This is a genomic window from Subtercola vilae, from assembly GCF_004923255.1.
In the GTDB taxonomy this organism is placed as follows: Bacteria; Actinomycetota; Actinomycetes; order Actinomycetales; family Microbacteriaceae; genus Subtercola; species Subtercola vilae.
Genome location: NZ_QYRT01000030.1, coordinates 1 through 46,605, shown reverse-complemented (window position 1 = coordinate 46,605; position 46,605 = coordinate 1). Strand labels below are relative to the sequence as shown.

Genomic DNA, 46,605 nt, shown 5'->3' with positions numbered 1-46,605 from the left:
GGCGGGCGGGGCGTTACGCGAGCCGCTCAGCCACGAGCGGGCCGCGCGGCACGAACGACGCCGCGGGGCCGACGGCGTACGCGCCGTCGAGCGCATCGAGCGCCCGTTCGAAGCGAGACGCGTCGTCGGCGAAGAGCGTGAACAGCGGCTGACCCTCCGTTACGGCGTCGCCGGCCTTCAAATGGAGGTCGATACCGGCGGCATGCACAACCTGGTCGGTCGCCCGGGCACGGCCGGCCCCGAGCCGCCACGCAGCGATACCGAAGGGCAGCGCGAGCTGTTCGAGCAGCACGCCCGACGACGCCGCGTAGACCGTGTGCGATTCCTGCGCAACGGGCAGTGCGGCATCCGGGTCTCCACCCTGCGCCACGATGAACCGCCGCCACGTGTCCATGGCTCGGCCCGAAGTGAGCGCTCCGGCGACATCGGCGTCGGGCTGCCCGGCAAGCGCGAGCATCTCTGACGCGAGCGCCAGCGTGAGCTCGACGACATCGGCCGGCCCGCCGCCGGCAAGCACCTCGAGCGACTCCCGCACCTCGTTCGCATTGCCGATGGTGAGCCCGAGCGGGCGCTCCATATCGGTGAGCAGAGCCGATGTGCGCACCCCGGCATCGTTGCCGAGGTCGACCATGGCCTGTGCAAGCTCGCGCGACCGAGCGATATCTTGCATGAACGCCCCCGAGCCGAACTTCACATCGAGCACGAGCGCCTTGGTTCCTTCGGCGATCTTCTTGCTCATGATCGACGAGGCGATGAGCGGAATCGCCTCGACCGTGCCCGTGATGTCTCTGAGCGCATAGAGCTTCTTGTCGGCGGGTGCGAGGCCCGCGCCGGCCGCACAGATCACGCCGCCCACGTCGCGAAGCTGCGCCATCATCTCGTCATTCGTGAGGTCTGCCCGCCAGCCCCGGATGCTCTCGAGCTTGTCGAGCGTTCCGCCGGTGTGGCCCAGCCCTCTGCCCGACAACTGCGGAACAGCCACCCCGAATGACGCAACGAGTGGCATCAGCGGCAGCGTGATCTTGTCGCCGACCCCGCCCGTCGAGTGCTTGTCGACCGTGGTCTTGCCAAGACCGTCGAAGTTCATCGTCTCGCCACTCGCGATCATCGCAAGTGTGAGGTCGCGCACCTCGGAACGCGTCATTCCGTTCAGCAGAATTGCCATGGCCATGGCAGCCATCTGCTCGTCGCCCACGTACCCACGGGTGTAGGCGTCGATCATCCAGTCGATCTGCGGCGTGCTGAGGCTGCCCCTGTCGCGTTTCGCCCGCAAAAGGTCGATCATGTCGTGGGGCTCGGGCGCGGCGCTCACGCGGTTGCCTCACGGTAGGCGACCAGCGTGCGGGGCCCGAACGCGTCGGGCAGCACCTCGTCGATGGTGCGGATGCCCGAGACCGTCGCAAGCAACATGCCCTCTGCGGAGTGTTCGTAGAGCAGCTGGCGGCACCGACCGCACGGCATCAGAGCGCCGCCCTGGCCGTCGACGCAGGTGAACGCCACGAGCTTGCCGCCGCCGGTCATGTGCAGCGACGACACCAGAGCGCACTCCGCGCAGAGCGTCAGGCCGTACGACGCGTTCTCGACGTTCGCGCCCGAGATGATGCGCCCGTCGTCGACGAGGGCCGCCACCCCCACGGGAAAGTGCGAGTACGGCACATAGGCGTGCGTGAGGGCGTCGAGCGCGACGGCTCGCAGGGCATCCCAGTCGACCGCAGAACCGGAGGTAGGCCCAGACTCCGTCGGCAGAACTCCCGGCAGAACAGCATCAGTCACCACAGCATCAGTCATCGTCACGCCTTTATGTAGGGTCGACCCGACGCAGCCGGCCCGCGCGAGCGGCCCACCAGCCCCGCCACGGCGAAGATCGTCAGCACGTACGGCAGCATCAGCATGAACTCGCTCGGCACCGGTGAACCGATGATGCCGAGCACGTTCTGCAGGTTCGACGCGAACCCGAACAGGAGCGCCGCGAGCGTGGCCCTGATCGGATCCCACTGCCCGAAGATCACCGCCGCCAGAGCGATGTACCCCGCGCCCGCCGTCATCTCCTTGTTGAACGCGCCGACCGACCCGAGCGTGAAGTACGCCCCACCGAGCCCGGCAATGGCGCCCGCGAGCAGCACGTTCCAGAACCGGGTGCCACTCACGTTGATACCGACGGTGTCGGCGGCCTGTGGATGCTCACCCACCGCTCGCACCCGCAGGCCCCACTTCGTGTGGAACAAGGCAAAGTACACCGCCGCGACCCCGATGTACATCAGGTACACCACGATCGTCTGCCGAAACAGAGTAGGGCCAATGATAGGGATCTCACTCAGCACCGGAATGTTGATGCGGTCGAACCGCGGCGGGGAGTTCAGCACTTCGGCGTTCTTCGACAGCACCTGCGAGTACAAGAAGTTGGTCAGCCCGATGACCAGCACGTTCAGCACCACGCCCACGATCACCTGGTCGACCAGGTACTTGATCGCGAAAGCCGCGAGCACGAACGACACCAGGGCTCCGGCGATCATCGCCACCACGAGACCGAGCAACGGCTGGCCCGTGATCGAGGCCACGACCGCCGAGGCGAAGGCCCCGGCGAGCAGCTGGCCCTCGATGGCCACGTTCACCACACCGACGCGCTCGGAGATGACCCCGCCCATCGCACCGAAGATGAGCGGCACCGAGAGCGACACCGTTCCCACGAGCAGCCCGGGTACGGGCAGAGTCTGGCCTGCGGCCGCCCACGCGAGAAACCCGAACAGAAACAGCACCCCGAACAGGCTGGTCAGCCAGAGCGGCACGTGCCGGTCGGCCCGCACACGCAGGTACGCCAGCACCGCGATGACGGCGAGCAGCACCGTCGCCACGATTCCCGCGATGCGCGTGGGAACACCGAGCGCCGGCAGCTGAATCAGGTCGTTGTCGTTCGACAGGCGAAAAGTCGAGACACCGTCGCGCCCGAGCACCACGAAGAGCACCAGCGCGATGACCGTGAAGATGGCGAACGCAATCGGGGCCTTGTACGACTTCACGATGGTCTTCTCGAGACCGTTCGACGAGTCGGGATGCTCGTGCTGCGTCGCCGTGGCACGAGTGCCGGGGTCGGCTACCTCGGTCGCCAGGTTGGTTCCGCTGGCGGCCGAAGCCGAGAGAGGGGAGCTCATTTCGCGGCCACCGCAATCTGTTTCGGGGCGGGCTTCTTCTTCGAAGCAACGCCGGGTGTGGGCAGGCGGAACACGGCCCGCACGAGGGGAGGCGCTGCGATGAACAGCACGATGAGAGACTGAACCACGAGCACGATGTCGACCGGGATGCCCTGGCCGGCCTGCATGGCGAAACCGCCGGCCTTGAATGCGCCGAACAGAATGCCCGCGACAAAGATGCCCCACGGCTTCGACCGGCCGAGCAGCGCCACCGTGATGGCGTCGAACCCGATACCGGCGTCGATGCCCGACGAGAACCCGCTCGTGACAGTGCCGAGAACCTGCGCCACACCGGCGAGGCCGACGAGCCCGCCCGAGAGCAGCATCACGGTGATGTACGAACGCTTCACGTCGATACCCGCAACCCGGGCCGCATTGGGGTTCTGCCCCACGGCCCGAAATTTGAAGCCGAGGCTCGACCGGTTCAGCAGCCACCAGACGAAGATCGTGGCGGCGATAGACACGATCAGCCCGGCGTGCAGGTTGAAACCCGGGCCGAGTAGGTCGGGGTAGACCGCACTCGGCAGCATGGCCGGCGTCTTGGGGTTGTTCGAGCCGGGCGCCTGCAAGAGGCCGGGCGTGCGCAGCATGTACGACACGAGGTACACCGCCACGTAGTTCAGCATGATGGTGACGATCACCTCGTGGGCACCCGTGCGGGCCTTCAGAAAGCCGACTATTCCGCCCCAGATGGCGCCGCCGGCAATACCCGCGGCGACCGCGAGAATGAGGTGGATGCCGTACGGCAGCGGAAACGAATACCCCACCCAGCCGGCCGCCGCCGCGGCGATGAGCATCTGCCCCTGGCCGCCGATGTTGAACATACCGGCCCGAAACGCGAGCCCCACACCGAGCCCGGCCGCGATCAGCGGCGTGGCGAACGTGAGCGTGTTGGTCAGCGGCTTGATGGCGTTCGCGAAGGTCGTGGCACCGAAGTTGACCACAGAACCTTGGAAGAGCGCGCCGTACGCACCCGAAACCGACGTCCAGATAGCAGACAGCGTGTCGCCAGGGCGGGAGAAGAAGTAGCCCGACGCGGCCTGCACGCCCGGATCGGTGAGTGCGATGAGAATACCGCCGGCGATGAGCGCCAGCACCACCGCGAGAATCGAGATGACAACGCTGCCACCCATGATGTCTCGCAGAACCTGGTTCGACTTCGGTGCAGGCTGAGCGGCCGCTGTGTCGCTCATAGAAGAGCCCCTTCGATTGTGTCGGTGTCGATCGTGGTGATGGTGTCGGGAACCTCGCCGGCCATCATCAGCCCGAGCACGTCGCGCGAGGTGTTGCCGGGCACGATGCCCACGATGCTGCCGCGGTACATCACCGCGATGCGGTCGGCGAGCGCCGTGACCTCGTCGAGTTCGGTCGAGACCACGATGACGGGTACCCCCGAATCGCGGGTCTCGACAATGCGCTTGTGCACGAACTCGATCGAGCCCACGTCGATGCCGCGGGTCGGCTGCGCGGCGACGAACAGCCGCAGATCACGGCTGAGTTCACGCGCCAGCACCACCTTCTGCTGGTTGCCGCCCGAGAGCCGGCCCACCGGGGTCTGGATGCCCTGCGAGCGCACGTCGAACTCCTTCGCCTTCTCGTCGGCGAACTGGTTCAGGTAGTTCAGCTGCAGGGTTCCGCGCTTGACGAACGGTGCGCGGTCGCTGCGGTCGAGCATGAGGTTCTCGGCGATGGTGAACTCGCCCACGAGCCCGTCATGGTTGCGGTCTTCGGGCACGAAGCCCACCCCGGCGTCGAGCACCTTCGCAACGCTCATGCCGACGAGCCAGCGGCCGTCGAGGGTGATCGAGCCGAGCACCTTCTCCTGCAGGCCGATGATGGCCTCGCTCAGCTCGGTCTGACCATTGCCCTGCACACCGGCGATGGCGAGGATCTCGCCGCGGTGCACCTCGAATGACACATGGTTCACGACAAGTTGGCCGAGGGCATCCACCACAGACAGGTCGCGCACCACGAGGGCGGCTTCGCCCGGGCTCGACACCTCTTTGTGCACGGTGAGTTCGACGGCCCGGCCCACCATGAGCGAGGCAAGTTCGGCATTCGACGCGGTGGGGGCGGCCTCGCCGACCACCGATCCCAGCCGGATGATGGTGATGCGGTCGGCGATCTCCCGCACCTCGCGCAGCTTGTGCGTGATGAACACGATAGAAGTGCCGGCGTCGCGCAACTGACCCATGATGACCATCAGTTCGTCGGTCTCCTGCGGGGTGAGCACCGCGGTGGGCTCATCGAACACGAGCACCTTCGCGTCGCGCGAGAGGGCCTTGATGATCTCGACGCGCTGCTGCACTCCCACCGGAAGGTCGTCGACCAGGGCATCCGGGTCGAGGTCGAACCCGAACCGGGCGCTGATCTCCCGCACGCGGGCGCGGGCAGCCGGCAGGTCGAGACGGCCACCTGCCTTGGTCTGCTCGTTGCCGAGCATCACGTTCTCGGCGACGGTGAACACCGGGATGAGCATGAAGTGCTGGTGCACCATGCCGATTCCCGCGTTCATGGCGTCGCCGGGCCCGGCGAAATGCTGCACCTCGTCATCGAGGAGAATCTCGCCGTCGTCGGCCTGATAGAGGCCGTAGAGCACATTCATGAGGGTGGACTTACCAGCGCCGTTCTCACCGAGAAGGGCGTGGATCTCACCTGGCTTCACAACAAGGTCGATGTGGTCATTCGCGACGAGTGACCCAAAACGCTTGGTGATGCCCCGTAGTTCGAGCTTCATAATTTCAATCTACCCGGGGAGTGGATGGTTAACGAAGGTCGGGGACCAGGTGAACCTGGCCCCCGACGCGTGTAGAGAAGGTGTGCTACTACTTCGTGACGAGGTACGACTTCACCGGGATGGAACCCGAGATGATGCCGGCCTTGATCGTGTCGAGCTCACCCTGCAGGCCCGAGTCGACCTTGCTCTGGAAGTTGTGGAACGGGGCGATGCCCACACCGTTGTTCGACAGATCGCCGATGTACGACGTCACGTCGAACGTCGACTTCGTACCGGCCTGGGTGACGACGTCACTCGTGGCCTGCTTGATGCCCTTCAGCACCGAGGTGAAGTAGAGGCTGTCGTAGGTGGGGAAGGTGTCGAACACGTCAGCGTCGGCACCCAGCAGGGCAACACTCTTACCCGAGTCGGTGATGGCTGCGCCAGCGCTCTGGAAGATGGGCCCACCGACGGGCAGCAGTACGTCTGCACCCTGGTCGATGAAGTTCGCTGCCGTGGTCTTCGCGGTGTCGTTCGCCTCGAAGCCACCGGTGAAGGTCGCTGCCGACGGGTTGGCCTCGTCGTAGCCCAGAACCTGAACCGACTTCGACTTCTGCTTGTTGAAGTAGTCGACGCCCTGCGCGAAGCCGTCCATGAAGATGGTGACGGTGGGGAAGTTCATGCCACCCCAGGTGGCTACCTTCCCGGCCTTGCTGTAGCTCGCCGAAGCGTAACCGGCGAGGAACGCGGCCTGGGCCGTGTTGAACAGAATCGGCTTGATGTTCGGGGCGTCGGTCTTGCCGTCGAAGTTGTTGTCGGCTGCGTCGTCGATGATGGCGAAGTTGACCGTGGGGTTCGCGAGCGCAGCGGTCACAGTGGCGGCCGAGAGGGCGAAACCGACGGTGACGATGAGCGTGCAGTTCTGCGAGATGAGGCTGTCGAGGTTCGGTGCGTAGTCGGTCTCTGCGTTCGACTGAACGGTGATGGCCTTGACGCCGAGCGACGCCGCTGCGGCGTTCAGGCCTTCATAGCCCAGCTGGTTGAACGACTTGTCGTCGAACCCGCCGAGGTCGGAGACCATGCAGGGCTTGAAGCCCGCGATGGCACTGGCCGTGGGCGCGCTGGTCGACGCGGCCGGCGCAGAGGCGCAACCGGCGAGAAGTGCCGCTGTCGCGATCGTGGCCAGGCCGCCGAAGATGGCACGGCGTTTGGTGTTGCTCAAGATGTCCTCCAAGATGCTTTCCCGCAGAAAGGGCGGGAGCTGTGAGAGACCACGTTACCCAATGTGACGTGCCCACAGAGGAAGCGGACCGCTTTGCGATACAAGCGTTACAAAGACGGGACAGCCCTGAAACTTCGTCGAAATGTTACTTCGGCGAACTCGGCGAGGTCACCACCACGGTTCCGGCGACGATCGCCGCCTTCAGCGCGGTGACCTCATCGGCCAGCCCAGCCGGCAGACTCGACGTCAGGTCGTGGTAGGGGGCCAGGTCGACTCCGCCGTTTGCGAGAGTTCCCACGTAGGCTGAATTCGTGAAGGTGCCCTTGGTGTCGTCGCCGACGATCTGTTCGACGGCATCGCCCGTCTTCTTCATCACGCTGGTGAGAAGAATCGGCTTGTACTCGGCCGGCAGGGTGTCGTAGCCGTCGTTGTCGACCCAGATGATCTTCGCTGTCTTCGATTCGACGGCCGCTGCGGCCGCGCCCTCGCCCACCTGCCCGGCGACGGGCAGAATGATGTCGGCTCCCTGGTCGATGAACGCCTGAGTCACGGTCTTGCCCTTGTTGACGTCTTCGAAGTCGCCGGTGAAGACACCGTCTTGGGTGGTCTTGTTCCAGCCGAGGGCCTGAACCGACGTGCCGTGCTTGGCGTTGTACGCGGCCACTCCGTCGACGAACCCGTCCATGAAGAGGGTGACCGGCGGTTGGTTTCCGCCACCGAACGTGGCGACCTTGCCCGTCTTCGAGACGCCGGCCGCGAGGTACCCGGCCAGATAGGAGGCCTGGGCGGTGTCGAAGAGAATCGACTTCACGTTGGGGGCATCGATCTGGTCGTCCACGATGGCGAAGTGGGTGGCCGGGTGCGCCGCCGCCTGCGCGGTTGTCGCGTCGGCGAGCTCGAAGCCCACCGTGAGCACGAACGCGCATCCGCTCGCCGTGGCCTGCTCGACGTTCGGCGCGAGGTCGGTCTCGTTGGTCGAGATGAGCACCTGGGCGGAGATGCCGAAGTCGGTCTCCGCCTTCTGCAGGCCCTCCCAGCTCGACTGATTGAACGAGCGGTCGTCGATGCCGCCCTGGTTCGTGACCATGCGGGCACAGTAGGTACTGGCCGACGCGGTCGAGGGCGCGGGTGCCGGCGAGCATCCGGCCAGCACCAGCAGAGCGCCGGTGAAGACCGCGAGAACGGGCAGCACCCGTGTGTACCTCATTACAGAACGTCTCCCGAACCCGAGAGGCGAAGAGCGTCGACGACGGCTTTCACACGCTGGGCGTGCGCGCTCGTCGTCACGAGCAGAGCGTCAGGAGTGTCGACCACGACGATGTCTTCGACACCGATGAGGCTGATGACACGGTTGCTGTGCGAGACCACGACTCCGCTCGAGGAGTCGGAGAGAACGCGGGCATTCTTGCCCAGGATGGCGAGTTCCGACTTGCGCCCGCCCGAGTGCAGCTTGGCGATGGAGGCGAAGTCTCCGACGTCATCCCAGGTGAAGTGGCCGGGAACGACGGCCAGCTTGCCCTCGAGCGCGGCCGGCTCGGCCACGGTGTAGTCGATGGCGATCTTCTCGAGGTCGGGCCAGACACGGTCGACGACGATGCCGCGGCGAGGGGTGTCCCACGCGGCGGCGAGCTCGAGCAGGCCCGCGAGCAGTTCGGGGCGCGACTTGCCGATCTGCTCGAGCAGGGTGTCGGCCCGGGCGATGAACATGCCCGCGTTCCAGAGGTAGGTGCCGCTCTTGACGTACTTCTTGGCCGTGGCCAGGTCGGGCTTCTCGACGAAGCTGTCGACGACGAGGGCATCGGGCGCGCCGTCGACACCGAGCGGCTTCATGGCGTGAATGTACCCGAACCCGATGGAGGGCTCTGTGGGCGTGATACCGATGGTGGTGACGTAACCCGCATCGGCGGTGATCATGGCCTGCTTCACGGTCTCCCGAAAACGCTCGGGTTCGCCGATGACCTGGTCGGCGGCGAACGAGCCGATGATGACGCCGGGCTCACGCAGTTCGAGGATGGCGGCGGCGAGCCCGATGGCCGCGGTCGACTCGCGCGGTTCGCTCTCGAGCACCACGTTCGTGTCGGCGAGCTCGGGAAGCTGGCGTTCGACGGCGGCGCGGTGGGCGCGGCCGGTGACCACCATGATGCGGTCGAACCCCGAGAGCGGCTCGAGGCGGTCGTAGGTGTCACGCAGGAGGCTCTGGCCAGAACCACTCAGGTCGTGCAGAAACTTGGGGGCATCCGCCCTCGACAGCGGCCACAGGCGTGAACCGATGCCACCAGCGGGAATCACGCTGTAGAACCGGCCGAGCAGATCGTTGTTCTCTGTCATGCGACTTACCTTACTAAGAGAGCCAGTGCTTACTCAGTGGGGGCGTTTGGCCACATCACGGCCACGCTGTGTTCACGCCTCGGCAATGCCCGTTTTCTAGCCTGTGAACATGCGGGTTGCGATTGTCACCGAAAGCTTTCTCCCCACCGTCAATGGCGTCACGAACAGCGTGGTCAAGGTGCTCGATCACCTGCACCGCGAGGGCCACGACGCCATCGTCATCTGCCCGGCCGCCCACGCGCCAGCCGAATACCGCGGCTTCGCCGTGCATCAGGTGCCAGCCATCGCCTACCGCCAGTTTCCTGTGGGGCTTGGCAGCCCGCAGGTCTACCGCCTGATCGCCGAGTTCGCACCCGACGTACTGCACGCCGCCTCTCCCTTCCTATTGGGCGCGCAGGGCATCGCCGCCGCGAACCGGTTGGGAGTGCCCTCGATCGCCGTCTTCCAGACCGATCTGGCGGGCTACGCGAAGCGAAACCACCTCGGCCCAGCGACAGCAGCGGCCTGGCGCTTCACGCGGTGGGTGCACGACGGGGCGACGCTGACGCTCGTGCCGTCGACGGCGTCGATGGATGCCCTGCAGCAGCACGGCTTCACGCCCCTGTCGCTCTGGGCCCGCGGTGTCGATCTTGATGCGTTCCACCCCCACCACCGCCAGAGCCCGAAGGCGCTCGAGCTGCGGGGCCGCCTCAGCCCGAACGGCGAGGTCGTCGTGGGATACGTGGGGCGCGTCGCTCCAGAGAAGCAGCTCGAACGACTCGGTGAGTTGCGGGGAATGCCGGGCATCCAGCTGGCCGTCGTCGGGGACGGCCCTTCGATGGGCAGCGTCGCGTCGGCTACGAAGGGAATGCCCATCACGTTTCTCGGGCGGCTCTCGGGCGATGAGCTCTCGGCTGCCTACGCCAGCTTTGACCTGTTTCTGCACACGGGTACCGAAGAGACCTTCGGACAGACGCTGCAGGAGGCGCACGCCAGCGGGCTGCCGGTCATCGCACCGCGGGCGGGCGGGCCGATCGACCTCGTTGCCGATGGCTCGACGGGGTACCTCTACGACCCTGCCGATGCGGCAGAACTGAGGCAGCTCGTCGGCGATCTGGTGGCGAGCCCGACGCTGCGGTCGCGGTTCGGCGAAGCGGGGCGTCGTGCGGTACTCGGCCGCACCTGGCAACGGGTCTGCGGCGAACTCGTGGGGCATTACGAGAGCGTCATGAACGTGCCTACACTGAAGGCAGCACCGCGACGAAAAGCACGCATTCAGTAAGGTTCGCCTTACATGACATTTCACGATGCGAACATTATGATTGACAAGAATTCGCCTCTGGCGCCGAACGCGCGAAGAAGACGAACCCATCCTTAAACCAAAGGGGGTTGCTCGTGGCCATTGAAGAGGCAAGCACGCTCACCACTGCCAGAAGCTCGTCGAAACGACCTGCCGGCACGCTCTATCGCGGCAACACAGGAATGTGGTCGTGGGTTCTGCATCGCATCACCGGTGTGGCCATCTACTTCTTCCTGCTTGTGCACGTGCTCGACACGGCCATGATCCGCGTGAGCCCCGGGGCCTACGACGCGGTCATGAGCACCTACAAGAACCCGATCATGGGGCTGGGCGAGACCGCTCTCGTCATTGCCATCATGTTCCACGCGTTCAACGGGTTGCGCATCATTCTCATCGACTTCTGGAGCAAGGGCGCGAAGTACCAGCGCCTCATGTTCTGGATCGTCATCGCGTTGTGGGTCATCGGCACCGCGGGCTTCGCCCCGATCCACCTCGCCAACGTCTTCAGCGAGGGGCACTGATGTCGACCATCATCGAGGCACCGCGCACGCCGCGGGAACGCAGCTCAAAGGGCCGGGTCAACTGGGAGAAGTGGGGCTGGATTTACATGCGCGCCTCTGGCGTGCTGCTGATCATCCTCATCTTCGGCCACCTGTTTGTGAACCTCGTTCTCGGCCAGGGCATCAAGGCCATCGACTTCGCCTTCGTGGCCGGCAAGTACGCCACCCCGTTCTGGCAGATCTGGGATGTGGTGATGCTGTGGCTCGCCATGATCCACGGCTCGAACGGCATGCGCACCATCGTGAACGACTACGCGTCGAACCCGGTCGTGCGGCGAATCCTGCTCATCGCGCTCTTCGTGGCCGCCGTCGTGCTCATCGTGCTCGGCACGCTCGTGGTCTTCACCTTCGACCCGTGCAGCACCCTGATTCCCGCAGACCAGGCGCTCTCGTTCTGCCCGGTCTCCTGACAAACCACTCGTCGTAACTCACTACTCGACGTAACTCACTACTCGAAAAGGCTGAATCTCAGTGACTGAATACGCAGACGGCACCGTCGTAGACGGCGTCACCTACCACCGGCACGACGTCGTGATCGTCGGCGCGGGTGGGGCAGGCATGCGCGCGGCGATCGAAGCCGGGCCCAAGGCCAGCACCGCCGTCATCTCGAAGCTCTACCCGACCCGCTCGCACACCGGCGCGGCGCAGGGTGGCATGGCGGCAGCGCTCGCCAACGTCGAAGAAGACAACTGGGAGTGGCACACCTTCGACACCGTCAAGGGCGGCGACTACCTGGTCGACCAAGATGCAGCTGAGATCCTCGCCAAAGAGGCCATCGACGCGGTCTACGACCTCGAGAACATGGGCCTGCCGTTCAACCGCACGCCCGAGGGCAAGATCGACCAGCGCCGCTTCGGCGGTCACACCCGCGACCACGGCAAGGCCCCGGTTCGCCGTGCCTGTTACGCCGCAGACCGCACCGGTCACATGATTCTTCAGACGCTGTACCAGAACTGCGTCAAGCACGGCATCAACTTCTTCAACGAGTACTACGTTCTCGACCTCATCATGGTCGAGGTCGACGGCCAGAAGCGCCCCGCGGGCGTCGTGGCCTACGAGCTCGCCACCGGCAACCTGCACGTCTTCCAGGGCAAGTCCGTCGTCTTCGCCACGGGCGGTTTCGGCAAGATCTTCAAGACCACCTCGAACGCCCACACCCTCACCGGTGACGGCGTCGGTATCATCTGGCGCAAAGGTCTGCCGCTCGAAGACATGGAGTTCTTCCAGTTTCACCCGACCGGCCTCGCCGGCCTCGGCATCCTGCTCTCCGAAGCGGCCCGCGGCGAGGGTGCCATCCTCCGCAACAGTGAGGGCGAGCGCTTCATGGAGCGTTATGCCCCCACCATCAAAGACCTGGCTCCCCGCGACATCATCGCGCGCTGCATGGCCACCGAGATTCGCGAAGGCCGAGGTGCTGGCCCCCACAAGGACTACCTCTACCTCGACATCACCCACCTCGAACCCGCGGTCATCGACGCGAAGCTGCCCGACATCACCGAGTTCGCCCGCACGTACCTCGGCGTCGAGCCGTACACCGAGCCGGTGCCCGTACTGCCGACCGCACACTATGCCATGGGCGGCATCCCCACGAACGTGAGAGCCGAAGTGCTCAGCGACAACACCACCGTCGTTCCCGGTCTCTACGCCGCCGGCGAGTGCGCCTGCGTCTCGGTTCACGGCTCGAACCGCCTCGGCACCAACTCGCTGCTCGACATCAACGTGTTCGGCAAGCGCGCCGGCAACAATGCAGTCGAGTACGCGGCCACCGCCGAGTTCATTCCGCTACCGGATGACCCGGCCAAGCCCATCCGCGAGCTCGTCGACATGCTGCGAAAGTCGAACGGCACCGAGCGCATGTCTGACATGCGCAAAGAGCTGCAGCTCTCGATGGACACGAACGCACAGGTCTACCGCACCGAGAAGTCGCTCACAGAGGTCACCAAGGTCATCGAAGACCTGCGCGGCCGCTACAAGAACGTCATGGTGCAAGACAAGGGCAAGCGATTCAACACCGACCTGCTCGAGGCCATCGAACTCGGCTTCCTGCTCGACCTCGCAGAGGTGCTCGTCTACTCGGCGCTCTACCGCAAAGAGAGCCGCGGCGGCCACTTCAGAGAAGACTTCCCGAACCGCGACGACGAGAACTACATGGTTCACACCATGGCGTACCTCACCGGCGACGCGCACTCAGAAGACGCTGGTGACCACATCAGACTAGACACGAAGCCGGTAGTCATCACGCGCTACCAGCCTATGGAGAGGAAGTACTAGCCCATGGCTACCGCAACCCTGGACTCTCCCCCGGCCCCCGCCGAGGCGCCCATCCCGACCTTCACCGTCACCATGATGGTGCGCCGGTTCGATCCCGATGTCGACGAAGAGCCGCGCTGGCAAGACTTCGACGTCGAGATGTACCCCACCGACCGGGTACTGGATGCCCTGCACAAGATCAAGTGGGAACAAGACGGTTCGCTCACTTTCCGTCGCTCCTGCGCCCACGGTGTCTGCGGCTCGGATGCGATGCGCATCAACGGCCGCAACCGTTTGGCCTGCAAGACGCTGATGAAAGACCTCGACATCACGAAGCCCATCTATGTGGAGGCCATCAAGGGCCTGCCCCTGGAGAAAGACCTCGTCGTCGACATGGAACCGTTCTTCGCGTCGTACCGCGAAGTGCAGCCGTTTCTGCAGGCGTCGTCGAAGCCCGAGAAGGAGCGCATCCAGTCGGCCAGCGACCGCGCTCGCTTCGATGACACCACCAAGTGCATCCTGTGCGCCGCGTGCACGTCGTCGTGCCCCGTGTTCTGGACCGATGGGCAGTACTTCGGCCCCGCGGCCATCGTCAACGCACACCGCTTCATCTTCGACTCGCGTGACGAGGCCTCGAGCGTTCGCCTCGACATTCTGAACGACAAAGAGGGCGTGTGGCGCTGCCGCACGACCTTCAACTGTTCAGAGGCGTGCCCCCGCGGCATCCAGGTGACCCAAGCGATCGCAGAAGTCAAGCAGGCCATCATGTTCGGCAAGCGCTGACCGAAAGAATCTAGGCTGGTGGCGTGAGCAGAACGCAGAGCGCCACCAGCGCACACGGGGCCAGCAACAGAAAGCCGAGCGACGCCGTCGAGACGGCGCGCGACGAGGCTCGTTCCGAGCAGAATACGCCCAAGGGCGGCATCGCGGGCCTCATCGACCGGGTCATGAAGCTGAAGCTCGTGCGGGTATTTCAGAACTACGGCAACAACGGCGGGCCGCTGCTGGCGTCGGGTATGAGCTATCAGGCCGTCTTCGCCATCTTCGCTGCCATCTGGGTGGGCGTCTCGATCTTCGGCGCGATACTGAAGTCCGACGAGCAGTTTCGCGGTGCTCTGCTCGCCCAGCTCAATACGGCTGTTCCCGGGTTGATCGGCGACAAGGGCGCGATCTCGACCGACGCGCTGCTCTCGGCGCCGGCCCTGGGCTGGACAGGCGCCATCGCCGCCCTCGGCCTCATCTGGACGGCCATCGGCTGGCTCGGCTCCACCCGCAGTGCCGTTCGCCTCATCTTCAATCTGCCGGGCCCGACCACCAACTTCGCCATTCTGAAGCTGCGTGACCTCGCTCTCGCCATCGCCTTCGCCGTTGTGCTCGTCATCTCGGCCGCGCTCTCGATCGCCTCGAGCTCGGCGCTCGGCTTCGTCTTCGGCCTCTTCGGCTGGGACACGGCGTCGGCGGGCGCGGAGATCATCGCCCGCGTCATCGGCCTCGTGGTGGTCTTCGTCTTCGACACCATCGTGCTGGGCGGCACCTACCGGGTGCTGTCGGGCGTGCCGATTCCGTTCAAGCAGCTGCTGCCCGGTGCGGCGCTCGGCGCCGTGGTGATGGGCGTGCTGAAGGTGCTCGGCTCGTCGCTTCTCGGCGGGGCCACCTCGAACCCGCTGTTGGCGTCGTTCGCCGTCATCATCGGCATTCTGATCTGGTTCAACCTCATCTGCCAGGTCGTGCTCATCTTCGCCTCGTGGATTGCCATCAGCATGAGCGACGCAGGTATTGATCCGCGCAAGCTCACCCCCGAAGAGGCCGAAGCCGAGGCGCTGCAGACCGAGGCCGACGCGCATCGCCAGGTACTTGAGGCCCAGCACGCTCAGGTGGCATCTGAACTGGCGGATGCCCGGGGCCTGCGCCGCACGAATCTGCGCCGTCAGCTGAAGCACATCGACCGCGAGATCGCGGCCGAGAAGTCGGCGCCCGTCATCGACGCGAAGGCTGCGACACCGCCGCCGAAGTGAGTGTCTTCGGGGCCGACTACAGTTGAGACATGGCTTCACGCTCCACAGACCTGCGCATCGCATCCATCAACACGAACGGAATTCGCGCTGCCTTCCGCAAGGGTATGGGGGCATGGCTCGACGCGCGAGACGTCGACATTCTCGCCATTCAAGAGGTGCGGGCATCCACTGAAGACATCGAGCAGTTGCTCGGGCCCGAGTGGAACATTCTGCACGACGCCGCTTCGGCTAAGGGGCGCGCGGGGGTGGCGCTCGCGTCACGAGCGAAGGCGAGCATCCATCGCGTCACCATCGGCGATGACGAATTCGACAGCGCGGGGCGCTGGCTCGAGGCAGACTACGAGGTCAACGGCCAGATCGTCACCGTGGTGAGCGCCTATGTTCACTCGGGCGAAGACGGTACGCCCAAGCAGGTCGAGAAGTACAAGTTTCTCGACGGCATGGCCGCGCGACTGCCCGAGATCGCCGAGCACTCGCCGCTCGCCGTGGTGGTGGGCGACCTGAACGTGGGGCACACGCCGCTCGACATCAAGAACTGGAAGGGCAACGTGAAGCGCGCCGGCTTTCTGCCCAAAGAGCGCGCCTACTTCGACCGCTTCTTCGGCGAGCAGGGCAGAGCGGTCGAAGGCGTCGACGGCACGACCGGGCCCGGCCTCGGCTGGGTCGATGTGGGTCGGCAGGCCGCCGGCGAGGTCGACGGCCCCTACACGTGGTGGTCGTGGCGCGGCCAGGCCTTCGACAACGACTCGGGCTGGCGCATCGACTACCAGATGGCCACGCCTGCCCTGGCAGCGAAGGTCTCGAACTACGCCGTCGACCGCGCGGCCGCCTACGACGAACGATGGTCTGATCACACGCCCGTCGTCGTCGATTACACCATCTAGAAAGATCACACGCTCATGACACCCAGACCCGTACTCATGTCAGGCATGCAGCCGTCGGCAGAGTCACTGCACATCGGCAACTACGTCGGCGCCCTGCTGAGCTGGAAGGCGATGCAGGCCACGCACGAGACGTTCTTCATGCTGGCCGACCTGCACGCCATCACGGTGCCCCAAGACCCCCGAGAGCTGCGCGAGAACACCCGCCGCACGGTTGCGCAGTACATCGCCGCCGGCATCGACCCGGCGCAGTCGACGCTGTTCGTGCAGTCGCACGTTGCGGCCCACGCCGAGCTGGCCTGGGTGCTGAACACCATCACCGGCTTCGGCGAGGCCAGCCGCATGACACAGTTCAAAGACAAGTCGGCCAAGCAGGGTTCCGATGGCGCTTCGGTGGGCCTGTTCACCTACCCCATCCTGCAGGCGGGCGACATTCTGCTGTACAACGCCGCCGAGGTTCCGGTCGGCGAAGACCAGCGCCAGCACGTCGAGCTCACCCGCGACCTTGCCACGCGCTTCAACAGCCGGTTCGGCGACACCTTCGTGGTACCAGAGGCCTACATCCTCAAAGAGACCGCGAAGATCTACGACCTGCAGAACCCGTCGTCGAAGATGTCGAAGTCGGCCGAATCGCACGCCGGGGTCATCTGGATGCTCGACGAGCCCGCCGTCACTCAGAAGAAGATCATGCGCGCCGTGACCGACGCCGACGGTGGCATCGTCTTCGACCCCGCCACCAAGCCCGGCGTCTCGAACCTGCTCTCCATCTTCTCGGTGATGTCGGGCCAGAGCATCCCGTCGCTCGAGTCGGAGTTCACCGGTCGCGGCTACGGCGATCTCAAAAAGGCCCTGGCCGAGGTGGTCGTCGAGACGCTCGCCCCCATGCGGGAGCGGGCCCTCGAACTGCTGGCCGACCCCGCGGAGCTTGACCGCATTCTCTCCGCAGCCGCCGACCGCGCCAACGAGGTGGCCGACGCCACGCTCGCCACCGTGTACGAGCGAGTGGGCTTTCTGCCGCGGGTGCGTTACCGCCTCGTGTGACGCGCGCATAATAGAAGCGGGGTCACGAAGAGGAGCAGCACACGCCTGACATCGCCGGCTTTCTGAGCACGTGGCAGCTGAACGCGGTCGGTGTCACGGTGATCGTTGTCGCCGGGCTGTTGTATCTCGCGGGCATCCTGCGCCTGAGGCGTCGCGGTGAGTACTGGCCACCCCTGCCCACGGCGGGCTTCTACCTGCTGGGGCTCGGCTCGTTCGCGGTGATCGAGTTCGGGTTTCTCGGGGTGTACAGCACCGAGCTGCGGTTCGCCTTCAGCACCCGTGTGGCCCTGCTGCTGTTCGCCGTGCCGGGGTTGCTCGCTACCGGCAAGCCGGTGCTGCTGGCCCGCCGCGCCCTCACCGGCCGGGGCCTTCGCGCTCTGAACCGGGTGCTCGAGTCGCGCCTCATCGGCATCATGGGCAACGCGGTGTTCGGCCCGGTGTTCGCGCTGGTGGTGTTCTCGGTGTTTCTCACGCCGTTGTCGGGGGTGCTGCGGCAGTCGCCGCTCGCCCAGGGCCTCATTCCCCTCGTGGTGCCCGTCGTCGGCCTCATCCTCGTGCTGCCGCTCACCGAGCTGGTGGTGGCCCGCACAAGCCTGTTCATCGTGGCCGAGTTCATGCTGGCCTTCGTCGAACTCGTCATCGACGCCATCCCGGGCATTCTGCTGCGGCTGAACGACAACATCCTCGACCACGTGGCGCCATTCGTGGGGGTGACGCCGGGCTGGTTTCCGAGCCCGCTGCGCGACCAGCAACTCTCGGGCGACCTGCTCTGGTTCATTGCCGAAGTCGCCGACATTCCCATTCTGATTCTGTTGTTCATCCGCTGGTCGAAGCACGACAAAAAAGAGGCCAAACAGATCGACGAACTCTCAGACGACGAGATGGATGCCCTCACCCAGGCCCATCTGCGCTCGTTCGGTCAGCGCCCGCCCGACTGACGGGGCCAGCCCGCCGGGCGAGGTCAGCGCGCGGTGGCCTCGACGAGCTCTTCGTGGATGCGGCGCAGGTCTTCGAGCAGGAAGCCGAGCAGAATCCAGTGCTCTGAGCGCGGCACGGCGACCATCAGCGGCGCGGTGAGGGCCGGTAGGGCATCCACAACCTCGGGGCGGGTGCCGGGGAGATCGGCATTCAGAATGACGAGCCGCAGGTCGTGCGCGGCGCGCGTGAGCTCGGCGACGATCTCGCCCACGATGGGTTCGCCCGGCAACTCGTCGTCGTAGTGGTCGATCACACCGCGGGTCATACCGACCACCCGCGTGACCAGAATGCTGAGCATCGCGAGCAGCTGGCCGTCGCGTTCGAGCACGTCGCGGTGCACCGACCGGCGCGGGTTGAACTTGAGGCTCTCCTCACCGCTCGCGAGCGCCGCCGCCGCCTTCGCCCGCATGGGTGAGAGCAGTCGGGCCGCGAGCAGAACCTCGGTGCGCTCGTTGATGGTCGTCTCATCGCTCAGCAGGTGTGCCAGGGAGTCGAGGATGCCCGCAACCTCGTTACCCAGCCGCGCCACCGCCTCGTGCACCGGTTGCAGGGCGACCGGCGGCACGAGCAGCAGGTTCACCGCCACGCCGACCACTGCTCCGATGAGGGTCTCGACGATGCGGCTCGCCGCGTACCCGGGGGTCGTGGCCCCGAGCGACAGCACCAGCATCGCGCTGATGGGAATCTGAATAGACGAAGTGGGCCCGAGCTTCAACGCCCAGCCCAGCACCAGCGCAAGCACCACCGACAGCAGAACGGCCCACGCCGCCTGACCGAACACGAGCCCAACAAAGTAGGCCAGCACCACGCCGATGACGACGCCCACCGAGCGCTCGAGCGCCTTGCCGAACGACTGGTTGACGCTCGGTTGAACCACCAGCATCGCCGCGATCACGGCGAAGATGGGGGTCTGGCCTGCCGGCAGTACCAGCAGGCAGACGTACCACGAGACGATGGCCGCGAGGCTGGTCTTCACCACCTGCAGAAACGGTATTCGAGACGTCGAGAGAACGAGTTTCGCGTAGCGCTCGGGCGAAAGTGCGGCCACGTTGAGGCGTCGCCCACTGAACCAGCCGCTGGCCTTACTCACAGTCACACATCCCACACTAGAAGGCCGTGCCTTATATTAGATCCGTCCCAAAGAAAGGTAGCCCATTGCCTGGAGCTGTCGTCGTCATTCCCACGTATCGCGAAAAAGACACCATTGCCGCGATCATCGACCGGGTTCTGAGTTCTGTGCCGACCGTCAATGTTCTTGTCGTCGATGACAACAGCCCCGACGGTACCGGCGCGATCGTCGACGGCATTGCGGCAGCCGACGAGCGCGTGAACATCATGCACCGCACCGAGAAGAACGGCTTGGGCACCGCCTACGTCGCAGGCTTCGGCTGGGCGCTCGGTCAGGGCTACGACTTCATCATCGAGATGGATGCCGACGGCTCACATCAGCCAGAAGAGCTGCCACGCCTGCTGGCGCTGCTCGAGGGTGGTGCGAATCTGGCCATCGGCGCGCGGTGGATCCCGGGCGGCAAGACCGAGAACTGGCCCTGGTACCGCAAGCTCATCTCCCGCTCGGGCACCACCTACGCCCGCATCATGCTGTCGTCGAAACTGCACGACATCACGTCGGGCTACCGCGGCTTCAGCGCAGACACCCTGCGCGCCCTCGACCTCTCGAAGCTCGACTCGGCTGGCTACTGTTTTCAGATCGAACTCGCCTGGCTCGTCGAGCGCTCGGGCGGAAACGTGGGCGAGTTTCCGATCACCTTCGTCGAGCGGCTCGAGGGCCAGTCGAAGATGACAAGCGGCATCGTCGTGGAGGCACTCTCGAAGGTCACCTCGTGGGGTATCGCGTCTCGCCTCGGCCGTATCCCGAAGTCGCAGGCACTCTCCGCCCGCACGCCCGATTCCAGCGACCAGGCCGCCTAGCTCTCGAGTGGTATAAACTGATTCGAAGAACGTGCCCGGGGTCGGTGAGAATCCGAACCGGCGGTAATAGTCCGCGAGCGGCCTGGTTGTCTGCATGAGCAGAGAGTCGGCGGCTGATCTGGTGTAATTCCAGAACCGACGGTCATGAGGGTGTGGCGCCGAAGGGCGCCCGGCCTTCAGGAGTCCGGATGAGAGGTGCACGCGTGAGTTTCGCCGTACCTCGGCGGCACGCACGAGCGCTTTGCGCTACCCGGGAGTTCGTCAACCGACGAAAGAGCCCGATGACCGACACCCGCCCCGCCAGTGAGGCCGCCTTCGGTGGGCCCCTGCCTCCGGAGGGCAGTGTCTGCGAAGCGATGCGCCGTGCCATCGAGCTGAGCGCCAACGGCCCCGCCTGGGGTGTGAATCCGCAGGTCGGCTGCGTCATCCTCGCACCCGACGGCCGCGTGCTCGCTGAAGGCTGGCACCGCGGTGCGGGCACACCGCACGCCGAGGTGGATGCCCTCTCCCGCCTCTCCTCCCCCACCGACGCTCGGGGCGCCACCGCCGTGGTCACCCTCGAACCGTGCAACCACATCGGGCGTACTGGTCCGTGCAGCGCTGCGCTGATCGACGCAGGGGTTGCTGCGGTGTACTTCGGTGTCAGCGATCCGGGGCCGAGCTCGGCCGGTGGCGCCGCTACGCTCGAAGCCGCCGGAGTTCGGGTGCAGGGCGGGGTGCTGGCCCACGAAGTAGAGCAGAGCATCCGGCCGTGGCTGACCGCTCTGCGCACCCGTCGGCCCCACGTGACGGTGAAGTGGGCCGCGAGCCTCGACGGTCGCGCGGCAGCCGCCGATGGCTCGAGCCAGTGGATCACGGGCCCCGCCGCCCGAGCCGACGTGCACGCCCGGCGCGCCAGGGTCGACGCCATCGTCGTGGGCACCGGCACCGTGCTCGCCGACGACCCCACCCTCACCGCGCGGCGGGAGACGCCCCTGCTGGATGCGCCTGGCTCTGCCGCCCCGAGCACATCCGCTGGCACCAGCACCAGCACCAGCACCAGCACCAGCACCAGCACCAGCACCAGCACCAGCACCAGCACCAGCACCAGCACCAGCGATTCTGCAACGCCCGCCGCAACCCTCCATGCGCACCAGCCGCAACCCGTGGTCATCGGTCGCCGCACCATCGATGCCGGGGCACGACTGCACGCGCATCCGGAGCCCCTGCTCGAGTACCGCACCCACGACCTCACCGCCGTGCTCGGCGACCTGTTCGAACGCGGCGTGCGATCGGTGTTCGTCGAGGGCGGCCCCACCCTTGCGAGCGCTTTTGTCGCCGCCGGCCTCGTCGACGAATTCGTGGTCTACCTCGCCCCCGTGCTGCTCGGCGGGCCCATGCTGGCACTCGGCGACCTCGGCATTGCCAGCATCACGGATGCCCGGCAGCTCACCCTCGTCTCGGCCGAGCTGCTCGGCCCCGACCTCCGCCTGGTCGCCCGCCCCGCGCCCGCGCCCGGCACCACCCCCGCGCCCTTCACCTCCCCGATCGCCTGAGAAAGTAGTCGCATGTTCACCGGAATCATCGAAGAAGTAGGCACTGTTCTCGCCCTCGAACACAGCATTGACGCGGTGCGGCTCACGCTCCGCGCTCCGCTGGCGGTGACGGGCGCGAAGCACGGCGACTCCATCTCGGTGAGCGGCGTGTGTCTCACCGTGGTCGACCAGGGCCCCGACTCATTCACGGCCGACGTCATGCAGCAGACACTCGACATGAGTACCATCGGCGCCCTTCGCCCCGGCGACCCGGTCAATCTCGAACGCGCAGCCCTCGTGGGCGACCGTCTCGGCGGCCACATCGTTCAGGGGCACATCGACGGCACCAGCACGGTGCAGAGCGTCACCCCCGGCGAGGCGTGGAGGGTGCTGCGCTTCAGCCTCGACGACGACCTGGCCCGGCTCGTCGTCGACAAGGGCTCCATCGCCGTTGCCGGCGTCTCGCTCACCGTCTCGAACGCGGGCGACGACTGGTTCGAGGTCTCGCTGATTCCCGAGACCCTCGTCGCAACCACCCTTGGCGCACTCGCTCCCGGCGACGTCGTCAACATCGAAACCGACATACTCGCCCGCCATGTGGAGCGACTGCTGTCACTGAGGAGCAACCGATGACCCTGTCGAGCATTCCCGACGTACTTCAGGCCCTCCGCGCCGGCAAACCGGTGATCGTGGCCGACGATGAGGGCCGCGAGAACGAGGGTGACGCCATTCTGGCCGCCGAGCTGGCAACGCCCGAGTGGATCGCGTGGATGGTGCGCAACACCTCCGGCTTTCTCTGCGCCCCGATGACCGCCGCGCGGGCCGCCGCCCTCGGTCTCCCGCCGATGGTCGAGCGAAACGAAGACTCCCTGCGCACGGCGTACACGATCACGGTCGACGCGTCGTCGGGCGTGACCACGGGCATCAGCGCGGCCGATCGGGGGCACACCCTCCGCGCCCTCGCCGACCCGGGCTCCACCCCGGCCAGCTTCATCCGGCCCGGCCACGTGCTGCCGGTGGTCGCTGTCGAGGGCGGTGTTCGCCAGCGCCCCGGTCACACCGAGGCCACGGTCGATCTGCTGAAACTGGCGGGGCTCACCCCCGTGGGCGTCATCGGCGAGATCGTCATCGACGACGGCTCGATGGCCAGGCTCAGCGACCTCCTCGCCCTGGGCGAGCGCGACGACCTTCCGGTCACCACGATCGCGGCCATGATCGAGTGGCTCGATGCGCTCGACCTGGCCGAGGCGACGGGCAGCGATGCGGTGGCGGGCCACGGCGGCAGCGGGCATCCGGAACCCGCTGCACACGCGAACGACAGCCGGGTCGAGTTCGAGGTCGAGACCGTTGTGCCCACCGTTCACGGCTCGTTCCGTTTTCGGGCCTACCACGACCGGGTCACCGGGTCAGATCACCTCGCGGTGGTCGCCGGCGACCCCTCGGCGCCCGGCGCGCTCGTGCGAGTGCACTCGGAATGCCTCACCGGCGAAGCCTTCGGTTCGCTGAAATGCGAGTGCGGCCCGCAACTGGATGCCGCACTCGAGCTCATCGCCCAGAACGGCGGCGTCGTGGTGTACCTGCGCGGGCACGAGGGTCGAGGAATCGGCCTCATCAACAAGCTGCGCGCATACCGGCTGCAGGAAGACGGCCTCGACACCCTCGATGCGAACCTCGCGCTCGGCCTCGCCGCCGACGCCCGCGACTACGGAGCGGCCGCCGCCATTCTCGACGAGCTCGGCCTCACGTCGATTCGGTTGCTCACCAACAACCCCGAGAAGGTGCGCCAGCTCGAAGAGCACGGCATCACGGTGAACCAGCGCGAACCGCTCGTGGTGGGTCAGGGCACAGCGAACACGGCGTACCTGAACACGAAGCGCGACCGAATGGGCCACCTGCTGCCCGCCGGTGGCAACTGACGCGGAGCGCGCAACGGTAGCCCTGACGCCGAAGCATCGCCCTCTCACCCGCCCCACCCGTACCCATCCGTACCCATCCGAAAGGCACCACCACATGAGCACCGCCGGTATCCCCACCTCCACGCCGCTCGACGGCACCGGCCTCACTGTCACGATTGTTGCGGGCCGCTGGCACGAGGAGATCACGAACGGCCTGCTCGCGGGCGCCCACCGGGCGCTCGCTGCAGCCAACGTGACCGTCACCGAGATCCGCGTGCCGGGCAGTTTCGAGCTGCCCGTGGTGAGTCGCGCGGCGCTCGAAGCGGGGGCCGACGCCGTGGTGGCACTCGGGGTGATCATCCGGGGCGGCACCCCGCACTTCGAATATGTATCCGATGCCGCCACCAGTGGCCTCACCCAGGTCAGCGTGCTGACAGGCAAGCCTGTGGGCTTCGGCGTGCTCACCCTCGACGACGAAGCGCAGGGCCTCGACCGCGCCGGCCTGCCGGGTTCTCGCGAAGACAAAGGCGCCGAGGCCGCCGATGCCGCTGTGGCCACCGCACTGGTGCTGCGCGAACTCAAACAGACAAAGAACTGAGAGCCCACCCCTTCGCGGGGCAGGTATGGTAGAAGGGCGAAGCACAAACTTCGCCCTTCGTCACACTGTGGTTGACCCTGCGCCCGACCGACGCCTCACCGTTTCAGTGTCTTCACATATTCCTGCCTGAAAGCCGCTATGTCTTCGCCCACGATTGCCCCGACCGTCGCCGCCGTCAACACTCGTTCGAGAGTCATTCTCGCGAGCCTCATCGGCACGTCGATCGAGTTCTACGACTTCTACGTCTACGCCACCGCTGCGGTGCTGGTGTTTCCGAAACTCTTCTTTCCCAGCACCGACGCGAACGTGGGGCTGCTCACCTCATTCGCCGTCTTCGGGGTTGCGTTCATCGCCCGCCCCATCGGTTCGATCATCTTCGGGCACTTCGGTGACCGCATCGGCCGCAAGAAGACGCTCGTCGCCTCGCTGCTCACGATGGGTATCGCCACCGTCGTGATCGGCCTGCTGCCCACGTACGCCTCGATCGGCCTGTGGGCGCCAATTCTCCTCACCGTCATGCGGTTCGCCCAGGGCCTCGGCCTCGGTGGCGAGTGGAGTGGCGCGGCACTGCTGGCCACCGAGAACGCCCCGAAGGGCAAGCGCGCCATCTACGGCACTTTTCCGCAGATGGGTGCGCCCATCGGCTTCATTCTCGCCAACGGCGTGTTTCTCGTGCTGAACATTGTCATGTCGCCCGACACCTTCACGGCCTGGGGCTGGCGCGTGCCATTCGTCGTGAGCGCTGTGCTGGTCATCGTGGGGCTCTACGTGCGGTTCCGTCTCGTCGAGACGCCCGCTTTTCAGAAGGTACTCGACTCGGGTGAGGTCGCGAAGGTTCCCGTGGCCCGCGTCTTCAAGAGCAGCTGGCGCCCGCTCATCCTTGGCACGTTCATCATGCTCGCCACCTACACCCTGTTCTACCTGATGACCACGTTCACGCTGACCTACGGCACCACGCCGACGACGGCTGCGACGGCCGGTCTCGGCTACAACCGCAACCAGTTCTTGATCATGCTCATCATCGGCGTCGTGTTCTTCGGCATCTTCACCCTCGTATCGGGCCCGCTCGCCGAGAAGTACGGTCGCCGCAAGACGCTGCTCTTCACCACTGCCGGCATCATTGTGTTCGGTCTGCTCTTCGTTCCGTTGTTCGGCGGCGGCGTGGTGGGCACCATGGCCCTGCTCATCATCGGCTTCACCCTGATGGGGCTCACCTTCGGCCCGATGGGTGCGGTTCTTCCCGAGCTCTTCCCGGCAAACGTGCGGTACACCGGGTCGGCCATCAGTTACAACTTCGCCTCGATTCTGGGTGCGGCGGTGGCCCCGTTCATCGCGGTGGCGCTCTGGCAGGCCGCAGGCGGCAGCGCAGTGCTGGTGGGCATCTATCTGAGCGCGATGGGCATCATCACTCTGATCGCTCTGTTCATCAGCCGCGAGACGCGCGATGTCGCGTACGACGACAACCTGAGCTGATCGGGCTGAGCCGGCGGAAACTGGCTTGCCGCGGCGGCTATGTCACGTCGAATCGACAGGACCGCTATTGCCAAGACTCTCTCGTGAACGTTCGACTATAAGACGGATCTTGCTGAGCGGTTGACGCTTGAAGAGAGGAGGTCGAATGCGTCCGTGACGAAGCTGTCGAGGGTGCGTCCGGGAGTGGCGATCCATTGAGCTGCGGCGTGATGGAAGGTCGCCCAGCAGACCGCTCCAACGAGATCGGCAGCGTCTCGTGTCTCTCCGCGGCCGCAAAGGGCATCCGCGAGGGCTGATGCCATAGCGGCCCCCTTAGCGAGGTCTCTCTCGAGCAAGGCGGGAGTCTCGGCGATGATGCGAAGCCGAGTCGCACCCGCTTCCTTGTTGTCTTCTAAGACATGAGTCGAAGCAAGGAGCGCGTTCCGGAGAACGTCCACGGGTGGCGTACCGTCCGGTTCGGCGATGACAGAAGCGATCAAGGACTGATGGAGATCGTCTTGACCACCGAAGAGTACCTCGCGCTTATCCGGAAAGTGACGAAAGAACGTCCGTTGATTCACGCCCGCCCGATCAGCGATGTCGGCAGCAGTCGTGCTGTCGTATCCCCGTTCGGCGTATAGCTCCAGAGCTGCCTGTTGAAGACGTCGGCGGGCTTCGAGTCCACTTCGCGGCATGCTCCGAGCCTACCGCGATACCCGACGTTGCGCCAGATGCTGACATAACGTAGTGTCACATTGTGGCGCAACGATGCCACGTGGTTTGAAGGGGCGATCTCATGAGAATTTTCATCACCGGAGGGTCTGGGCAAACCGGTCCTGCCATCGTCACGGAGCTGATCCGTGCCGGACACACTGTCAGCGGTTTAGCGCGTTCGGATGCGTCCATAGGTGTCCTCGAGAAGCTCGGCGCCGAACCGGTAGGAGGATCCCTGGAAGATCTCGATGTCTTGGCGACTGCCGCGGGCGCAGCCGATGGAATCGTGCACATGGCCTACGGCGGGGACTACGCCGACCCTGAATCGATGATCCGCCGTGAAGTGAACGCGATCACAGCAATAGGAGACGCGCTCGAGAACTCGAACAAACCGTTCGTCGTGACCTCCGGCACGCTCGTTCTGCCGCATGGGCGAGAGACGTGCGAGGAGGACAAGCCCGACCGTGACGGCGCTGCTGCTGCTCGACTCGCCAGCGAGGACGCGTGCCTGGCGTTCGCCGATCGAGGCGTGCGTGCGATCGTGCTGCGCCTCGCGCCCACCGTTCATGGCCCGAGTGATCATGGGTTCATGCCCATGCTCATCAGCACGGCAAAAGAAACAGGTGTGTCGGCGTACGTGGGAAGCGGATCGAACCGGTGGCCGGCGGTCCACCGCAGCGACGCGGCGCAGCTCTACCGGCTCGCGGTCGAAAGCGCTCCCGCGGGGAGCGTTTTGCACGCCGTCGCGGAGAATGTCTCTTTCTTCGACATCGCCCAAACCATCGCCGCGGGACTCAGCGTTCCGACGATGTCGTTGACTCCCGACGAGGCGGCGGCGCACTACATCAGCCCATTCATGGCCGCTCTATATGGGGCGGACGCCCCGGTTTCCAGCGCTCGCACGCAGCAACTCCTGGGCTGGAGCCCCACCCACGAAAGCCTGCTTGCTGACCTCGCCCAGGGCGACTATCTCACGTAGCCATTCACGACTGTCAGGGAGCTTCGGCTGACTGCCAACTACCCCACCACGCAATTGCTCGGCCATAGAGGAGCGCAAAGATATCGTGAGATCCGGCGCCGTACCGACTTCGTTGGGATCTTCCCGAACCGCGACGCGATCATCCGCCTCGTCGGCGCGGTACTTGCCGAGCAGACCGATGAATGGGTCGAGGGCCGCCGCTATCTCGGCCTCGACATCCTCACGAAAAGCCGCCTCACCCTCGACCCTGCGCTCGCTACGGCTGCTGCCGGAGTGAAGCCGCCACACGCTTCAGACGCATCCGGGATCGCATTGAGGTTCGCCCGGATTAGCGTTGATGAATGAGATCTCTTGGCGACGACCGCGGCCCGCGTCAGCAGCTTCCCCCGGGCATGCCGCGCAGGTTTGCGCAATACGTACCAGTTGACAAGTCGCTGCCGGATCGGCCAGTTGTGAATGTCGGCGGCTATGACGAGCTGGTCGAGGCTGTGAATTCCGAAGGCAGGACTCTGTGGCCGAATCACGCTGGGTAGTAATTCAAGACGGCCATCCGCTCGTGAAAATCTCCGAGAAGAATTCGGTAGACGTCGTTGGCTTTGCGCGGAGGCGCCTTGATATCAAAGCACCCACTCTGGTGGAGACCTTTGCACACGTCGTGAAACTTGTTTCCCGAGGTTAGTGACCTCTGCGCGTCGGAGTCGAGGGTGCGAATCTAGCGCGCTACGGCAGCGGGCGGCGAATGGCGCCCGCCGCCGCGCTCAGCGCCTGACCGGTGGAGCCGTGCTGGTGCGCACCAGCAGCGACGACGGAGCCCGTACCGACGACTTGCGCGCCGGTGCACCGCCGAGTTCGTCGAGCAGCATGCTCGCCGCGAGCCGACCTTGCTCGTACGGGTCTTGCGCAATGGTCGTGAGCCCGAACGACACGGCGAGGTCGTGGTTGTCGACACCGACCACCGAGAGTTGGCTCGGCACCGAAATACCGCAGTCTGCCGCCGCGAGAATTGCACCGATGGCCATTTCGTCGGAGTTCGCCACAATGGCGGTCGGGCGTTCACCCGGGCGCCTCAGCAGTTCTGTCACGACCGCGCGGCTGATGGCCAACGAGAAGCGGCCCGAGAGCATCCATTCGTTTCTGACAGGCAGACCGGCCGACCCCATTGCATCTCGGTAGCCCAGTCGTCGGGTCAACGGCACACGACGGTTCATGCCCTCGTCGTCGTCGCCCCCCAGGTGCGCGATGGCGGTGTGGCCGAGCTCGATGAGATGTTCGGTGGCCGTGCGACCGGCGCCGCGTTCGTCGATGCCGATGTGGCGCATGCCTTTCACCGGGCCGCCGATGACGAGTGCCGGATGCCCGAGAGACAGCAGTTGCTCGCGTTCGGGCTCGGTGAACTCCATGCAGAGCGCGATGAGTGCGTCAGTTCGTTTGCGAAGGATCGACCGGTGAAAGACCCGCTCGCGATCCCCCGACCGGCTCGCCAGGTTGTAGAGCATCAGATCGTAGTTCGCCGCACGGAGCACGACATCGATGCCCTCGAGCACCGTTGTGTAGAACCAACGACTCACCGACGGCACCACCACGCCCATGGTGAGCGTGCGCCCGGTGGCGAGACCCGAGGCCGTCAGCGAGGCGACATAGCCGAGCTCGTCGGCCTTCGCCTGCACCCGTAGACGGGTGGGCTCAGAGACGTTGGCGAGCCCACGCAGAGCCCGCGAGACCGTTGCAGTCGAAACACCCGTGGCCCGAGCCACATCGTCGATGCTCGTCACAACTGAAGTTCACCTCACTCACGCAATTCGGCGGAGGCTGCCTCGTCATCGCGCAGTTGCCGTGCCACTCGGGTGCGCAGCCGAAGCAGACCGGCGAGCAGGAGAACGAGTACAAGAAGCGTCAGCGCCCAGCCGAGAGCGGCCGTTCCCGTCAACTCTGCCACAACAGTGATGACGAAGAATGCCAGTGCGAAGAAGCCGAGAATGCCGATGGCGATGTCGATGGCCTCCTGCCGGCTGGGGCTGAGGAAATTCATCCCTTCACGCCGCCCGCGGTCAGACCGGCCACGATGCGCCTCTGAAAGATGAGCACGAGTATCACGAGGGGAATCGTCACGATCGTTCCGGCCGCCATGACCGTGGTGTACGGCTCCTGATGGGGCTGGCTGCCCGCGAAGCTCGCGATGGCAACGGTGACGGGTTGAGTGGCATCGCTTGAGAGCTGGCTTGAGATGAGGTACTCGTTCCAGGAGGAGATGAACGCCAGAATCGCGGTGGTGAACACGGCTGGGGCTGCCAGCGGCAGGATGATCTTGCGGAACGCCTGCGCCTGCGTGCACCCGTCGATGCGGGCCGCCTCTTCGAGATCCCACGGCATCTCCCTGAAGAACGAGGTGAGCGTGTAGACCGTCAGCGGCAGCACGAACGAGATGCTCGGAAGGATGAGCGCCTGGTAGCTGCCCATCCACCCGATGTTCGTGAAGAGCTGGAAGAGCGGTGTGATGAGAGCAACACCCGGAAACATCGAGGCCCCCAGAATGACGCCCAGCAGAATGCCCTTGAATCGAAAATCGAGTCGCGCGAGGGCATACGCAGCGAAGATTCCGATGATGAGGGCGATGGCGGTGACACACACCCCGATGAAGAGGCTGTTCAGAAGCGCCTTGCCGAGGTGGTTGCCGAGCTGCGTCGAGAAGGCGGTGGTGAAGTTGTCGAAGGTCACGTGCGTGGGCCAGAACGCAGTGTCGTAGGTGTAGCCCACGTCGCGGAATGCGGTGACGATCATCCAGTAGAACGGCGCCAGGCACCAGAGCACAATGACGGCGGCGCTGATACCGGTGCGGATTCCCCTGCCGCGGCCTCGCCGCTTCATGGCGATGGCGCGTGTGTCGACCGCGGCCACGGCTCGGTCACGGGCGACGGTGCGCGTGGCGGTTGCTGCGATGGCGCTCATTTTGCTGCTCCCTTTTGCTGGGCCTGCTGCGTGCGCACGACATTCGTGCCGAGCACGCGAACGAAGATGAAGGCCACGATGAAGATGATGATGAAGGTGATGGTCGAGAGGGCGGATGCACTGTTGAACCCTTGCCTGATCTGGTCGACGACCAGAATCGAGAGGGTCGTCGTGGCATTGCCTGTACCACCTCCGCCGCCGGTGAGAATGGCGGGCAGGTCGTAGATGCGCAGGGCGTCGAGAATGCGAAACAGCACCGCCACCATGAGTGCCGGGCGGATGAGCGGAAGCGTGATGCGCCAGAACTGCTGAAACGTCGTCGCGCCATCCATCTTGGCGGCCTCGTAGACGTCTTCGGGAATGATCTGCAGCCCGGCCAGAATGAGCAGGGCCATGAACGGCGTGGTCTTCCACGTGTCGGCGATGATGATGGCGAATCGGGATGCCCATTCATCGCTCGTCCACAGAATCTGTGTCTGCAGCAGCGCGTTCGCAATGCCGCTCGTGGCGAAGATGAAGAACCACAGCTTCGCCGTGACGGCTGTGGGAATGGCCCATGGCACGAGAATGGCCGCACGCACGAGGCCGCGACCCCGGAAGGTGCGGTTCATGATGATGGCCATCCAGACGCCGAAGGCCGTCTCGAGCGCAACTGTCACGACGGCGAAGAAGAACGTCACACCAGTGGCGTTCCAGAACTGCGAGCCCAGGTTGCCGGGCGGGCACGAGATGGTATTGCCCGACGTATCGAGGCACTGCTGCAGAATCCAGTGCGCGTAGTTCGAGATACCGGCGAAGCCCCCGGCCACGAACAGGCCGGTTGCCGGGTCGAGGCCGGCATCTTTCTGAAACGACATGATGATGGCGCTGACCACCGGGTACCCGATGACCACCGCGAGAAGAATGAGGGTGGGCGCCACGAGGTAGATCGCCACGCGTGTTTCGCCGCGGCGTTTCTTCTTGGCGCCCGTGCGCGGGGCGCGGGGAACCCCCGCAGGGGCTCCGACGACTTCAGTTGCTGTGGACATGTGACACCTTCACCGTTCTGTAGGTCGTACGGGTGGGGCGGCATCCTCGCCGCCCACCCGTACGCGCAGTGTTCGTTAGTTGCCGGTGCTGGCCGTCTGAATGGCGGCTTGCATGTCTGTCAGGGCCTGGTCGACTGTCTTGTCTCCCTTGATGGCCGCGTAGGCGTTGTCTTGCACGGCCTTGGTGACGGCCGGGTAGAACGGTGTCACGGGGCGCGGAACGGCGCTCGAGATCGAAGCCTTCAGCGTAGAGAGGTACGGGAACTTCGCCTGCAGCGACGTGTCGTCGTAGAGCGACGACAGCACGGGGGCGAGCGAGCCCTGGCTCAAGAAGAAGCTCTGCGTGTCACTGCTCTCGAGGAACGCGAGAAAGTCGTGCGCGGTCTTCTTGTGAGCCGAGTAGACGCTGATCGCCGCGTTGTGGCCGCCGAGGGTGGATGCACCAACTCCGGTCATGCCGGGCAGGGGTGCCACGCCGAACGTGTCTTTCACGGTCGAGCTGCCATCGGTCTTGGCGAGGTTGTACACGTACGGCCAGTTGCGCATGAACAGCAGCTGCCCGGCTTCGAAGGCCGTACGACCCTGCTCCTCCTGGTAGGTGATGGCGTCGGCTGGAATGTTGCCGTTCTTGTACGCGTCGACGAGGTTCTGCAGGCCTGCCTTCGCCTGGGGAGTGTTGAGCGTTGGCGTCTTGCCGTCGGTGCCCACGATGGAGCCACCGGCGGTGTTGATGGCCTCAGACACGTTCACCGTGAGGCCCTCGTACTTCGCGTACTGGCCGGCGTAGCAGCCGATGCCGTTCTGCGTGGCGATCGAGCAGTCTTTCATCATGTCTGCCCACGTGGTGGGTGGCGTGGGCACAAGGTCTTTGCGGTAGTACAGCAGGCCACCGTCGGAGGTCTGCGGTGCCGCATAGAGCGTGTTGTTGTACGTGGCCGTGGCGATGGTGGGCTTCAGAAGCAGCGAAGTGTCGACGGCCAGACTGTCTTTCAACGGCTGAAGCCAGCCCTTGGCGGCGAACTCGGCCGTCCACACCACATCGACGTCGACGACATCGTAGTTGGCGTCTTTGGCCTGGAAGTGCTGCACGAGGTCGTCGTGCTGCTGGTCGGCCTGGTCGCTCTGCTCTTTGAACGTGACCACCTGGTCGGGATGCGCGGCATTCCACTTGTCGATGATGGGCCGAACGACGTTGCTGTTGTCTTTGCCCTGAACGTAGGTGATGGGGCCGACGCCGTCGAGATTGTTCGCCGCGTCTCCGCCGCCCGAACCGCTGCCGCCTCCGGATGAACAGCCGACGAGCGTGGCGCCCATCAGCGCCATGCCTACGACGATGACACTCACTCTTGATACATGCACTGTGAAACTCCTCGTTGAGTCAGGAAGGCTCTGTTGCGCCTTGCGAACAGAACCTATACGGTGGCAAAACCAAATGCAAGCGCTTGCGGCAACCGCTTGTCATGTACGCCAGCTGTGAGGTCTCTACCGCCAGCTTAGTTGATTTATACTCATGTGTGATGCGAAGGAGAATCTCTGTGGCCGAAACGGCACCCACCCAGCCCGGCACGACGGGTAGTTTCACCACTGGCGAGTGGTGGCGCGACGCCGTCATCTACCAGGTGTACCCCCGATCGTTCGCCGACGGCGATGGCGACGGAATGGGAGATCTGAGAGGAATTGAAGAACGTCTCGGCTACCTCTCAGAACTGGGCATCGACGCGGTCTGGCTCTCCCCGTTCTACCGTTCGCCACAGGCCGACGGGGGCTACGACGTGGCCGACTATCGCGACGTCGACCCACTCTTCGGCACGCTCGCCGACTTCGACCGCATGCTGCAGACAGCCCACGAGCTCGGGCTGAAGGTGATCGTCGACATCGTTCCGAACCACACGTCGAGCGCGCATCCGTGGTTCGTCGAAGCGCTCGAATCTCCCTCCGGCAGCCCCGAACGGGCTCGTTACCTGTTCCGCACCGGCACCGGCGCGGCAGGCGAATTGCCGCCCAACAACTGGAGCTCGGTCTTCGGCGGTTCGGCCTGGAGCCGGGTGAACGACGCGTCGGGTGAATGGTACCTGCACCTGTTCGACACGTCGCAGCCCGACCTGAACTGGCGAAACCCTGAGGTCGTCGACGAATTCAAGAGCATCCTCGCGTTCTGGGCCGAACGCGGGGTCGACGGCTTCAGGGTCGACGTGGCGCACGGGCTGATCAAACACGACGAACTGCCCGACTTCGAGGGCATCACCGGCGAGATGCTCGAGGGCGGCGGCAACCGCGGGCCCATGTGGGATCAAGACGACGTGCACGAGATCTACCGGGGCTGGAACGAGGTGCTGAAGGCGTTCGACGGCGACCGCATGCTCGTGGCAGAGGCGTGGGTCGCCCCGGCCGAGCGCCTCAGCCGGTACGTGCGGGCCGACGAGATGCAGCAGGCCTTCAACTTCGACTTCATGACCGTGGGGTGGAACGCGGGCCGCATGCGCGACTCCATTCAGAGCGCGCTGGCGACCAACCGCGCGGTGGGGGCGACCACCACGTGGGTGCTCTCGAACCACGACGTGGTGCGGCATGCCTCGCGTTTCGGGCTGAGCGACCCGTCGGCGTGGCCGAAGGGCATCAGTGCGACCGACGAGCAGCCCGACAGCGCACTCGGCGTCGCCCGTGCCCGCGCGGCGACGGTGGTGATGCTCGCGCTGCCAGGTTCTGCCTATCTCTATCAGGGCGAAGAGCTCGGCCTGCCAGAGCACACCACGCTCGAGGCAGAGCTTCGGCAAGACCCGAACTTCTGGCGCACGGCCGGCGTCGACATCGGCCGCGACGGATGCCGCGTGCCGCTGCCGTGGAAGGGCGACGCGCCGGGGTTCGGCTTCGGCCCGTCTGGCTCGACCTGGCTGCCGCAACCGGCTTCGTACAGCGAGCTGGCTGCCGACCGTCAAGATGGCGATCCGTTGTCGACCCTCGAGCTGTACCGCCGGGCCCTGCTGCTGCGGCGAGAGTTGCAGCTCGGGCGCGCCGAGCTCTCGTTCAACGCCTCGACCGGCGACACGCTCGACTTCACGGTGGCCGGCGTGCGGGTTCTGGCGAACCTCGGGGCAGAGCCCGTCGAGCTGCCCTCGCACCATGAGGTGCTGCTCGTCAGTGACGACGCAGCGGTCGACGCCGGGCAGCTGAACTCTAACGGGTCCGTCTGGCTGCGCTGAGCGTGGGTGTGCGGATGCCCGGGGTTCGAGGTCAGGTCGAGGTCAGTGGGGCGAAATAAGCTGTACCGGTGACTTCCTCCACTGAACCACGCGCCACGGGCGCCGCACGAGGCCGCTCGGCCCGGGCATCCGAAACCACCCGCACCGGGCGGGGCAGGGGCCGCGGGCGCGACCCCGAAGGCCCGCGCGCGAAGTTCAGCGATCTGCTGCCCTACCTGTTCGAGCACAAGAAGGTGCTGTCGCTCGTCATCGTGCTGAGCGTTCTCGGGGCCGGTGCGAGCCTCGCCCAACCGCTGCTTGTGAGCCAGGTCATCTCGCTCGTGACGGCCGGGTCGAGCCTCGGCGGCCTGGTCTGGCTGCTGGTCATTCTGGTGGTCGTCTCCGGTCTCATCAGTGGTTTTCAGCACTACCTGCTGCAGCGCACGGGGGAAGGCGTGGTGCTCTCGTCGCGCCGGCGGCTGGTGGGGCGCATGCTGAACCTACCCATCAGGGAGTTCGACACGCGGCGCACCGGCGACCTCGTGTCGCGAGTCGGCTCTGACACCACACTGCTGCGGGCCGTGCTCACCCAGGGCCTGGTCGAGGCCATCGGCGGCTCGCTCACCTTCGTGGGTGCGCTCATCGCGATGCTCATCATCGACCCCGTGCTGCTCGGGCTCACCGTTCTCGTGGTGGGGGTCTCCATTGTCGTGGTCGTGCTGCTCTCGGCGCGCATCCGGGTGGCCAGCCGCCAGGCGCAGGAGAAGGTCGGCGACCTCGCCGCGAGTGTCGAGCGGGCCATCAGCGCCGTGCGAACCGTGCGTGCGGCCAACGCCACCGAGCGTGAAGTCGCTGCGGTCGAGAAAGATGCCGAAGGTGCGTGGCTGATGGGCATCAAGGTCGCCAAGATCTCGGCGCTCGTCGTACCGGTCTCAGGCATCGCCCTGCAGGTCGCGTTTCTCACGGTCATCGGCGTGGGCGGCTACCGCGTCGCGAGCGGCGCCATCAGCGTGGCCTCGCTGGTGTCGTTCATCCTCTTTCTGTTCATGATGATCTTGCCGCTCGGGCAGGCTTTCGGGGCGTTCACGTCGGTCAACTCGGCGCTCGGGGCGCTCGGGCGCATCCAGGAGATCATCGACCTGCCGAGCGAGGGGCAGTTCGACCGCGACGAGGCGCCGCTCGGCGGGGTGGCGGGGGCTGCGGCGCTGGGCGCCGCGGGCGCGGCGGCTGGCGCTGGCACCGCCGCCGGCGCGCGCGTCACGGGTTTCGCGCCCGGAGACGCGAGTATCGCGGTCGAGTTCGACGAAGTCCGGTTCGCTTACGCCGAAGGCGCTGCTCCCGGTGACGGCGCGAAAGACGGGCGGGGCGCGAAGTCAGGCCCGGGCACGGCGTTGCTGGCGGGCGCTGGGGGGTCGGGCATCCAGAGCACAGCGGTGCTGCACGGGGTGAGCTTCGCGGTGCCTCGGGGCAAGCGCATTGCGCTCGTCGGGCCCTCGGGTGCCGGCAAGAGCACCATTCTCGCGCTGATCGAGCGGTTCTATGACCCGACCGGCGGCGCGATCAGGGTGGGCGGCGTTGACATTCGGCAGCTCGATCGGCGGGAACTCCGCTCACAGATCGGGTACGTCGAGCAAGATGCGCCCGTTCTGGCTGGAAGCATTCGCTCGAACCTGCTGCTGGCCACACCCGACGCAACCGACGAACAGTGCGTGGCCGTTCTCGGCGCGGTGAACCTGCTCGAGGTGCTCGAGCGGTCGCCGCAGGGTCTGGATGCCCCGGTCGGCGAAGAGGGCGTCATGCTGTCGGGCGGCGAACGCCAGCGTCTCGCCATTGCGCGGGCTCTGCTTGCTGCACCGCCCATCCTGCTGCTCGACGAGTCGACCTCGAGCCTCGACGGGCTGAACGAGCAGATGCTACGGGAGGCCATCGATGCCGTGGCCGAGAACCGCACGCTGATCGTCATCGCGCACCGGCTGTCGACCGTGGTCGACTCCGACCAGATCATCGTGCTCGACCACGGATCGGTCGTCGGCGTCGGCACCCACTCCGAACTCGTCGTCTCGACTCCCCTCTACCGCGAGCTAGCCAAGCGCCAACTGCTCGTCTGACCCCACCTCCCGGCCCCACCTCCCGGCCCCCGTCTCGCCGCCCCCGCTCGCCCCTCCGCCGGCCACCGCGGCACACCCCACATCGAGTCGGCGAAGTTTGCGGGTGCCAGACCTCAACACCCGCAAACTTCGCCGAGTGGATGGAGGTGCGGTCAGGCGGAAGCGGAAGCGGAGGCGGAGGCGGAGGCGAGCGAGTGCTGCAGCTGAGCGGCGCGCAGGGTGTTGCCGAGCAGCATGGCGATGGTCATCGGGCCGACACCGCCGGGCACGGGCGTGATGAACCCGGCCACCTCGGCCGCCGGCGCGAAGTCGACATCGCCGCTGAGCCCCTCGGGCCCGCGGTGGATTCCCACGTCGATCACCGCAGCCCCCGACTTGACGAAGTCGGCCGTGACCAGCCCTTTCACTCCGACCGCGGCCACGATGATGTCGGCAGTACGGCACACCGCTGCCAGGTCTTTCGTGCGCGAGTGCGTGATCGTCACCGTCGCGTTGCGGTTCACCAGCAGCTGCGCAACAGGCCGGCCCACCAGCTCCGAACGGCCGATGACCACGACATTCGCACCCTCGATGGGTACGTCGTACGCGTCGAGCAGCTCGATCACGCCCGACGGCGTGCACGGCCGCAGCCCCGGCTTGTTCTGCGCAAGCAGCCCCACGCTCATGGTGGTGAGCCCGTCGACGTCTTTCTCGAACGGAATCAGCTCGATGAGCGGCGCCGCGTCGAGATGCGCCGGCACCGGCAGCTGCAACAGAATGCCCGAGACGGCCGGGTCGGCTGCGAGGCGGTGAAGAAGCTCTTCAACCTGCTGCTGGGTCGCGTCTTCGGGCAGGTGCTGGTGCAAATCGGCCAGCCCCACGGCCACCGACGATTTACGTTTGCTCGCCACGTACACCTCGCTGGCCGGGTCGCCCCCCACCAGCACTGTTGCGAGGCCCGGTTGGATGCCCGTGGCCGCCGTGAACGCCGCGACCTCGTCTTTCAGGGTGGCGCGAACGCGCGCGGCGACAGCTTTTCCGTCGATGAGTACGGCAGTCATGGAGGTGCTCCTACAGGATGGTGGTGGAATTGCCGAACGTCATCACGCGGTCTTCGCAGTGCCACTGCACCGCGCGCGCCAGCACGCTGCGCTCGACCTCTGCGCCCCGCCGCTCGAGCTCGCCGACACCGTCACGGTGCGAGACGCGAACCACGTCTTGCTCGATGATGGGCCCCTCGTCGAGGTTGGCCGTCGCATAGTGTGCGGTGGCGCCGATGAGCTTCACTCCGCGCTCTTTGGCCTTGAGATACGGGCCTGCCCCGGCAAACGCGGGCAGGAACGAGTGATGGATGTTGATCACCGGGCATCCGACATTAAACAGAAACCCGGCGGAGAGAATCTGCATGTACCGGGCCATGACCACGAGGTCGACCTTGCCGGCCAGCAGCTCGAGCTGCGCCGACTCGGCCTCGGCCTTCGTGTCTTTCGTCACCGGAATGTACACGAACGGAATGCCGAAACTCGCCACGTCGGCCTCGAGGTCGGGATGGTTCGAGACCACCACGGTGATCTCCATGTCGAGGTCGCCACGCTTGTTGCGCCACAGCAGTTCGAGCAGACAGTGGTCGTACTTCGACACCATGATGGCCACGCGCTTCGGAGTAGCTGTGCTCGTGAAGGTGTATTTCATGGCGAACCGCGAACCGACCTGCACGGCGAAGTCGCGCTCGAGGTCGGCCAGCGCGTCGGTGAGGCCGGCGAGGTGAAAGACGGTGCGCTGAAAGAATTCGCCGTTCTCTGAGTCGGTACTGAACTGCCCGAGCTCGACGATGTTCGCCCCGTGCTCGGCGAGAAAACCGGCCACGGCGGCAACGATGCCGGGCTGGTCGGCGCACTGAATGCTCAGGCGGCCGATGTCGCTCGGCTGGCGCACGGCGTCGGTGTTCGCAAACGGCCGGGCGGCGAATGCGGGCGTTTCGGGCACCATCAGCGGGTGTACTCCTTCGCGAAGAATGTGTCGGTACTAACGGTATCCGGTCTCGCGAGGCCTGAGCGACGCGCGGGCCTCACTCTGCAACCGCCCACAGCGCCACCGCACTCGCTGCGGCGACGTTCAACGAATCGATGCCGTGGGCCATCGGGATGCTCACCACGGTGTCGGCCGCGGCGAGCGCTTCGGGCGTGAGACCGTCGCCCTCTGCCCCGAGCACCAGGGCGAGTTTCGGGCGCGGTGCTCCAGCGTCGCCGGTGCCCGCAGCCGCGGCCGCGGCCCGCCGCCGCTCGGCCGCGAAGTCGCGCAGCGACACCGCCCCCTCGGTGAGCGCCAGCGCCGCCACGTCGAACCCGTTCTCCCGCAGCTGCGGCCCGAGCTCGGCCCAGTCACCCGAGCGACCCCACGGCACCTGCAGCACCGTTCCCATGCTCACGCGAATCGCGCGCCGATAGAACGGATCGGAGCACCTCGGCGTCACCAGAACCGCATCTGCCCCAATGGCGGCGACCGACCGAAAGATGGCGCCCACGTTGGTGGGGTCGGCGACGTTCTCGAGAATCACCACCAACCGGGCATCCTGAAGCAGCGTGGCGGGTGAGGCGAGCGCGGGGCAGTTCATCGAGGCGATGATGCCGCGGTGCAGAATGTAGCCGGTCAGCTCGGCCAGCAGTTCGCCCGGGCCCACGAAGATGGGTACCGAGCCCGCCCATGGCCCGAGAGCCGCCACGGCGTCGTCAACCGAGCCGCCGAGCGCCAGCACCGACCGCGGAACATGCCCCGCCCGCACCGCGCGCTCGAGCACCAGCGCCGATTCGGCCAGGTAGAGCCCGTGCTCGGTGCCCTGGGCCTTACGCAGTGCGACATCGGTCTGATGCGAGTAGTCGGCCAGGCGCGGGTCGCTGAGCTCGGTGACTTCGATGAGCTGCGGGTCGCTCACGCGGTGCCGTTTGTGGGGTGGGCCGCGGTGTCGGTGGCGCTGTCACTGTCGGCGTCGATGTCGGCGTCGATGTCGGCCTCGATGTCGGCGGCAACCGCAGAGCCACCCTCGCCGTCGACCTCGGCCGCCGTGATCAGCTCGGCGCCCGCGAGCCCGAGCTCGGCCACTGCGTCTGCCGACGACTGCTCCCCCACCCCGGCCACGAGGTCGGTGACGATGCGCACGTGCCGGCCGTTCGCGAGCGCGTCGAGCGCCGAAGCCCGTACGCAGTAGTCGGTCGCAAGGCCCGCGACGTCGATGTCGGTGATGGCGCGCTCGTCGAGTATCCGGCGAACGGATTCCCCCTCGATGGTCGTGCCCTCGTAGATCGAGTACGCGGGCCGCCCCTGCCCCTTTCGCACATGAACGTCGATGCGATCAACGGTGAGCGCGTCGTGGTACTCGGCACCCCGGGTTCCGGCGACACAGTGCACGGGCCACGTGGTCACGAAGTCGGGCGCCGCCCCGTTGGCGAAGTGGCCGCCGTTGTCGTTGTCGGCGTCATGCCAGTCGCGCGAGGCGATGACGAGGTCGTAGGTCTCCGGATGATCGGCCAGCAGCCGCGAGATACCGTCGGCGACGGCGCCTCCACCCTCGACAGCCAACGCTCCCCCCTCAGTGAAGTCGTTCTGAACGTCGATGATGAACAGTGCTTTGTGCACGGTGTGCTCCTTCTGACTTCGACTCGTCATTCGCCAGTTCGGCTCTGCTCGACGCGACGGCTGCTCCGCCGGCCAGGCAGGCGAGCGCCCAGAACGCCGAAGGCCACCCAGAAGCCGGTCACCCGCACACGACGGCGGTCGCGTGGGCGGCGTGGGTGCAGCAGCGATCGGTCGGGCATCCGGTCAATTTATCATCGACCGCTCTGAAGCCCCAGAAACACCGAGCTACAGAGCTACTGAGATACAGAGAAGACGGCGCTACAAAAACGGCGAGTTACAGCCCGCCGGGGTACACGAGGCCGATCTGGCGACGCACCTCGTCGAGAACGCCCATGATGGCCACGGTCTGCCCGACCGGAAGCAACGGGCTCTCGCCATCGCCCGCGGCGACGAGTCGCTCGAGTTCCCAGGCCTGGTACTGCATGCCTCGTGAGTGAACCGAGTGCTCGAACTCTTCGATGATCGTGTGGTCGGGCCCGATGACGCGAAACGTCGTGGGCGCGTACCAGGTGCGGTCGATCTCGATGCGGGCCGCTGTTCCGATGACCGCTGCGGTGTTGGGGCCCGCCGTGTCGAGTGCCATGTGGAGCACCGACTGGGCGCCCCCGTCATGCTCGAGAATGACGGCGGTGGAGCGGTCGACACCGGTCGCGGTGGGCGACGACGAGGCAAGAACGCGTGTAGGCAGACCGAGAATGTCGACGGCGAACGAGATCGGGTAGATGCCGAGGTCGAGCAACGCGCCCCCGCCGAGCGCAGGGTTGTTCATGCGGTGCGCGGGGTCAGCCGAGAGCAGCTGATTGTGGTCGGCAAGAACCGTGCGCACCTCGCCGAGCGTGCCCGCAGCGATGATCTCGCGAATGCGAACCATGTGTGGCAGAAAACGAGTCCACATGGCCTCGAGCAGAACGACACCGGCCTCGTCTGCCGCTCGGGCGAGCGTGCTGGCCTGTGCTTCGTTCAGCGTGAACGGCTTCTCGACCAGCACGTGCTTGCCGCCCCGGATGGCCAGCAGCGCGTGCTCTTCATGGAACGGGTGGGGCGTGGCCACGTAGATGGCATCGACATCGGGATCGGCCGCGAGGGCCTCGTAGCTGCCGTGAGCGACCGGATCACCGAAGCGGCTGGCGAACTCAGCCGCAGAGTCGTTCGAGCGCGAGCCGACGGCCCGGAGTTCGAACCCGTTTTCCAGGAGATCAGTTGCGAAGGCCGACGCAATGCCGCCGGTGCCGAGAATTCCCCATCGAACAGGCTGCGTCATTGAAGATCTCCGTTGCACTTGGAACTGGGGCCGCCTATCAGAATCGAACTGATGACCTATTCATTACGAGTGAATCGCTCTACCGACTGAGCTAAGGCGGCATGGCTTGATGCCACGGACGAGCCTACTGCATCTGGATCGGTCGGAGAAATGACATTGGTTTCGCCAACTAGGTAGGCGACCGAAGTATCAAGTTTGAATGCAATCACCTTTAGCTGCTTGACGCTGTATGACTGACTGCCGCGGTTCTTTTTTGAAACGGCTGTCTGGTCTAGCCCAAGAGATGCAGCAAGATCTGTTTGCTTGATGTGCTGTTCCCACATCCGCTGATGTACGCGACGCCCGATCTCAATGTCGAGGTCTCGTTCGAGTATCTCTGTCTGATTGGCTTGTCTGTTCATGCATGCCACTTTACCGACAAATTGGACAACATGGCAAATAAATAGGTCAAATATCCTGATTATGCCGATTTGTCATGTAGCGTCGCTGACATGACAACGAAGCCCGAACATGACACTGAGGAATATGTTCCTCCCCGTGAGGGAGTGAAGATCGCATTCGTCAGTAGCAAAACGTTAGCCCGTATGGCAGACGCTGGCACCATCCGATCATTCAAACTCCCAGTCACAGGTCACCGCCGCTACAACAGAGCCGACCTAGAAGCGCTCTCATCTCCCACCCCCGCGGCGGTGGCATCGTGACTCTCGCCGTACGCATGTTCTCGAAGGTTGAGGCGCAGCGTCTCACGCTCGATATCCAGTCGGCAGCGAAGTCTGCCCGCCGTGGTCTTGACAACCTCGCGACTCTCGTTGAGGAAGCGCATAGCGGCAACGTCTGGCAGATGCTCGGCTACGCATCGTGGACGGCTTACCTGGCGGAAACGTTGGGCGAGAACCCGCTGAAGCTCGAACGCCTCGAACGGCAGAACGTCGTGACGATGCTTAGCGATCAAGGACTCTCGGCGCGGGCAATCGCCCCCATCGTTGGCGTTGACTTCTCAACCGTGACTCGCGACATCGCACGTGTTGCAAATGCAACACCTGCGCATCAAGTATTCGAACGTGAGCGCCCGCCGCTGGCATCCGTCTGGATCGACCCCGCCGACGGCACGGTCATCACCGCCGAGATCGTCTATGACGAGCCCACGGCCCGCGTGACTGGCCTCGACGGTAAGTCGTACCCGCAAGCCGCACCCCGCCCAGCGCCCGCCGCGCCCTCCCATGAGGACGCAGACCAGAAGAACGCCGAGCGGGGCGCGCAGGACTTCGCAGCAGCCGTTTTCACGATGGCGCAAACCGATGTCACCGAGTACCGGGAACGCCTCGTAGGCGACTGGTGGCCGCGCGGTAAGGATGCTGTTTCACCCGCTGACCGCGACCGGGTGACAGCAAAAACGTTGCGCCTCATCGCGGCCGGCATCACACAACTCGCACGCGAATGGGAGATCTGATGAAGTGGCTAGAGACCGTGACCCGCATGTATCGGGAAGCGACTGCTGAGGCTGGCCCTGAGGGCGCTGAGCGGCAAGACACGTTCATGGTCGTCAGTGCCAGGATCGCAACCGAGATCTCGGCAGGCCGGTTGACGTACGAACTGGACACGTTCATCCGTTCCGAGCTGATGCGGGTGGATGAGTCGGACGGCAAGAAGGCCGACGCGATTCTCCGTGTCGCTGCGACAGGTCAGGGCGTTTTCGAGATCACTGACGAACTCCTCGATGTTGTGGTGACGCTCGGCGCGGGCCGTCGTAAAGCGTGGCGTGATGTGACGGCATCTGATCTTCGCGACATGGACACGGTGCGCTACCGGAACCTCCGCAATGCCCAACTCGCGTATGACGTGTGGCGTGAGTCGTACGATGCTGCGTTGCCGGTGCTGGTGAGGTTCGGAACGTTCGGTGCTGCTGCTGAGGGTGGCGGGTTCCCGCCGAAGGCTGCCGAGCACGAGCAGGCGCGCGCAGCATGAACGACGAACCGTGGGACACCTTCGCTCCTGCCTCATATGAGCAGGCTCTAGCCGAACTGGATAAGCTTGCGACCCGTTTTCGGATTGTGGTCGATTCGATCACTGCTGCTGACGCACCCACCGCTCGATCTGGTCTAGACGGCTTGATTGCCGATCGCTTTCTTCTGCTAGAGCATTCTGGGTCTGGGCAAGCACCTGAAGAGTGCCCTGAAGAGATACGAGCACGTCACGCATCCAAGGATCAATCCCAGGCTGGTTTGGGTTGTAAGTCCTTATCGAGTGCCATGTGTGAAACGCTGCCACAGCCTGAACAGACTCGTTTCCATGGTTTCTCATGTTGCTCATGCGCTTCTCCTACGGTTGCGGCTCGGGTGCTTGTTACACCTGAGGCCAATTCCCCAATCGTAGGAGTAGGCGGCGGCTCTCCTACGTCGCCGCGTCCCGGCCCTGCCTGTAACGGGGCCGGGGCACCCTAACAGCTTGGTGGCTGTGCGGTGCAAACAGGCTCATCCCGCACGGTCATCACCCAACCTCTTAGCCTCCCAGTCACGGACCGGTGGGGGGCACTAATTGTCGCGCCTACCAAGGAGCTTCAATCCGCTTTTTGATAACTCCATAGTGACTGTTTCGGGTCGTATTTTGTGGCCCGGGATGCCCCCGCGTGGCGGGGAGATAGCAGGAGGTGAGAGCCCTGCGAAGTTTCAAGCCTGGCCGGGTCGCGGTCAACCTATCGAAGCTTTCGGGCTGAGTGGGCTGCGGCCAATAACGCTGCGTTTTCGGGTGAAGGGTCATCCGGCGGCATGTCAGGCGCGGCGGGAGTAAAGGCTCTTTCCCGGTTCAATTCCGGGCGCTGCACTCACCTAGAAGAAGGAACACGAAATGAACAACATTTTTGAGCCCCTGACCCTCTCTCGTGGCAGCCATGAGGCCGGTTCCGGGAAGGGTTGCGCGATGAACTTAGTGAGCTGGGAGAACGGCGACACGACGATCACGGATTACCCGGCCTGCTCTGACCGGATGCTGTCTCAGATTGTGCAGGTCGTGAATGACAGGCTCGCGGATTCTGATGGCCGGTTGTCGGCCGCGAATTCGATCATCGCTCTCGATCTGGGGCATGCAACGGTCGGCACGACAGCGCACACCCTGACCGCAGTTGAGTTGCAGGTTGTGTATGTGAGGTGCGCGGTGCTTGCCGCCCGCAAAGTTTTGCATCTTGACGAGACGGGTGAGGCGCTCGGGTGGATTGAGGCGGCCGAGCGTTGGGCTGACGATCCGATCGATGCGAACAAGCCGGCCGCCGCCTACGCCTACGCCACCTACTCCGCCTACGCCTCCGCCGCCTACGCCGCCTACGCCGCCTCCGCCACCTACTCCGCCACCTACTCCGCCTCCGATTACAAGGTGTCGCTGGCGTGGGAGGTCATCGACCTATTCAAGAAACTCACCGGCACAGAATCGCCTACCCCTAACCCCGAAGCGGTCGCCACGGCGGTCACCAAAATGTTCACCCACGCCTGAGAAGGAACACGAAATGACCCGTATCGAAGAGATTACAAAAATGATCAAGCCGACCGTCGATGAGCTGCGGCATGAGCCGATGTTCTGGGCAACTGCTGCTGCTGTGTGGCCCGTTGATGTCCCGCCTGTTCGTGCCCCGCTCGTGGTGCGTGCGTGGGCGCGGATTCGTGGGCAGGTTGTCTTGTGATCCGCGCCGTGCATGGCCAGTACCGCACCTCTACTCTCGTGATCCATCCTCGCCCGCCTGGGATGTCGCCTGATGTTGAGACGGTTCGGGTGTTCCGTGGTGTGGGTAACGCGGTGGTGGTTTCGTTGCTGTTTTGGGCGTGCGTTGTCGCGTTGGTGGTGATGGTCAAGTGAGACCGATGCTGACTCTCGCGGCGGTTGTGGTCGTCGTGTTCTGGGTGTTTAGCCTGTTCGGCCTGAGCCGGTTGGCGGCGTACTGATGGGCGCGCTTCCTGACATCAGACGCGAAATGGATGTTGCCGAAAGCACGATGGGCGCGTACTGCGTGGGCTGCGAACTCGAGAACGTTTCCACGAACACGACTTACACCGGCTTTGACGAGTCATCGAAGGCTGCGGTCAACGCGTGGGTTCGTGACCACCGCACCGCCCACCGCATCAACCAGGGGCTAGACGATACCGGGCTCGGTATCGCAGACCCGATGACGAACGGGTGGCCCGAATGATGAAAATTTGCACTCTGGCCCTGTTCGTTTTGTTCGTTTGGCGGGCCGTGATCGTGGTCGATTCGCTCACTCTTCTTTGCGGTGCCGCCTGCATCCTCTGCGCCGGTATCGCCGCACATCAAAACTCAACCGAAAGGTCAAAATCATGAGCCTCATCACCAATGAACCGGTCGAGCGAAACGAGGTCGAGAATTTCCTTGACGATCTCCGGTTTCTTGCCGAGTGGCGTGAAGCCAATCAGGACGACTGGGGGGCGGTGCTTTTCCCCAGCGACTGTTATTCGCGTTTCAGTATCCACGCGATGGATGCATCAACAGCCGCTGATGCTGTCAGGAGAATCGGCGGCAAGTGGGACAAGAAGACGGATTTTAAAGGCCAGTACATGGTGTTCACGGGGAAGCTCGGCACGTGCAAGGTCGATGTTTGGGTTTCGCGTGAGCAGGTATGCACTCCCGTGGTCGTCGGCAAGAAGACCATCAAGCGCCCCGAGACCACCTACATCGATGTCGAAGTCGATGACGTCGAGTACGAGTGCGGGTCGCTGATGTCGGCGGCCGCGAAACTCGACCTCGCGAAGCTCGAAGCGCTTGCCTCATGACCGATGGTTTCTCTAACCTCCGTGAACACTTCGACCCCAGCCTGCCTGTCGTGAAGTGCTGCATGGTCTGCGGTGGCCCTGCCTGCCATGTGGAGGAATGCGCCGAGGTGTGCTCGTGATCTCCGCTGAGCGGTTCATTGTGCGCTCCGAAGAAAGGGGC

The 46,605-nt window shown here is 65.1% G+C and carries 46 protein-coding genes, 1 tRNA gene, 2 pseudogenes and 1 riboswitch; of the genes and pseudogenes, 25 read left to right on the top strand and 24 right to left on the bottom strand.

Annotated features, from left to right (window positions below):
• Positions 1–13: 13 nt before the first annotated feature.
• The 8 genes from D4765_RS13865 to D4765_RS13830 all read right to left on the bottom strand — a co-directional run bounded on the left by D4765_RS13865 (position 14) and on the right by D4765_RS13830 (position 9,454).
• Complete coding sequence (locus D4765_RS13865; protein WP_136642898.1) at positions 14–1,285, bottom strand: thymidine phosphorylase; 1,272 nt, start codon at positions 1,283–1,285, stop codon at positions 14–16.
• Between the two features lie 23 nt (positions 1,286–1,308).
• Positions 1,309–1,788 carry a cytidine deaminase gene (locus D4765_RS13860; RefSeq protein ID WP_136642890.1) on the bottom strand — a complete coding sequence of 160 codons (480 nt, stop codon included), beginning with the start codon at positions 1,786–1,788 and terminating at the stop codon, positions 1,309–1,311.
• Positions 1,789–1,790: 2 nt separating this feature from the next.
• Positions 1,791–3,149, bottom strand: coding sequence for an ABC transporter permease (locus tag D4765_RS13855; RefSeq protein WP_136642889.1), 1,359 nt, complete (start codon positions 3,147–3,149; stop codon positions 1,791–1,793).
• Entirely contained in the window at positions 3,146–4,381 is a 1,236-nt protein-coding gene (locus D4765_RS13850) for an ABC transporter permease (RefSeq protein ID WP_136642888.1), read from the bottom strand. Before D4765_RS13850 ends, D4765_RS13855 begins: the two co-directional genes overlap by 4 nt.
• Positions 4,378–5,925 (bottom strand): ABC transporter ATP-binding protein, encoded by a 1,548-nt coding sequence (locus D4765_RS13845; protein WP_136642887.1) that lies wholly within the window; start codon positions 5,923–5,925, stop codon positions 4,378–4,380. The genes D4765_RS13850 and D4765_RS13845 overlap by 4 nt, the downstream gene beginning before the upstream one ends.
• 88 nt (positions 5,926–6,013) lie before the next feature.
• The gene (locus D4765_RS13840) at positions 6,014–7,126 is read right to left on the bottom strand and encodes a BMP family lipoprotein (RefSeq protein WP_136642886.1); all 1,113 of its coding nucleotides are present in this window, start codon (positions 7,124–7,126) and stop codon (positions 6,014–6,016) included.
• A gap of 145 nt (positions 7,127–7,271) precedes the next feature.
• Positions 7,272–8,333, bottom strand: coding sequence for a BMP family lipoprotein (locus D4765_RS13835; protein ID WP_136642885.1), 1,062 nt, complete (start codon positions 8,331–8,333; stop codon positions 7,272–7,274).
• Entirely contained in the window at positions 8,333–9,454 is a 1,122-nt protein-coding gene (locus D4765_RS13830) for a mannose-1-phosphate guanylyltransferase (protein ID WP_136642884.1), read from the bottom strand. Before D4765_RS13830 ends, D4765_RS13835 begins: the two co-directional genes overlap by 1 nt.
• Positions 9,455–9,563: 109 nt before the next feature.
• Here D4765_RS13830 and D4765_RS13825 point away from each other — a divergent pair, with 109 nt between their 5' ends.
• The 9 genes from D4765_RS13825 to D4765_RS13785 all read left to right on the top strand — a co-directional run bounded on the left by D4765_RS13825 (position 9,564) and on the right by D4765_RS13785 (position 18,418).
• Positions 9,564–10,715, top strand: coding sequence for a glycosyltransferase family 4 protein (locus D4765_RS13825; protein ID WP_136642883.1), 1,152 nt, complete (start codon positions 9,564–9,566; stop codon positions 10,713–10,715).
• Positions 10,716–10,828: 113 nt separating this feature from the next.
• Positions 10,829–11,254 (top strand): succinate dehydrogenase, cytochrome b556 subunit, encoded by a 426-nt coding sequence (gene sdhC, locus D4765_RS13820; RefSeq protein WP_272898629.1) that lies wholly within the window; start codon positions 10,829–10,831, stop codon positions 11,252–11,254.
• Positions 11,254–11,703: a succinate dehydrogenase hydrophobic membrane anchor subunit gene (locus tag D4765_RS13815; RefSeq protein ID WP_136642882.1), complete on the top strand. Its 450-nt coding sequence runs from the start codon at positions 11,254–11,256 to the stop codon at positions 11,701–11,703. Before sdhC ends, D4765_RS13815 begins: the two co-directional genes overlap by 1 nt.
• Positions 11,704–11,764: 61 nt before the next feature.
• Positions 11,765–13,564 (top strand): succinate dehydrogenase flavoprotein subunit, encoded by a 1,800-nt coding sequence (sdhA, locus tag D4765_RS13810; RefSeq protein ID WP_416351952.1) that lies wholly within the window; start codon positions 11,765–11,767, stop codon positions 13,562–13,564.
• 3 nt (positions 13,565–13,567) lie between these two features.
• Positions 13,568–14,326: a succinate dehydrogenase iron-sulfur subunit gene (locus D4765_RS13805; RefSeq protein WP_136642880.1), complete on the top strand. Its 759-nt coding sequence runs from the start codon at positions 13,568–13,570 to the stop codon at positions 14,324–14,326.
• 23 nt (positions 14,327–14,349) lie between these two features.
• On the top strand, positions 14,350–15,558 hold the full coding sequence (locus tag D4765_RS13800; RefSeq protein WP_136642879.1) for a YhjD/YihY/BrkB family envelope integrity protein: 1,209 nt from the start codon (positions 14,350–14,352) through the stop codon (positions 15,556–15,558).
• Between the two features lie 29 nt (positions 15,559–15,587).
• A complete protein-coding gene (locus D4765_RS13795) occupies positions 15,588–16,442 on the top strand; it encodes an exodeoxyribonuclease III (RefSeq protein WP_136642878.1) in 855 nt (284 codons plus the stop codon).
• Between the two features lie 15 nt (positions 16,443–16,457).
• Positions 16,458–17,480 (top strand): tryptophan--tRNA ligase, encoded by a 1,023-nt coding sequence (trpS, locus tag D4765_RS13790; protein ID WP_136642877.1) that lies wholly within the window; start codon positions 16,458–16,460, stop codon positions 17,478–17,480.
• A gap of 98 nt (positions 17,481–17,578) precedes the next feature.
• A complete protein-coding gene (locus D4765_RS13785; protein WP_136642876.1) occupies positions 17,579–18,418 on the top strand; it encodes a cytochrome c oxidase assembly protein in 840 nt (279 codons plus the stop codon).
• Between the two features lie 23 nt (positions 18,419–18,441).
• On the opposite strand, the gene D4765_RS13780 is transcribed toward D4765_RS13785, so the two are convergent.
• A complete protein-coding gene (locus D4765_RS13780) occupies positions 18,442–19,554 on the bottom strand; it encodes an FUSC family protein (RefSeq protein WP_237280440.1) in 1,113 nt (370 codons plus the stop codon).
• A gap of 59 nt (positions 19,555–19,613) precedes the next feature.
• Here D4765_RS13780 and D4765_RS13775 point away from each other — a divergent pair, with 59 nt between their 5' ends.
• The 6 genes from D4765_RS13775 (at position 19,614) to D4765_RS13750 (ending at position 25,867) form a co-directional block, all read left to right on the top strand.
• Positions 19,614–20,387: a polyprenol monophosphomannose synthase gene (locus tag D4765_RS13775; protein ID WP_201799324.1), complete on the top strand. Its 774-nt coding sequence runs from the start codon at positions 19,614–19,616 to the stop codon at positions 20,385–20,387.
• Positions 20,388–20,415: 28 nt separating this feature from the next.
• A riboswitch (FMN riboswitch) is annotated at positions 20,416–20,591 on the top strand.
• A 152-nt stretch (positions 20,592–20,743) separates the two neighbouring features.
• Positions 20,744–21,922 (top strand): bifunctional diaminohydroxyphosphoribosylaminopyrimidine deaminase/5-amino-6-(5-phosphoribosylamino)uracil reductase RibD, encoded by a 1,179-nt coding sequence (gene ribD / locus D4765_RS13770; protein WP_136642894.1) that lies wholly within the window; start codon positions 20,744–20,746, stop codon positions 21,920–21,922.
• 12 nt (positions 21,923–21,934) lie between these two features.
• Positions 21,935–22,534, top strand: a complete 600-nt coding sequence (locus tag D4765_RS13765; RefSeq protein ID WP_136642875.1) for a riboflavin synthase — start codon at positions 21,935–21,937, stop codon at positions 22,532–22,534.
• On the top strand, positions 22,531–23,817 hold the full coding sequence (ribA, locus tag D4765_RS13760; protein ID WP_136642874.1) for a GTP cyclohydrolase II: 1,287 nt from the start codon (positions 22,531–22,533) through the stop codon (positions 23,815–23,817). Before D4765_RS13765 ends, ribA begins: the two co-directional genes overlap by 4 nt.
• 94 nt (positions 23,818–23,911) lie before the next feature.
• Positions 23,912–24,394, top strand: coding sequence for a 6,7-dimethyl-8-ribityllumazine synthase (gene ribH, locus D4765_RS13755; RefSeq protein ID WP_136642873.1), 483 nt, complete (start codon positions 23,912–23,914; stop codon positions 24,392–24,394).
• Between the two features lie 138 nt (positions 24,395–24,532).
• A complete protein-coding gene (locus D4765_RS13750) occupies positions 24,533–25,867 on the top strand; it encodes an MFS transporter (RefSeq protein ID WP_136642872.1) in 1,335 nt (444 codons plus the stop codon).
• A gap of 95 nt (positions 25,868–25,962) precedes the next feature.
• On the opposite strand, the gene D4765_RS20040 is transcribed toward D4765_RS13750, so the two are convergent.
• Entirely contained in the window at positions 25,963–26,445 is a 483-nt protein-coding gene (locus tag D4765_RS20040; RefSeq protein ID WP_338054640.1) for a TetR/AcrR family transcriptional regulator, read from the bottom strand.
• A gap of 197 nt (positions 26,446–26,642) precedes the next feature.
• On the opposite strand from D4765_RS20040, the gene D4765_RS13740 reads away from it, so the two are divergent.
• Entirely contained in the window at positions 26,643–27,539 is an 897-nt protein-coding gene (locus tag D4765_RS13740; protein ID WP_136642870.1) for an SDR family oxidoreductase, read from the top strand.
• A gap of 84 nt (positions 27,540–27,623) precedes the next feature.
• A pseudogene (locus D4765_RS19740) lies at positions 27,624–27,884 on the top strand (transposase); the annotation flags it as partial.
• A gap of 413 nt (positions 27,885–28,297) precedes the next feature.
• Here D4765_RS19740 and D4765_RS13730 read toward each other — a convergent pair.
• From D4765_RS13730 to D4765_RS13710, 5 genes are all read right to left on the bottom strand, one after another.
• Positions 28,298–29,311 (bottom strand): LacI family DNA-binding transcriptional regulator, encoded by a 1,014-nt coding sequence (locus tag D4765_RS13730; protein ID WP_136642869.1) that lies wholly within the window; start codon positions 29,309–29,311, stop codon positions 28,298–28,300.
• A 14-nt stretch (positions 29,312–29,325) separates the two neighbouring features.
• Positions 29,326–29,568: a hypothetical protein gene (locus tag D4765_RS13725; protein ID WP_136642868.1), complete on the bottom strand. Its 243-nt coding sequence runs from the start codon at positions 29,566–29,568 to the stop codon at positions 29,326–29,328.
• Complete coding sequence (locus D4765_RS13720) at positions 29,565–30,404, bottom strand: carbohydrate ABC transporter permease (RefSeq protein WP_136642893.1); 840 nt, start codon at positions 30,402–30,404, stop codon at positions 29,565–29,567. The genes D4765_RS13725 and D4765_RS13720 overlap by 4 nt, the downstream gene beginning before the upstream one ends.
• Positions 30,405–30,481: 77 nt before the next feature.
• Positions 30,482–31,513 (bottom strand): carbohydrate ABC transporter permease, encoded by a 1,032-nt coding sequence (locus D4765_RS13715; RefSeq protein ID WP_136642867.1) that lies wholly within the window; start codon positions 31,511–31,513, stop codon positions 30,482–30,484.
• A 75-nt stretch (positions 31,514–31,588) separates the two neighbouring features.
• The gene (locus D4765_RS13710) at positions 31,589–32,836 is read right to left on the bottom strand and encodes an ABC transporter substrate-binding protein (RefSeq protein ID WP_136642892.1); all 1,248 of its coding nucleotides are present in this window, start codon (positions 32,834–32,836) and stop codon (positions 31,589–31,591) included.
• Positions 32,837–33,030: 194 nt separating this feature from the next.
• On the opposite strand from D4765_RS13710, the gene D4765_RS13705 reads away from it, so the two are divergent.
• Positions 33,031–34,713: a glycoside hydrolase family 13 protein gene (locus tag D4765_RS13705; protein WP_136642866.1), complete on the top strand. Its 1,683-nt coding sequence runs from the start codon at positions 33,031–33,033 to the stop codon at positions 34,711–34,713.
• Positions 34,714–34,781: 68 nt separating this feature from the next.
• Positions 34,782–36,800: an ABC transporter ATP-binding protein gene (locus D4765_RS13700; RefSeq protein WP_136642865.1), complete on the top strand. Its 2,019-nt coding sequence runs from the start codon at positions 34,782–34,784 to the stop codon at positions 36,798–36,800.
• A 152-nt stretch (positions 36,801–36,952) separates the two neighbouring features.
• On the opposite strand, the gene folD is transcribed toward D4765_RS13700, so the two are convergent.
• The 8 genes and pseudogenes from folD to D4765_RS20175 all read right to left on the bottom strand — a co-directional run bounded on the left by folD (position 36,953) and on the right by D4765_RS20175 (position 41,996).
• Positions 36,953–37,840 carry a bifunctional methylenetetrahydrofolate dehydrogenase/methenyltetrahydrofolate cyclohydrolase FolD gene (folD, locus tag D4765_RS13695; protein WP_136642864.1) on the bottom strand — a complete coding sequence of 296 codons (888 nt, stop codon included), beginning with the start codon at positions 37,838–37,840 and terminating at the stop codon, positions 36,953–36,955.
• A 10-nt stretch (positions 37,841–37,850) separates the two neighbouring features.
• Entirely contained in the window at positions 37,851–38,768 is a 918-nt protein-coding gene (gene purU / locus D4765_RS13690; protein WP_136642863.1) for a formyltetrahydrofolate deformylase, read from the bottom strand.
• A gap of 79 nt (positions 38,769–38,847) precedes the next feature.
• Complete coding sequence (locus tag D4765_RS13685) at positions 38,848–39,711, bottom strand: TrmH family RNA methyltransferase (protein WP_136642862.1); 864 nt, start codon at positions 39,709–39,711, stop codon at positions 38,848–38,850.
• Positions 39,712–39,833: 122 nt separating this feature from the next.
• Positions 39,834–40,412, bottom strand: a pseudogene (locus D4765_RS13680) (isochorismatase family protein); the annotation flags it as partial.
• Positions 40,413–40,438: 26 nt separating this feature from the next.
• On the bottom strand, positions 40,439–40,591 hold the full coding sequence (locus D4765_RS19250) for a hypothetical protein (protein WP_161580449.1): 153 nt from the start codon (positions 40,589–40,591) through the stop codon (positions 40,439–40,441).
• Positions 40,592–40,686: 95 nt separating this feature from the next.
• Positions 40,687–41,673, bottom strand: a complete 987-nt coding sequence (locus D4765_RS13675) for a Gfo/Idh/MocA family protein (RefSeq protein WP_136642860.1) — start codon at positions 41,671–41,673, stop codon at positions 40,687–40,689.
• Positions 41,674–41,698: 25 nt separating this feature from the next.
• Positions 41,699–41,774, bottom strand: a tRNA-Thr gene (locus D4765_RS13670).
• The gene (locus tag D4765_RS20175; protein ID WP_420824538.1) at positions 41,730–41,996 is read right to left on the bottom strand and encodes a helix-turn-helix domain-containing protein; all 267 of its coding nucleotides are present in this window, start codon (positions 41,994–41,996) and stop codon (positions 41,730–41,732) included. The genes D4765_RS13670 and D4765_RS20175 overlap by 45 nt, the downstream gene beginning before the upstream one ends.
• Before the next feature lie 374 nt (positions 41,997–42,370).
• On the opposite strand from D4765_RS20175, the gene D4765_RS13660 reads away from it, so the two are divergent.
• Positions 42,371–43,123 carry a helix-turn-helix domain-containing protein gene (locus D4765_RS13660; protein WP_136642859.1) on the top strand — a complete coding sequence of 251 codons (753 nt, stop codon included), beginning with the start codon at positions 42,371–42,373 and terminating at the stop codon, positions 43,121–43,123.
• Positions 43,123–43,638: a hypothetical protein gene (locus tag D4765_RS13655; RefSeq protein ID WP_136642858.1), complete on the top strand. Its 516-nt coding sequence runs from the start codon at positions 43,123–43,125 to the stop codon at positions 43,636–43,638. Before D4765_RS13660 ends, D4765_RS13655 begins: the two co-directional genes overlap by 1 nt.
• A gap of 99 nt (positions 43,639–43,737) precedes the next feature.
• Here the strand turns inward: D4765_RS13655 and D4765_RS13650 are convergent, their stop codons facing one another.
• Complete coding sequence (locus D4765_RS13650; protein WP_136642857.1) at positions 43,738–43,983, bottom strand: hypothetical protein; 246 nt, start codon at positions 43,981–43,983, stop codon at positions 43,738–43,740.
• A gap of 606 nt (positions 43,984–44,589) precedes the next feature.
• On the opposite strand from D4765_RS13650, the gene D4765_RS19485 reads away from it, so the two are divergent.
• From D4765_RS19485 to D4765_RS13635, 4 genes are all read left to right on the top strand, one after another.
• The gene (locus tag D4765_RS19485) at positions 44,590–45,156 is read left to right on the top strand and encodes a hypothetical protein (protein WP_201799322.1); all 567 of its coding nucleotides are present in this window, start codon (positions 44,590–44,592) and stop codon (positions 45,154–45,156) included.
• A 13-nt stretch (positions 45,157–45,169) separates the two neighbouring features.
• Positions 45,170–45,343, top strand: coding sequence for a hypothetical protein (locus D4765_RS19335; protein WP_162501134.1), 174 nt, complete (start codon positions 45,170–45,172; stop codon positions 45,341–45,343).
• A gap of 258 nt (positions 45,344–45,601) precedes the next feature.
• Positions 45,602–45,847 (top strand): hypothetical protein, encoded by a 246-nt coding sequence (locus D4765_RS13640; RefSeq protein WP_136642856.1) that lies wholly within the window; start codon positions 45,602–45,604, stop codon positions 45,845–45,847.
• A 145-nt stretch (positions 45,848–45,992) separates the two neighbouring features.
• The gene (locus tag D4765_RS13635; RefSeq protein WP_136642855.1) at positions 45,993–46,445 is read left to right on the top strand and encodes a hypothetical protein; all 453 of its coding nucleotides are present in this window, start codon (positions 45,993–45,995) and stop codon (positions 46,443–46,445) included.
• The last annotated feature ends 160 nt before the right edge of the window (positions 46,446–46,605 follow it).

Bases quoted from the DNA above. Each gene is read 5' to 3' on its own strand.
- D4765_RS13635 (WP_136642855.1), top strand. From the start codon at position 45,993: ATGAGCCTCATCACCAATGAACCGGTCGAGCGAAACGAGGTCGAGAAT.
- D4765_RS13650 (WP_136642857.1), bottom strand. From the start codon at position 43,983: ATGAGCAACATGAGAAACCATGGAAACGAGTCTGTTCAGGCTGTGGCA.
- ribH (WP_136642873.1), top strand. From the start codon at position 23,912: ATGAGCACCGCCGGTATCCCCACCTCCACGCCGCTCGACGGCACCGGC.
- D4765_RS13675 (WP_136642860.1), bottom strand. From the start codon at position 41,673: ATGACGCAGCCTGTTCGATGGGGAATTCTCGGCACCGGCGGCATTGCG.
- D4765_RS13825 (WP_136642883.1), top strand. From the start codon at position 9,564: ATGCGGGTTGCGATTGTCACCGAAAGCTTTCTCCCCACCGTCAATGGC.
- D4765_RS13710 (WP_136642892.1), bottom strand. From the start codon at position 32,836: ATGGCGCTGATGGGCGCCACGCTCGTCGGCTGTTCATCCGGAGGCGGC.
- D4765_RS13740 (WP_136642870.1), top strand. From the start codon at position 26,643: ATGAGAATTTTCATCACCGGAGGGTCTGGGCAAACCGGTCCTGCCATC.
- D4765_RS13855 (WP_136642889.1), bottom strand. From the start codon at position 3,149: ATGAGCTCCCCTCTCTCGGCTTCGGCCGCCAGCGGAACCAACCTGGCG.
- D4765_RS13830 (WP_136642884.1), bottom strand. From the start codon at position 9,454: ATGACAGAGAACAACGATCTGCTCGGCCGGTTCTACAGCGTGATTCCC.
- purU (WP_136642863.1), bottom strand. From the start codon at position 38,768: ATGGTGCCCGAAACGCCCGCATTCGCCGCCCGGCCGTTTGCGAACACC.
- ribD (WP_136642894.1), top strand. From the start codon at position 20,744: ATGCGCCGTGCCATCGAGCTGAGCGCCAACGGCCCCGCCTGGGGTGTG.
- D4765_RS13850 (WP_136642888.1), bottom strand. From the start codon at position 4,381: ATGAGCGACACAGCGGCCGCTCAGCCTGCACCGAAGTCGAACCAGGTT.
- D4765_RS20175 (WP_420824538.1), bottom strand. From the start codon at position 41,996: ATGTGGGAACAGCACATCAAGCAAACAGATCTTGCTGCATCTCTTGGG.
- D4765_RS13750 (WP_136642872.1), top strand. From the start codon at position 24,533: ATGTCTTCGCCCACGATTGCCCCGACCGTCGCCGCCGTCAACACTCGT.
- D4765_RS13860 (WP_136642890.1), bottom strand. From the start codon at position 1,788: ATGACTGATGCTGTGGTGACTGATGCTGTTCTGCCGGGAGTTCTGCCG.
- ribA (WP_136642874.1), top strand. From the start codon at position 22,531: ATGACCCTGTCGAGCATTCCCGACGTACTTCAGGCCCTCCGCGCCGGC.
- D4765_RS13865 (WP_136642898.1), bottom strand. From the start codon at position 1,285: ATGATCGACCTTTTGCGGGCGAAACGCGACAGGGGCAGCCTCAGCACG.
- D4765_RS13655 (WP_136642858.1), top strand. From the start codon at position 43,123: ATGAAGTGGCTAGAGACCGTGACCCGCATGTATCGGGAAGCGACTGCT.
- trpS (WP_136642877.1), top strand. From the start codon at position 16,458: ATGACACCCAGACCCGTACTCATGTCAGGCATGCAGCCGTCGGCAGAG.
- D4765_RS13815 (WP_136642882.1), top strand. From the start codon at position 11,254: ATGTCGACCATCATCGAGGCACCGCGCACGCCGCGGGAACGCAGCTCA.
- D4765_RS19335 (WP_162501134.1), top strand. From the start codon at position 45,170: ATGACCCGTATCGAAGAGATTACAAAAATGATCAAGCCGACCGTCGAT.
- D4765_RS19485 (WP_201799322.1), top strand. From the start codon at position 44,590: ATGAACTTAGTGAGCTGGGAGAACGGCGACACGACGATCACGGATTAC.
- folD (WP_136642864.1), bottom strand. From the start codon at position 37,840: ATGACTGCCGTACTCATCGACGGAAAAGCTGTCGCCGCGCGCGTTCGC.
- D4765_RS13715 (WP_136642867.1), bottom strand. From the start codon at position 31,513: ATGTCCACAGCAACTGAAGTCGTCGGAGCCCCTGCGGGGGTTCCCCGC.
- D4765_RS13705 (WP_136642866.1), top strand. From the start codon at position 33,031: ATGCGAAGGAGAATCTCTGTGGCCGAAACGGCACCCACCCAGCCCGGC.
- D4765_RS13805 (WP_136642880.1), top strand. From the start codon at position 13,568: ATGGCTACCGCAACCCTGGACTCTCCCCCGGCCCCCGCCGAGGCGCCC.
- D4765_RS19250 (WP_161580449.1), bottom strand. From the start codon at position 40,591: ATGCCCGACCGATCGCTGCTGCACCCACGCCGCCCACGCGACCGCCGT.
- D4765_RS13725 (WP_136642868.1), bottom strand. From the start codon at position 29,568: ATGAATTTCCTCAGCCCCAGCCGGCAGGAGGCCATCGACATCGCCATC.
- D4765_RS13640 (WP_136642856.1), top strand. From the start codon at position 45,602: ATGGGCGCGCTTCCTGACATCAGACGCGAAATGGATGTTGCCGAAAGC.
- D4765_RS13765 (WP_136642875.1), top strand. From the start codon at position 21,935: ATGTTCACCGGAATCATCGAAGAAGTAGGCACTGTTCTCGCCCTCGAA.
- D4765_RS13845 (WP_136642887.1), bottom strand. From the start codon at position 5,925: ATGAAGCTCGAACTACGGGGCATCACCAAGCGTTTTGGGTCACTCGTC.
- D4765_RS13795 (WP_136642878.1), top strand. From the start codon at position 15,588: ATGGCTTCACGCTCCACAGACCTGCGCATCGCATCCATCAACACGAAC.
- D4765_RS13835 (WP_136642885.1), bottom strand. From the start codon at position 8,333: ATGAGGTACACACGGGTGCTGCCCGTTCTCGCGGTCTTCACCGGCGCT.
- D4765_RS13720 (WP_136642893.1), bottom strand. From the start codon at position 30,404: ATGAAGCGGCGAGGCCGCGGCAGGGGAATCCGCACCGGTATCAGCGCC.